This is a genomic window from Massilia sp. Root335 (assembly GCF_001425685.1).
Classification (GTDB): Bacteria; Pseudomonadota; Gammaproteobacteria; order Burkholderiales; family Burkholderiaceae_D; genus Telluria; species Telluria luteola.
In genome coordinates this window covers 56,265-113,604 of sequence record NZ_LMCY01000044.1, presented here as the reverse complement: position 1 = coordinate 113,604, position 57,340 = coordinate 56,265, and the positions used below count along the sequence as shown (strand labels likewise).

Annotated in this window: 53 protein-coding genes and 1 pseudogene (2 of these 54 only partly in view); 22 read left to right on the top strand and 32 right to left on the bottom strand. The window is 62.8% G+C overall.

Annotated features, from left to right (window positions below; all coding sequences use genetic code 11):
- The 5 genes from ASC93_RS22945 to ASC93_RS22925 all read left to right on the top strand — a co-directional run.
- Positions 1-45, top strand: the final stretch of a protein-coding gene (locus ASC93_RS22945; RefSeq protein WP_056447923.1) for an ANTAR domain-containing response regulator. 594 nt of this gene lie to the left of the window's left edge; 45 of the gene's 639 nt are visible here — the last part of the coding sequence; its start codon lies off the left edge, out of view; its stop codon occupies positions 43-45.
- A gap of 63 nt (positions 46-108) precedes the next feature.
- Positions 109-1,215 (top strand): S-(hydroxymethyl)glutathione dehydrogenase/class III alcohol dehydrogenase, encoded by a 1,107-nt coding sequence (locus tag ASC93_RS22940; RefSeq protein WP_056447920.1) that lies wholly within the window; start codon positions 109-111, stop codon positions 1,213-1,215.
- Between the two features lie 145 nt (positions 1,216-1,360).
- Positions 1,361-1,855: a porin family protein gene (locus tag ASC93_RS22935; protein ID WP_056447917.1), complete on the top strand. Its 495-nt coding sequence runs from the start codon at positions 1,361-1,363 to the stop codon at positions 1,853-1,855.
- A gap of 192 nt (positions 1,856-2,047) precedes the next feature.
- A complete protein-coding gene (locus ASC93_RS22930) occupies positions 2,048-4,138 on the top strand; it encodes a M13 family metallopeptidase (RefSeq protein WP_056447914.1) in 2,091 nt (696 codons plus the stop codon).
- A 45-nt stretch (positions 4,139-4,183) separates the two neighbouring features.
- Positions 4,184-5,290, top strand: coding sequence for a glycosyltransferase (locus tag ASC93_RS22925; RefSeq protein ID WP_056447911.1), 1,107 nt, complete (start codon positions 4,184-4,186; stop codon positions 5,288-5,290).
- An 815-nt stretch (positions 5,291-6,105) separates the two neighbouring features.
- Here ASC93_RS22925 and ASC93_RS31115 read toward each other — a convergent pair.
- The 11 genes from ASC93_RS31115 to ASC93_RS22875 form a co-directional block, all read right to left on the bottom strand.
- Complete coding sequence (locus ASC93_RS31115) at positions 6,106-6,309, bottom strand: hypothetical protein (RefSeq protein WP_157202089.1); 204 nt, start codon at positions 6,307-6,309, stop codon at positions 6,106-6,108.
- A gap of 342 nt (positions 6,310-6,651) precedes the next feature.
- Positions 6,652-7,608 carry a UDP-glucuronic acid decarboxylase family protein gene (locus ASC93_RS22920; RefSeq protein WP_229412841.1) on the bottom strand — a complete coding sequence of 319 codons (957 nt, stop codon included), beginning with the start codon at positions 7,606-7,608 and terminating at the stop codon, positions 6,652-6,654.
- Entirely contained in the window at positions 7,605-8,486 is an 882-nt protein-coding gene (locus ASC93_RS22915) for a hypothetical protein (protein WP_056447908.1), read from the bottom strand. The genes ASC93_RS22920 and ASC93_RS22915 overlap by 4 nt, the downstream gene beginning before the upstream one ends.
- A 3-nt stretch (positions 8,487-8,489) precedes the next feature.
- Positions 8,490-9,500: a DUF6492 family protein gene (locus ASC93_RS22910; RefSeq protein WP_157202088.1), complete on the bottom strand. Its 1,011-nt coding sequence runs from the start codon at positions 9,498-9,500 to the stop codon at positions 8,490-8,492.
- A gap of 36 nt (positions 9,501-9,536) precedes the next feature.
- The gene (locus ASC93_RS22905) at positions 9,537-9,956 is read right to left on the bottom strand and encodes a hypothetical protein (protein WP_157202087.1); all 420 of its coding nucleotides are present in this window, start codon (positions 9,954-9,956) and stop codon (positions 9,537-9,539) included.
- A gap of 31 nt (positions 9,957-9,987) precedes the next feature.
- A complete protein-coding gene (locus ASC93_RS22900) occupies positions 9,988-11,103 on the bottom strand; it encodes a glycosyltransferase family 2 protein (RefSeq protein ID WP_056447899.1) in 1,116 nt (371 codons plus the stop codon).
- A complete protein-coding gene (locus tag ASC93_RS22895; protein ID WP_056447896.1) occupies positions 11,100-12,986 on the bottom strand; it encodes a glycosyltransferase family 2 protein in 1,887 nt (628 codons plus the stop codon). Before ASC93_RS22895 ends, ASC93_RS22900 begins: the two co-directional genes overlap by 4 nt.
- Positions 12,983-14,152: a glycosyltransferase family 4 protein gene (locus tag ASC93_RS22890; RefSeq protein ID WP_056447893.1), complete on the bottom strand. Its 1,170-nt coding sequence runs from the start codon at positions 14,150-14,152 to the stop codon at positions 12,983-12,985. The genes ASC93_RS22895 and ASC93_RS22890 overlap by 4 nt, the downstream gene beginning before the upstream one ends.
- Positions 14,137-15,903: a hypothetical protein gene (locus ASC93_RS22885; RefSeq protein ID WP_056447891.1), complete on the bottom strand. Its 1,767-nt coding sequence runs from the start codon at positions 15,901-15,903 to the stop codon at positions 14,137-14,139. Before ASC93_RS22885 ends, ASC93_RS22890 begins: the two co-directional genes overlap by 16 nt.
- A gap of 20 nt (positions 15,904-15,923) precedes the next feature.
- Positions 15,924-18,071 carry a peptidase domain-containing ABC transporter gene (locus ASC93_RS22880; protein WP_082548291.1) on the bottom strand — a complete coding sequence of 716 codons (2,148 nt, stop codon included), beginning with the start codon at positions 18,069-18,071 and terminating at the stop codon, positions 15,924-15,926.
- An 11-nt stretch (positions 18,072-18,082) separates the two neighbouring features.
- Positions 18,083-19,351: an HlyD family secretion protein gene (locus ASC93_RS22875; protein WP_056447885.1), complete on the bottom strand. Its 1,269-nt coding sequence runs from the start codon at positions 19,349-19,351 to the stop codon at positions 18,083-18,085.
- A gap of 459 nt (positions 19,352-19,810) precedes the next feature.
- Between ASC93_RS22875 and ASC93_RS22870 the strand changes: the two genes are divergently transcribed.
- Positions 19,811-20,404: a serine O-acetyltransferase gene (locus ASC93_RS22870; protein ID WP_082548279.1), complete on the top strand. Its 594-nt coding sequence runs from the start codon at positions 19,811-19,813 to the stop codon at positions 20,402-20,404.
- A 215-nt stretch (positions 20,405-20,619) separates the two neighbouring features.
- Here the strand turns inward: ASC93_RS22870 and ASC93_RS31110 are convergent, their stop codons facing one another.
- From ASC93_RS31110 to ASC93_RS22840, 6 genes and pseudogenes are all read right to left on the bottom strand, one after another.
- The gene (locus ASC93_RS31110) at positions 20,620-20,769 is read right to left on the bottom strand and encodes a hypothetical protein (RefSeq protein ID WP_157202085.1); all 150 of its coding nucleotides are present in this window, start codon (positions 20,767-20,769) and stop codon (positions 20,620-20,622) included.
- Between the two features lie 59 nt (positions 20,770-20,828).
- Complete coding sequence (locus ASC93_RS22865; protein ID WP_056447882.1) at positions 20,829-21,020, bottom strand: hypothetical protein; 192 nt, start codon at positions 21,018-21,020, stop codon at positions 20,829-20,831.
- 155 nt (positions 21,021-21,175) lie between these two features.
- Positions 21,176-21,400, bottom strand: coding sequence for a hypothetical protein (locus ASC93_RS22860; RefSeq protein WP_056447879.1), 225 nt, complete (start codon positions 21,398-21,400; stop codon positions 21,176-21,178).
- A 12-nt stretch (positions 21,401-21,412) separates the two neighbouring features.
- Positions 21,413-22,157: pseudogene (locus ASC93_RS30170) on the bottom strand (IS5 family transposase); the annotation flags it as partial.
- Positions 22,158-23,571: 1,414 nt separating this feature from the next.
- Positions 23,572-24,084 carry a hemerythrin domain-containing protein gene (locus ASC93_RS22845; RefSeq protein WP_056447870.1) on the bottom strand — a complete coding sequence of 171 codons (513 nt, stop codon included), beginning with the start codon at positions 24,082-24,084 and terminating at the stop codon, positions 23,572-23,574.
- 176 nt (positions 24,085-24,260) lie between these two features.
- Positions 24,261-24,803, bottom strand: a complete 543-nt coding sequence (locus ASC93_RS22840) for an SRPBCC family protein (protein WP_082548277.1) — start codon at positions 24,801-24,803, stop codon at positions 24,261-24,263.
- A gap of 258 nt (positions 24,804-25,061) precedes the next feature.
- On the opposite strand from ASC93_RS22840, the gene ASC93_RS22835 reads away from it, so the two are divergent.
- A complete protein-coding gene (locus ASC93_RS22835) occupies positions 25,062-27,380 on the top strand; it encodes a UvrD-helicase domain-containing protein (RefSeq protein WP_056447866.1) in 2,319 nt (772 codons plus the stop codon).
- 120 nt (positions 27,381-27,500) lie between these two features.
- On the opposite strand, the gene ASC93_RS22830 is transcribed toward ASC93_RS22835, so the two are convergent.
- The 3 genes from ASC93_RS22830 to ASC93_RS22820 all read right to left on the bottom strand — a co-directional run bounded on the left by ASC93_RS22830 (position 27,501) and on the right by ASC93_RS22820 (position 29,729).
- Positions 27,501-28,268: a BPSS1780 family membrane protein gene (locus ASC93_RS22830; protein WP_056447863.1), complete on the bottom strand. Its 768-nt coding sequence runs from the start codon at positions 28,266-28,268 to the stop codon at positions 27,501-27,503.
- Positions 28,265-29,224 (bottom strand): homoserine kinase, encoded by a 960-nt coding sequence (locus tag ASC93_RS22825; protein WP_056447860.1) that lies wholly within the window; start codon positions 29,222-29,224, stop codon positions 28,265-28,267. The genes ASC93_RS22830 and ASC93_RS22825 overlap by 4 nt, the downstream gene beginning before the upstream one ends.
- Positions 29,225-29,285: 61 nt before the next feature.
- Positions 29,286-29,729, bottom strand: coding sequence for a DUF2782 domain-containing protein (locus ASC93_RS22820; RefSeq protein ID WP_082548290.1), 444 nt, complete (start codon positions 29,727-29,729; stop codon positions 29,286-29,288).
- Between the two features lie 185 nt (positions 29,730-29,914).
- Between ASC93_RS22820 and polA the strand changes: the two genes are divergently transcribed.
- The 4 genes from polA (at position 29,915) to ASC93_RS31100 (ending at position 34,703) form a co-directional block, all read left to right on the top strand.
- Positions 29,915-32,674 (top strand): DNA polymerase I, encoded by a 2,760-nt coding sequence (gene polA, locus ASC93_RS22815; protein WP_056447854.1) that lies wholly within the window; start codon positions 29,915-29,917, stop codon positions 32,672-32,674.
- Between the two features lie 104 nt (positions 32,675-32,778).
- On the top strand, positions 32,779-33,594 hold the full coding sequence (locus ASC93_RS22810; RefSeq protein WP_056447851.1) for a dienelactone hydrolase family protein: 816 nt from the start codon (positions 32,779-32,781) through the stop codon (positions 33,592-33,594).
- A 172-nt stretch (positions 33,595-33,766) separates the two neighbouring features.
- Positions 33,767-34,468, top strand: a complete 702-nt coding sequence (locus ASC93_RS22805) for a ZIP family metal transporter (RefSeq protein WP_157202092.1) — start codon at positions 33,767-33,769, stop codon at positions 34,466-34,468.
- 91 nt (positions 34,469-34,559) lie between these two features.
- Positions 34,560-34,703 (top strand): hypothetical protein, encoded by a 144-nt coding sequence (locus ASC93_RS31100; protein WP_157202083.1) that lies wholly within the window; start codon positions 34,560-34,562, stop codon positions 34,701-34,703.
- A 286-nt stretch (positions 34,704-34,989) separates the two neighbouring features.
- Here the strand turns inward: ASC93_RS31100 and ASC93_RS22800 are convergent, their stop codons facing one another.
- From ASC93_RS22800 to ASC93_RS22790, 3 genes are read right to left on the bottom strand one after another with little or no spacing between them, the layout of a single operon-like run.
- Complete coding sequence (locus ASC93_RS22800) at positions 34,990-35,853, bottom strand: sulfurtransferase (RefSeq protein WP_056447848.1); 864 nt, start codon at positions 35,851-35,853, stop codon at positions 34,990-34,992.
- A 9-nt stretch (positions 35,854-35,862) separates the two neighbouring features.
- On the bottom strand, positions 35,863-36,774 hold the full coding sequence (locus tag ASC93_RS22795; RefSeq protein WP_056447845.1) for a DMT family transporter: 912 nt from the start codon (positions 36,772-36,774) through the stop codon (positions 35,863-35,865).
- Between the two features lie 13 nt (positions 36,775-36,787).
- Positions 36,788-37,903: an aromatic ring-hydroxylating dioxygenase subunit alpha gene (locus ASC93_RS22790; RefSeq protein WP_056447842.1), complete on the bottom strand. Its 1,116-nt coding sequence runs from the start codon at positions 37,901-37,903 to the stop codon at positions 36,788-36,790.
- A 358-nt stretch (positions 37,904-38,261) separates the two neighbouring features.
- On the opposite strand from ASC93_RS22790, the gene ASC93_RS22785 reads away from it, so the two are divergent.
- Genes ASC93_RS22785 through dxs form a run of 3 tightly spaced genes read left to right on the top strand, consistent with a single transcriptional unit; the run spans position 38,262 to position 41,323 of the window.
- A complete protein-coding gene (locus tag ASC93_RS22785; RefSeq protein WP_082548276.1) occupies positions 38,262-38,561 on the top strand; it encodes an exodeoxyribonuclease VII small subunit in 300 nt (99 codons plus the stop codon).
- Positions 38,558-39,454 (top strand): polyprenyl synthetase family protein, encoded by an 897-nt coding sequence (locus ASC93_RS22780; RefSeq protein ID WP_056447836.1) that lies wholly within the window; start codon positions 38,558-38,560, stop codon positions 39,452-39,454. Before ASC93_RS22785 ends, ASC93_RS22780 begins: the two co-directional genes overlap by 4 nt.
- Positions 39,455-41,323 carry a 1-deoxy-D-xylulose-5-phosphate synthase gene (gene dxs / locus ASC93_RS22775; protein ID WP_056447835.1) on the top strand — a complete coding sequence of 623 codons (1,869 nt, stop codon included), beginning with the start codon at positions 39,455-39,457 and terminating at the stop codon, positions 41,321-41,323.
- A 146-nt stretch (positions 41,324-41,469) separates the two neighbouring features.
- Here dxs and ASC93_RS22770 read toward each other — a convergent pair whose 3' ends face one another.
- From ASC93_RS22770 to ASC93_RS22760, 3 genes are read right to left on the bottom strand one after another with little or no spacing between them, the layout of a single operon-like run.
- Positions 41,470-42,165 carry a 2OG-Fe(II) oxygenase gene (locus tag ASC93_RS22770; protein ID WP_056447834.1) on the bottom strand — a complete coding sequence of 232 codons (696 nt, stop codon included), beginning with the start codon at positions 42,163-42,165 and terminating at the stop codon, positions 41,470-41,472.
- Positions 42,162-43,199: a rhomboid family intramembrane serine protease gene (locus ASC93_RS22765; protein WP_056447833.1), complete on the bottom strand. Its 1,038-nt coding sequence runs from the start codon at positions 43,197-43,199 to the stop codon at positions 42,162-42,164. Before ASC93_RS22765 ends, ASC93_RS22770 begins: the two co-directional genes overlap by 4 nt.
- Positions 43,200-43,209: 10 nt before the next feature.
- Positions 43,210-43,764 (bottom strand): cob(I)yrinic acid a,c-diamide adenosyltransferase, encoded by a 555-nt coding sequence (locus ASC93_RS22760; RefSeq protein ID WP_056447831.1) that lies wholly within the window; start codon positions 43,762-43,764, stop codon positions 43,210-43,212.
- A gap of 74 nt (positions 43,765-43,838) precedes the next feature.
- Here ASC93_RS22760 and ASC93_RS22755 point away from each other — a divergent pair, with 74 nt between their 5' ends.
- From ASC93_RS22755 to ASC93_RS22725, 7 genes are all read left to right on the top strand, one after another.
- Positions 43,839-45,320: an FAD-linked oxidase C-terminal domain-containing protein gene (locus tag ASC93_RS22755; RefSeq protein ID WP_056447828.1), complete on the top strand. Its 1,482-nt coding sequence runs from the start codon at positions 43,839-43,841 to the stop codon at positions 45,318-45,320.
- A 2-nt stretch (positions 45,321-45,322) separates the two neighbouring features.
- Entirely contained in the window at positions 45,323-46,387 is a 1,065-nt protein-coding gene (glcE, locus tag ASC93_RS22750; RefSeq protein ID WP_056447825.1) for a glycolate oxidase subunit GlcE, read from the top strand.
- A 3-nt stretch (positions 46,388-46,390) separates the two neighbouring features.
- Positions 46,391-47,620, top strand: coding sequence for a glycolate oxidase subunit GlcF (gene glcF / locus ASC93_RS22745; protein WP_056447822.1), 1,230 nt, complete (start codon positions 46,391-46,393; stop codon positions 47,618-47,620).
- A 59-nt stretch (positions 47,621-47,679) separates the two neighbouring features.
- Positions 47,680-47,994: a hypothetical protein gene (locus ASC93_RS22740; RefSeq protein ID WP_229412840.1), complete on the top strand. Its 315-nt coding sequence runs from the start codon at positions 47,680-47,682 to the stop codon at positions 47,992-47,994.
- Positions 47,995-48,237: 243 nt separating this feature from the next.
- Complete coding sequence (locus ASC93_RS22735; protein WP_082548275.1) at positions 48,238-49,758, top strand: family 43 glycosylhydrolase; 1,521 nt, start codon at positions 48,238-48,240, stop codon at positions 49,756-49,758.
- 61 nt (positions 49,759-49,819) lie between these two features.
- The gene (locus ASC93_RS22730; RefSeq protein ID WP_056448248.1) at positions 49,820-50,509 is read left to right on the top strand and encodes a pentapeptide repeat-containing protein; all 690 of its coding nucleotides are present in this window, start codon (positions 49,820-49,822) and stop codon (positions 50,507-50,509) included.
- 62 nt (positions 50,510-50,571) lie between these two features.
- Positions 50,572-51,207: a hypothetical protein gene (locus ASC93_RS22725; protein ID WP_056447813.1), complete on the top strand. Its 636-nt coding sequence runs from the start codon at positions 50,572-50,574 to the stop codon at positions 51,205-51,207.
- A 477-nt stretch (positions 51,208-51,684) separates the two neighbouring features.
- On the opposite strand, the gene ASC93_RS22720 is transcribed toward ASC93_RS22725, so the two are convergent.
- The 6 genes from ASC93_RS22720 to ASC93_RS22700 all read right to left on the bottom strand — a co-directional run bounded on the left by ASC93_RS22720 (position 51,685) and on the right by ASC93_RS22700 (position 56,355).
- Positions 51,685-52,551 (bottom strand): hypothetical protein, encoded by an 867-nt coding sequence (locus ASC93_RS22720; protein WP_056447810.1) that lies wholly within the window; start codon positions 52,549-52,551, stop codon positions 51,685-51,687.
- A gap of 206 nt (positions 52,552-52,757) precedes the next feature.
- The gene (locus ASC93_RS30165) at positions 52,758-53,456 is read right to left on the bottom strand and encodes a serine protease (RefSeq protein WP_082548274.1); all 699 of its coding nucleotides are present in this window, start codon (positions 53,454-53,456) and stop codon (positions 52,758-52,760) included.
- Positions 53,457-53,478: 22 nt separating this feature from the next.
- Positions 53,479-54,672: an alpha-L-fucosidase gene (locus ASC93_RS22710; RefSeq protein ID WP_267874976.1), complete on the bottom strand. Its 1,194-nt coding sequence runs from the start codon at positions 54,670-54,672 to the stop codon at positions 53,479-53,481.
- Positions 54,638-54,769 carry an alpha-L-fucosidase gene (locus tag ASC93_RS32860; RefSeq protein WP_082548289.1) on the bottom strand — a complete coding sequence of 44 codons (132 nt, stop codon included), beginning with the start codon at positions 54,767-54,769 and terminating at the stop codon, positions 54,638-54,640. The genes ASC93_RS22710 and ASC93_RS32860 overlap by 35 nt, the downstream gene beginning before the upstream one ends.
- A gap of 245 nt (positions 54,770-55,014) precedes the next feature.
- Positions 55,015-55,767, bottom strand: a complete 753-nt coding sequence (locus ASC93_RS22705) for a hypothetical protein (RefSeq protein ID WP_157202082.1) — start codon at positions 55,765-55,767, stop codon at positions 55,015-55,017.
- 126 nt (positions 55,768-55,893) lie between these two features.
- Positions 55,894-56,355 (bottom strand): hypothetical protein, encoded by a 462-nt coding sequence (locus ASC93_RS22700; protein WP_157202081.1) that lies wholly within the window; start codon positions 56,353-56,355, stop codon positions 55,894-55,896.
- A 243-nt stretch (positions 56,356-56,598) separates the two neighbouring features.
- On the opposite strand from ASC93_RS22700, the gene ASC93_RS22695 reads away from it, so the two are divergent.
- A protein-coding gene (locus ASC93_RS22695; RefSeq protein WP_056447792.1) for a TonB-dependent siderophore receptor crosses the window boundary here: on the top strand, positions 56,599-57,340 show its start. It continues 1,433 nt past the right edge of the window; 742 of the gene's 2,175 nt are visible here — the first part of the coding sequence; it begins with the start codon at positions 56,599-56,601; the stop codon falls past the right edge of the window.

Genomic DNA, 57,340 nt, shown 5'->3' with positions numbered 1-57,340 from the left:
AACAGCCTGCATGGGGCGTTCGCGGGGCGGCTGAAAGGTAAATAACGTTCCGCCCCTGGCTTGGTATCATGGCAAACTTTCTTGCATCATTTTCCGGGGATAGAAAACATGAAAACCAAGGCAGCGATCGCATGGCAGGCAGGGAAACCGCTGACGATCGAGGAAGTCGAGCTCGAGGGCCCGAAAGCGGGCGAGGTGCTGGTCGAAGTCAAGGCGACAGGCATCTGCCATACCGATTACTACACGTTGTCCGGCGCCGATCCGGAAGGGATCTTTCCCGCTATCCTGGGCCATGAAGGCGCCGGCGTCGTCGTCGACGTCGGGCCGGGCGTCACGAGCCTGCGCAAGGACGACCACGTCATCCCGCTGTACACGCCGGAATGCCGCCAGTGCAAATTCTGCCTGTCGCAAAAGACCAATCTGTGCCAGGCGATCCGCAGCACGCAGGGCCGCGGCCTGATGCCGGATGCGACCTCGCGCTTCTCGCTGGACGGCAAGCCGATCTATCACTACATGGGGACGTCGACCTTCTCGAACTACATCGTGGTGCCGGAAATCGCGCTGGCGAAAGTCCGCTCCGATGCGCCGTTCGACAAGATCTGCTATATCGGCTGCGGCGTGACGACGGGCATCGGCGCCGTCATCTTCACGGCGAAGGTCGAGGCGGGCGCGAACGTCGTCGTGTTCGGCCTGGGCGGCATCGGCCTGAACGTGATCCAGGCGGCGAAGATGGTCGGCGCCGACAAGATCATCGGCGTGGACCTCAACCCCGGCCGCGAAGACATGGCGCGCAAGTTCGGCATGACCCATTTCGTCAATCCGAAGAACGTCGAGAACGTCGTCGACACGATCGTCCAGCTGACGGACGGCGGCGCCGACTACAGTTTCGAATGCATCGGCAACGTCCAGACCATGCGCCAGGCGCTGGAGTGCTGCCACAAGGGCTGGGGCCAATCGATCATCATCGGCGTGGCGGAAGCGGGCAAGGAGATCGCGACCCGTCCGTTCCAGCTGGTCACGGGCCGCGTGTGGAAAGGTTCCGCGTTCGGCGGCGCGCGCGGCCGCACGGACGTGCCGAAGATCGTCGACTGGTACATGGAAAACAAGATCAACATCGACGATCTGATTACCCACCACCTGCCGCTCGACCGGATCAACGAGGGCTTCGACCTCATGAAGAAGGGCGAGTCGATCCGCTCCGTCGTCGTCTACTGATCCTGCCATGCCCGCGGCGCCGCAAGCGCTGCGGGCATATGTGTCATATCGGCGTGCGAATATATTGTTTCTTGTATAATTTCCGGCCCGCGATCGCGCTTTGGCCATTGCGGAAATAAATCAAGATAAAGAGATCGGAAATAATATGTTCAAGAAATTCGCAATCGCCGCCACGCTGGCGCTGGCGGCATCGTCGTCGTTCGCCGCGGCACCGACCGGCTATTACGCCGGCCTGGACGTCGGCTCGACCAAGATCGACAACCTCGACGACAGCAAAACCGGCGTCGGCGGCTTCCTGGGCTACGGCTTCAACCGCTTCGTCGCCGTCGAGCTGGGCTATCGCCAACTGGGCAGCTGGGACTTCGGCCCCGTCGAGGTGACCGCCAAGCAGACCCATGTCTCCGTCGTCGGTTCCTACCCGCTGACCCCGCAATTCGACATCTACGGCCGCCTCGGCTACAACTCGCTGCGCGCCGAAGCGTCGTACGGCGGCGCCAGGTACGGTGACGACACCAACGGCGCCCTGTATGGCGTCGGCCTGAATTACAACTTCACCCCGACCATTTCCGGTCGTGTGGAAGCGCAGAAACCGTCCAGCGATTCGACCAATTACGGCGTCGGTATCGTTTTCAAATTCTGATCGACGCGCCGGGCGGATTATCCGGCGGTGATTACGAGCGGCATGTATTTCGGAAACGGAATATATGCCGTTTTTATTGATGGGATGCCGAACCGTATTCGGCCGCGGACGATACATCGACATGCATATATTGCTGTGCCGATTCCAGTGTGGCACGATGCCGTTTTAACGTTTTATTAATTCGGATACCGCATGCGCCCAGTCCGCCTCGCACTTCTCCTGGCCCTGGCCGGCACGACCTTCGCCGCCGCCGCCCAGGACCACCCACCCGCGGCTGCGCCGGCTGCCGAGCGTCCCGCCACCGCATTCCCGTACACGCCGGGCCTGGACGTGAACGCGATGGACCGCAAGGCCGACCCCTGCGTCGACTTTTACCAATATGCCTGCGGCGGCTGGATCAAGAACAACCCGATCCCGGCCGACCAGGCACGCTGGTCGGTGTACGGCAAGCTGGCGCTGGACAACCGCCGCTACCTGTGGGGCATCCTCGAAGACCTGTCGAAGCGCCAGGACGGCCGCAACGCGAACCAGCAAAAGATCGGCGATTACTTCGGCGCCTGCATGGACGAGAAGGCCATCGATGCGCGCGGCGCCGCGCCGCTGAAGCCGTATTTCGACGCGATCGCGCAGCTGCATTCGAACCGCGACCTGCCGCGCGTGCTGGCGCGCCTGCAACTGGCGCTGGCCGATCCGGGCCTGTTCTTCGGCTTCTCGTCGAGCCAGGATTTCGCGGATTCCTCGCGCGTGATCGCGTTCGCGTTCGCCGGCGGCCTCGGCCTGCCGGACCGCGATTCCTATCTCAAGACGGACGCCAAGTCGAAAGAGATCCGCGCCAAGTACGTGACCCACATCGCCAACACGTTCAAGCTGCTGGGCGACGCGCCCGCCCAGGCGCAGCGCAACGCCGCGCGCGTGATGCAGATGGAGACGGCGCTCGCGCAGGCGTCGCTGTCGTCCGTGGACAAACGCGATCCGTATAAACTGTTCCACAAGGTCGATGTCAAAGGCCTGCAGGCGTTGACGCCGGCCTTCGACTGGCACGCCTACCTGGACGAACTGGGGGAGGGGAACCTGACGACGTTCAACGTCACGGAACCCGCGTTCTTCAAGGCGCTCGGCAAGATGTGGAAGACGAGCGACGTCGATGCCACGCGCACCTACCTGCGCTGGCACGTGGCGCGCAATATGTCGCCGCTGCTGGCGTCGAATTTCGACAACGAACACTTCGATTTCTTCAGCAAGACCCTGCGCGGCGTGCAGCAGCAGCAACCGCGCTGGAAGCGCTGCGTGGCCCTCGTCGACCATCAGCTGGGCGAGGCGCTGGGCCAGGAATTCGTCAGCCGCGCGTTTTCCCCGGAGCTCAAGGAAAAGGCGCTGCACATGACGCGCCAGATCGAAGACGCGATGAAGCGGGACATCGACGAACTCGACTGGATGAGCGCGGAGACGAAGCAGCAGGCGCAAAAGAAACTGGCCGCGATCGTCAACAAGATCGGCTACCCGGACAAGTGGCGCGACTATGGCGCCTACGTCGTCAAGCCGGGCGACTTCGCCGGCAACGTCGAACGCGGCAACGAGTTCGAGGCGCGCCGCCAGCTGGCCAAGATCGGCAAGCCGCTCGACCGCACGGAATGGGGCATGACGCCGCCGACGGTGAACGCGTACTTCGATCCGCAGATGAACGACATCAACTTCCCGGCCGGCGTGCTGCAGCCGCCGCTGTTCGACCCGAAGATGGACGACGCGCCCAACTACGGCAACACGGGCGGCACCATCGGCCACGAGCTGACCCACGCCTTCGACGACGAGGGGCGCCAGTTCGACGCCAACGGCAACCTCAAGGACTGGTGGACGAAGAAGGATGCCAAGGCCTTCGAGGAGCGGGCCCAGTGCGTCGTCGACCAGTACGCCAAGTACACGGTGGTGGACGACATCAAGATCAACAGCAAGCTCACCCTGGGCGAGGACGTCGCCGACCTGGGCGGCTTGATCCTCGGCTGGATGGCGTGGCAGACGGAGATGGCGAGCATGCCGCAGAAAGCCCAGCCGCAGCCGCTGCGTGACGGATTGACGCCGGAGCAGCGCTTCTTTGTCGGCTACGCGCAATGGGCTTGCGAAAACGATCGCCCGGAAAACCTGCGCGTGAGCGCGATGACGGACCCGCACTCGCCGGGCCGCTACCGCGTCAACGGGCTGATGGTGAACATGCCGCAGTTCCAGCAGGCGTTCCAGTGCAAGGCGGGGCAGCCGATGGTGAAGGAGAAACGGTGCAGGGTGTGGTGAGCCGGACCCGCCGGATGGACGTAATCGGGACTGCGCCACGCTGACATGAGAATCCTCTTCGCCATCAACGGTGGCTATCTTCCTCAATCGGTAGGCGGTTCCGAGTGGTCCCTGCACCACTTCGCGACAGGCCTGCAGCAACGAGGGCACGCGGTCGCGGTGCTGGCGACGCTGAAGGACGCGGGGTGGACGGGATTGCGCAACAAGGTCGCGGGTCGTGTCCTGCGCCAGGCCTTTCCGGTCGACCACCACATGGGTTATCCCTGCTTCCGGGGCACGGATATCGAACAGGGGCTGCAGGAGGCGGCTTCGCGTTTCAGGCCCGATGTCTTGTTTGCCGCCGGCACCGGATCGGGATCCGTGGCGCTATGCCGGCAAGCCATCCGGATGGGGATCGAGGTCATCTATTCGGTGAAGGACGTCTGGTTTCCCGGCCATGGCGACCTCAGGACGCTCGAGGGCGCGCGCTTCGTCACGAACTCCAGGTTCACGGCGAAGCGCCTGTACGACACGTTCGGATTGCCGTCGACGATCGTCCGGCCACCCATCGATCCGCAGCGGTGCAGAGTTCCCGCGGCCGGCACCAGGGTCGTCCTGGTCAACCCCTACGAATCGAAAGGCGGGCCGCTCGCTCTGGCAATGGCGCAGGCGCGCAAGGACATTCCCTTCGCCTTCTACGAATCCTGGTCCGTTGATTTAACGAGCATAAAGAAACAGGCCCTGGCATCGGGGAATATCGAATGGCACCGGTCCGTGCTCGACCCCAGGAAGATCTACCGCAATACCCGCGTGCTGCTGGTTCCGAGCCAGGCGGAAGAAGCGTGGGGCATGGTGGCGTCGGAAGCGCAATGCAGCGGCATCCCGGTCATCGGCAGCGAAATCGGCGGACTGAGCGAGTCCATCGGCCCGGGAGGCATCCGCCTGCCTCCGGACGCTCCGCTGTCCGTATGGAACGATGCACTCGACCTGCTATGGCGCGACCAGCGGGAATGGCAGCGTCTTTCCGACGCGGCATTGGCCCATGCGGCGAGACATGAGATCCAGGTTGCGACGCAGATTGACTTGTTGGACGAATTGCTCGAATCGGGATCTCGTCGAGCGGTGCGCCACTCTGCTGAGTGCACGGATTTGAAACCAGTGGACTGGAGATAGGCGATCAGTTCATGTTTCTTGAAGTACGTTGAGCCGTTTCATGCCAGGAAGCCGCCAGCATGGGCGATCAAGCGTAGTACCTCATTGAGTCATCACGTGACGGCGACCGTCTTGCAGTCAGCAACTTGGGTGGATTGAGTCCACGGGGAAGTCCAGATTAGGAAACGAAGACCGTCATCGACGTCGCTTTGACAGCAAAACACCGATAACAAAGCCAATTGCAACTCCAGAGCTGATACCCAGTGCGAGATGGCCAGTAATAATGCCAACTGCAGCGCCAACTCCCGTTCCGAGGGATATGCCAACGCCGATGAAATTGCGATTCCTCGAATTGTTAGAGGCTGGCATTAAATTCTCCTGTAGACCAAATTAAGCTTACATTTTTCGCGCCAAAAATCCGGGCGCGCCGAATAATTTCAGGCATAACAATACAGGGGAGGAAGAATCTGTGCATGTAGGTCACTAAACAGCTTCATCCAAACACGACGTCGCCATCGATCCATTGCTGTGGTAATAATGGCAACCTAACCCATATTCTTCGCAGCGGCTATTTGGCATGCGCCTGGAATAAGCCATTTTTCCATGTCATTCTATAAAAAATCCGCTGCCGCCGCTACAGGCTGCACGATAAATTATTACGATCAGTATTGAGATTTCTCTTTTCGAAAATTTCAAGTTGCCATAGCGAATTCAGAGGCAGCCAAGCCAAAAAACATCAATAAGTTATTTAATGTCTGCTGCGCACATTAAAAGACATTGTCTTGCTAAATTAAAGCTGAAAACGGCCCGTCAAACGAGACGGGCCGGTGAATCTATTAGCCCATGGAATAGGCGATGTAGCCGATAGCGCCACCAATGATTGCCCCGGCAATCACGCCGCCCGCTCCGCCCCAAACACCGTATTCTGCGCCAGCCGCTGCGCCACCGAAGACTGCTCCAGCAACCGCTCCGCCTGCAGTAGCGTCTCCACGATCAGCGCCACAAACCATTGAAATTTCATCAAAGCTCAGATCTTGCATTTTTCTCTCCAAAATTGAAATGCCGCTTTGTCGCGGCAATAAATAATCTCATTATTTAAAACCCATGTCAACTCGATTAAGTTAATCAATCCTGAATTCATGCAGTCTAATTCGACCAGGAATTCCATATGCGCGAATATTTTTGCGGAAAATATTCGCCAAATATATCAAAACATCACATTACGCGCCTGAGGCTCGCGGACAACCCATCAGAATCTATCAAAATTTATCAAAGTTTATCCGCGACCTTGTGTATTTTTTATGGCGCTTACAAAAAAATAAAACAGCTTTCTTGGCTTAACAACTGATACCGGCGCCAGATGGCTGGCCTGGCGAGTTGTCTTAAACCAGGAGTGTCCGCTTGAAGTAATTCACGGTTTCCCGGAGCCCATCTTCCAGCCCGACCTTGGGTTTCCAGCCCAGCATTTCCCTCGCTGCTCCGATATCCGGTTTGCGCCGCCGCGGATCGTCCTGAGGTAATGGCAGAAACGTCAGCCTGGATTTCGAACCGGTCAGCTTGAGCGTCAACTCGGCCAATTCCAGCATGGTGAATTCGAAGGGATTCCCGACGTTGAATGGGCCGGTAATGTGGTCGCGGGTCTCCATCATGGCGACCATCGCGTCGATCAGGTCGTCGACATAGCAGAAGCTCCTGGTCTGCTGGCCATCGCCATACAGGGTGATGTCTTTACCCTGCAAGGCCTGCACGATGAAATTGCTCACCACGCGCCCGTCGTTCGGGTGCATGCGCGGTCCATAGGTATTGAAAATGCGGATGACCTTGATGCGCAGTTCGTGTTGGCGCCAGTAATCGAAGAACAACGTCTCGGCGCAGCGCTTGCCCTCGTCGTAACAGGAACGGATACCGATCGGATTGACGCGTCCGAGATAGTCCTCCGGCTGCGGATGCACTTCGGGATCGCCGTAAACTTCGCTCGTCGACGCCTGCAGGATGCGTGCCTTGACGCGCTTGGCCAGTCCCAGCATGTTGATTGCGCCGTGTACGCTGGTCTTCGTGGTCTGCACCGGATCGTGCTGATAGTGCACCGGGCTGGCTGGACAAGCCAGGTTATAGATCTTGTCCACTTCCACGTATAGTGGAAAGGTCACGTCATGCCGCATCAATTCGAATGTGGGCTTGCCGATCAGATGGGCGATGTTCGCTTTACTGCCGGTAAATAAGTTATCGACACACAGAACATCGGCGCCGCTTGCGACCAGGCGATCGCATAAATGGCTTCCGAGGAACCCGGCCCCTCCCGTTACGAGGATTCTTTCCATGGTGTGCATGGGCTTCATGGATTTGTCGTGAAAATATCGGCCGGGATTTCCGGACGGCGGTAGAAGTCCCACAATGCCTGGTAAGGAAGGCTCTTGCCGGATGCGCTGGCTTCCTGCCAGATGCCCGCCCAATGCACCAGGAAGATCGGCTCGCCGCCGGGCGGGTAGAGTTTTCCGTTATCTACCGTTGCCCCTTCTTGTCCTCCCCACCATTCCAGCTTCGCTGTCGGGGCAATGCCCATCAAGCGCAGCGTCAGGAGGCTCGCATAGGAATAGCCGGAGGTGACGACGAGGTAATTCAGGAAAGGCTGCTCCATGCAATGCAGTTCCATGCAGTCCTTGAGTTCCAACGCCGCATTGACTTTTGCCAGAGCGTGCTTCATGGGGAACAGGCCGCGTACGCTGACAAAGAAACCCGTATTGGCCGCGTAGGCGATCTGGGGTGGCGTCAGCAGATGGGTTGCATGGACGTTGTCTTTCCATACCCAGCGCCGGATAGCCTCGATGTTCGAGTGCGACGCCATGTAAGGGCCGTACTTCAGGTGATCGAATGCGAAATCCACCGAATCAAGCACGACGGTATCGACATCGATATACGCGAAGGTTTCGAACTTGCCTTCCCACGCGACGAGTTTGCGGTAGGCGCCGATCACGCGGCCGTGGAATTTCTCGCTGATGGCATCGCAACTGGCGAGCAGGGCGGGATCGTCGAAGATGGAAAAGGAATACGTATCCTTGAGCGCGGCTATCCTGTCGAAGTCGCTGTCGAAAGGAATCAGGCACAAGGGAATCGTGGGGTTGTGGGTACGAAAGCTTCGCAGGAATGCGATCACCTGTTCGAAGACCCGGTTATTGGCGAGAAAATATACGCCGCGTGCGATTTTGATGTCGTCCATGATTTAATTAATATTCAAGGTTTTGCTGGTTTGCCCCATGATCCATTGCTCCATGTCGCGATAAAATTCGAGCCTCGACCCGTAGCGCGGTGGCAACCAGGACGTTTTGGGAATCCACGACTGGATAGCGACGAAGTAGCCCCGGTCGTCGCAAAAAAAGTGCGCGTAGTCGTAGGCGCGCACGGAGCGGTAATTGGACGTCTCCTGCCAGACCGATTTTTCCAGGCTCAGGATCGCGTCACTGCCGGCCGGGCGATACACCGTATCCGTGAGGCCGAGGGCATCCAGGTAACCGAAATACAAGCCGTATTCCGTCCAGCCGCATTGTTCGGTCAGTACGGTGGTCCAATCCTTGCCATGGCTGCGCTCGAGGTCCCGCAGCATGGACGCCACGTGGGGCGCGGAAAGTATGACGGGCGTTTCGCCGTAGAACGTTGCATGATTCGCGTTCCCGGTATCCCTGCCGAGGATGCGCAGCGATTGCACGCGCCGTTCGCTCTTGATGCCGATTTCCTTGCTGGCGAAGCCGCCGGTATAGAGCCGCGCATAATCCTCGACGGATTCGACGTTGAGCAGCAGGCGGCCTCCTGCGATAAAGCTGGCATGGCCGCAGGGGCGGATGCAAACCAGGTCGCTGTCCAGGACAACATAATGCGGCGTCTTGACGATCCGATGCGCGGCCAGCTTGACGATTTGCTGCGCATACCACCCGCCGCGCCCCTCCGCATCCGCTTTCAATATCGCGTCGACGCCGGGGGCGACGTCGGATTCCGCAACCACGATATAGCGCGGGTCGCATGTCGCGGTCGACATGATGTCGCGCACCGCCGCGCATTGGCCGGCAGGGCACACGACGATGAACTCGCACAGGTCGTCCTGCCGGAACATATGCAGGAAGGAGCGCAGGAACAGCGTGAAGCGTGCCACGCAATCCTCGTTCACTTCGCTTCTCCAGCAGGAAGCGCCGGTCAACGGTTCCCGCAAGGTGAAGGGCATGACGAAGGAGAGTTTCATGTCGTAGTCGGATCGGTTCAATGTCGTTCCGTGCGCTTAGTTGACTTTGGCGTACCTGAAACCCCTGGATGTCCGGATCGCCAGGCGCTTCCTGTTCTTTTTCGTGAAGTAGACCGCGCGGCGCGAGTTCAGGAACGCCGTGAATGCGGTGCGCGCCTCTTCGTTGAAGGGGTACGCGAAGAACACGAAGAGCACCAATGCGATCCTGCCCTCCTTGAATTCCCAGAAATGCGAGGGAAAGAGGTTGAACTGATCCGCGATCCGTACGCTGTCCTTGTTGACGCCCGCCCAGCAGACGAAGCCGACGGGGTCGTTCTTCGCGCTGCGCAGGATCGTCAGCGTCCCGGCGTATGCCGCGTTCCGGAGACTGCCCAGCAGCGGCGGATTGAGCGGCGTGTTCAGGCGGCTGATCAGTTCCAATGCGATGCCGAATTCGGGAGGTGGGACTGGGTACATGGCTTGGTCTCGTCTTGTCGATGCGCGGCGCTTACGCGAGCGCCGCAGTCTTGGCGCGCATGGCGCTGATGTAATGCATCATGGCGGCTACATCCACCTTTCTCGTCATCGGAAAGTACAGGATGGGGCATGCCGGGGAATGCAATTTTTGAACGTGCACGTCCAGGTTGGACGCGCTCGCGTAATCGAACAGGATGATCCGGTCGTGCCGGCCTTCACCCATGCGGATCAGGTCGAGCGCCAATTCGGCCGGACAGTCGTCTTCGAAGTTGTCGACGCATAAATCGGTCGCGCCGGGCACCAGTTCACGATAGCGATGTCCCTCGACCAGGACGTCGACCGGATCGGCGTGGTGGGCGAGTGCGCCGGGATGGCGGCTCAGGAAATAGTGGATGTTGCCGAGATAGCCTTCCAGGCGCGCCTGGCCAATGGCGACGTCGTCCCTGTGGCCGGGATTCTGGTGAATCGCCTCCAGGTAGGGATTGATCTCGATGTGGATGCCGAGCTTGTAGAGCCGGTACGCGAGTTCGACATCTTCCAGGCCCCAGTCGACGATGTTTTCGTCGAAGCCGGCGCTGGCCGACAACCAGCGCTTCGGTATCGCCAGATTGCAGGAGTAGGCGTGCAGCCACGCATCGGGCAGCGCCCTGCCGTTGAACGATTGCGCCGAGAACGCCAGGTAGCGGTAATCCAGCGACGGAATGGCGTCCGCTGCGAAGCGGACTGTCTCGAACAGCGATCCATCGGCAATACTGCGCACGTGCACCCTGGCCGGGGAATGGATGCGGGTGCCGATCACCATGCAGTCGTCCGCGCCGGCGAAATACCTGTCGAGCTGCTTCAGGTAATCGGGTTTGACGATCATGTCCGAATCGATGAAGACCACATATTTGCCGAGGGCGATCTTCCATCCGTGATTCCTCGCCCGGGAACGGCAGGAGTGATCGTCGCGTTCCAGCCGGACGGTCCTCAGGCCGAGCCGGTGCCGGAAACCCGCGATGGCCGCGATCAATCCATCGGACGACCCGTCGTCGACCACGATCACTTCGAAACAATGGCCCGGGTAGTCGAGGCGCACGAGCGCTTCCAGGGAATTGATCAGGTTGTCCCTGTTGTTGTAAGTGGGGATGACAACACTGTATTTCATGACGATGCGTCCACGTAGGCCTGGTAGCGATCCGATGTGTACAGAAAACCGCTCTCCACCAGGCGCCCGACGTCCGTGTAGACGCCGGATGGGCGGCCGGCCCGGTCAACCGGCCCGTTGCCCGACAGGGAGAGATAGGCGGCGATCTGGTCCTTGATGATGAACGAGAAGCTGTCCGTCCTGATTCCTTCCTCGATGCGCTCCTTGAGCGAGGCCGTGAGCTTGTAGTGCTTCAGCAGGCAGGTCACATCGGCGACCCGGGACTTGTTGCAGAAGTGGGGCATCGTCACGGCTTCGATGTGGTGGTCGATGAACATCAGGGGATGCTTCGTCAGCAGGAATCTCGATTCGCCGGACCGGATATGGTGTTGCCGCACGCCGCCATAGTAATTGCCGATCTCGGGGCAAGGCAGTACGTTGTGGTCGCAGAACGCCTCGAATCCGGCGTAGTAATCGCCTTTGCTGACGTCGCTCAGGTCGAAATTCGGGTAGGCGTCCTCGAGATAAACACCGGCGGTGTGCGCGTCGGCCGCAAACATGTCCAGCATGTAGGCCACGACCGACGTGAACCCGTGCGCGTTCAGGTAATCGAGGAAACTGCGCATCGTGAGGGTGCCGGAGCCCGGAAACTCGAACAGCTCGTCGATGTCGACGCACATGCACCACCGGGACGCGCAGTGCTTCTCGATGATCGCCCGGCGGATCTCGCTTTCGAATTTCCTGTGCTGGAGTGCCGTCCTGTACACGGTGACGTCAGGCTGGTCCGCCAGGATGGAGCGTGTGACGTCCGTGGATTCGTTGTCGACGAAATAGAAATGCGTTGCGCCGATACGGCGGTAATGACGCAGGAAAGACGGCAGGTATTCCGCGCCGTTCCTGACCAGGCAGACCACCACGAATTCATTGCTGCCGTAGGTGACATGGACCGGGCCGGAAACGTGACGTATCGCATCCAGGTAGACGATCCGGTCCGCGTCGCCTGCCAGGACGGACTCCGCGCCGGGATCGCGCGTATCCGGCAGGCCGGTGGCCGCGAGCAGGGCCATCAAGCGGTTCCGGCTGTTGCCGTGATTGTAGTATTCGAGCTTGTCGGCGGCGCATTCGAGCGCGTAGCGTTTCGCGTCTTCGTCGTCCAGCAACCAGCGCAGGGTTTTCAGCGTGGCGTCGGGCGCGAGGTGGGCGCTGAGCGCGAAGCAGCGCTTGTTGACTTCGGCGCGGCCGCCGCCGATGACGGCGCAGCCCCGGGCAGCCAGGTAGATCAATTCCGCGTCATGGCCTTCGAGATCGGCGTCGAAGCAGATGAAGGCAAACTGGCCGAGACGGGCGAGCAGGGCGGGCGTGCTCCGGAAGTCGTCGCAGAACAATTCGACGTCGCGCCCCAGGAAACCTGGGCCGTGCGCGTCGAAGCGTTCGCGCGGCATGACGAAGGCGATCCTGTCGAGTTTCGGCCCGGACGCGCCAGCCTCCGCGTAGAGCCGGCGCAGGTCGGCCGGGTCGGGAAGTGCGTGGACGCGCCGTCCGGTCATGCGTTCGTAATGCAGCACGGTCGCGTGATCGCCGGCGACGAGCAGGTCGGCGTGGGCACACGCCGCGACCAGGGCCCCGTGTTCGTGCGTCTCCGGGCGTGCGTCAAACATACTGCGCAGGGACAGGATCACTCTGGTCTTGCCGTTCCCGCCCAGCCGGTTGCGGACATCGGCGATCAGCCGGTCGTTCTGCGGGCAGCAGACGATATGGATGACGTCGTAGCGTGCGCACGCGGCCGGCGTAGCGAGGGCGGCGGGCGCGACCAGTTCGCCGCCGAGCGCGTCGACCCATTGTTCGACGCCGACCGGCAGACCGGGGCGGGAGGCAAGACCGCTGTTGACCAGGCAGTACTTCATGCGACGGCGCGCCAGGCGCTCTGGCCGGAATTCAGCACGCGGACATACAGCTCCCGGTACATGCTGCTGATCCTGTCCCATGTGTATTCGGTCGAAACGCGCGCATGGGCATTGGCGGCGAGCCGGTCGGCCAGGTCCGGATTGCCGAGCACGGTCACGATCTGTTCCGCGAGCTGGAGAACGTCCGTCGTGTCGTACATGAGGCAGTCCCGTCCTTCCTCGAGGATCTCGCGGCTGCCGGAAATGCGGCTCGCCACGACGGGAATGCCTTCCGCGGCCGGTTCCAGGATCGCGTAGGGGAAGTACTCCACTTCGCTGGGCATGACCACCACGTCGGCCCGTGCGCACAGCTGGTCCTTCTGCGCGTCGTCGATCCAGCCGAGTACCTCCACGTGATCTGCGACGCGGCTGATCTTTTCGTCGATTTTTTTCACATAGCTCGCGACGTCGTACTCCCAGCTGCTTTCCTTCCTGCCCGCCAGCACGAAGCGCACGTCCGGCAGGGCCGCCAGCACATGGGGAATGGCGTCCAGCAGGTATTCGAGGCCTTTGCCATGGCTCCAGCGCGACATGCACAGCACGGTCCGCCCGCGCGGTGCGATTCGCGTGCGCCCGGCCGGGCACCCGATCGCATTCGGAATGATATGGAAGTCCCCGTTCGGGCGAAAATCCGGATAGGCCGCGGCGACCCATTGCCGGGCCGTCTCGCTCAGCAGGTGGACGTGATCGCTGTTCTTGAGAAGGAAGTCTTCATGAAACAGGTCTTTTTCCGATGCCTTGCGGATGGACTGGTCGTGCTTCATGATCGAGTGCAGGCTGAACACGACGTCGACGGCCTCGTCCCGCAGGCATTTCACGATCTCGTAGGTGTGCTCGCCTGCGTGCATGACGTGCACGATGTTGTAGCCGTTCAGCCTGATGAGGTCGCGTATCGTGTCGATGTAGTGGCCGAAATAACACCGCCTGTCCACGCCGTTGCGATAGAGGTCGCCGGAAAAATTGTCGATCTCGACGCGCCATTGCAACAGGAAGACGTCGAAGTCGACCTTGCCGATCAGGGCGGCGCTGAGGCCATTGATCACGCGCGCGATGCCGCCCGATACCTGCGGACCGAATTCATAGCTGACGAACAGGACGCGGGGCTCGCGCATCAGGCGGATCTGCATGGCATGCGCTCCAGGTTGGCGAGGACGGCGGCGAGGCCTTCAAGGTAGGGGAATGGATCGAACGCGTCGCTCAGGCGCAGGTCCGGGTGGCACGCATGGATGAAGGCGAGGCAATCCTCGTAGCGCTGGAACGTGCGTTCGCCGCCGGCCGTCGCGGTATAGACGGATCGCGCCTGGTCGAAGCCGATGCGGACTTCTTTCGTTTCCAGGATCGTGACGTCACCGCTGCAGGCTTTGGCGAAGATCCATGTGGACTGGTCGACGCATTCCTGGATGAAGGCGCCGAGATCGGAAAGATCCTTATTGGCCGTGACATGGTAGAGGTGCGAGGCGATCCTGTCCCGGTAGAAGTAGGAGGACAGGCAGGCCCACCGCAACGCCTTGACCGCCGAGGCGATGGCCTGGCTGCGGAATGCTTCCGGCGCGACGTCCTCGTCCTGTGGCGCGATCGCGCGGCGGAAGAGGTTGCGGAAGGCCGTGGCGACCGGAAGCGCATCCGCGGGCGGACAGCGCAGGAGCGCACCCAGCTTCGGCAGGGACGCCTCGATGTCCGCCAGCGAGAGATAGGCTAGGCGCATGAAGGCGATGACGGGATCGTCGCGATCCAGGCCGGCGGGCAAGTCGGCCACCGGCCGCTTGCCCTGCAGGACGATGCTGGAATAGGCTTTCGCGAATGCTTTCCCGTCTTCGCTCTCGGCGATGGCGCTGAGATTCGCGTCGGGCACGCCCAGGATCTCCAGCGAATAATAGGCGAAACAGCTGTCGAACGTCTTCTGGAAGTAGTTCAGCAGAGGCTCCACGTTGAAGCGGGAGACGTTGCTTTTGCCGAATACGTACATCAACTGCGTGACGACTTCGGTAATGACCTGGGGTTCGTCGTAGAAGGTCGTCAGGCCGCGGAAATTCTTTCCGCCGCTTAGGAAGCGGGCTTCGGTCAGGTCGATCCAGCGGCCGTCCAGGCAGACGTTCGATGGCGTGACGCCGCCATGCGCGATGCGCGCCGCGCGGGCAAAACCGAACTGCTTGGCGGACGACAGAATGAACTTCCCGAGGAACTGGATGAAGTGGTCGTGGCTTTCGAACCGGGTCTTGAGGCGCCGGTGCACCGCCCGGATCCGCTGGGGCTCGCGCATCAGGCCGGCCGGCTTCGGCGGAGCGAAAAGGTCCGCATGCATGAAGTGGGCGGGCCGCAGGGTCCGCTCCCGGACGAGGATGGCGCCGGACGTCGGCAACAGCTCGGCATCCTTCGTTGCCGCGTTCAGCGACTGCAGCGCCCCGCCTTGCGAGGTATGGATGATGCCGTGAATCTTCGCGCAGCCCAGAGGGAGTATGCCATCGAGCACGGTGGAGTAGATCGCCTCGTAGGCGGCATCGATCAGGTTCAGGGAACCGTACGAATGCCAGGTCGAGCTGCCGCGCGCCAGGGGATTCGGCCCGACGCCCTTGGCCTGGAATGGTCCGATATTCCCTACCCGCCCGCCACCACCGTTGTCGCCCACGCCGCGGCCGCCGTACCGCTCGGCGAGATACATGCGCCGGTCGTGCTGGTCCAGTTCGGCTTCGCCAAAGCAGCGGTTGGACTTGGACACATACGAGAAATACCGCGCGAAGTTCGTATCCGGCGCGCCCGCATCGAGTACCGCCGCGAGGCTTTCCATCGAGGCGGCGTTGAGCCAGACGGTGCGCGTATCGCGGATGCGGACGCAGTCGTACTCAACCAGGTTCTCCGGGAAATCGTTAATGTCGAGCATAAGTCTTCTTCGTCCCTCGTTCACGCGACTTGTTGTTGGGCTTGCTGGTAGAGGTCGGACACGAGCGAATCCTGCACGACTTTTCCTGCGTGGAGTGCGATTACACGATGTGCCGACGCGATCGTTTCCGGGCGGTGCGCAATGATGATCCGGGTGATGTTCAGGGCCTTCACGGCGGTGTTCACTTCGTGTTCCTTGGCGATGTCCAGGTGGCTGGTGGCCTCGTCGAGGAACAGGATGCTGGGCCGCTTGTACAGGGCACGTGCCAGCAATACCCGTTGTTTCTGACCGCCCGACAGCACCGTGCCCATGTCGCCGACCAGCGTGTTGAAACCCATCGGCATGGCGGCGATTTCATGGCCGATGGCGGCCAGCCGCGCGCATTCCTCGACCCATTTCTGGTCGGCCTGCGGATCGAAGAAGCTGATGTTGTCCGCGATCGATCCGGCGAACAGCACGTCGTCCTGCAACACGGTGCCCACCATCTGGCGCAGGGTCTCGAGACCGACCTGCTGGAGCTTGACGCCGCCGATGGTGATCTGGCCTTCGGTTGCCGGCAGGATGCCCAGCAGGACGTTCATCAACGTGCTTTTGCCGCAACCCGACGCACCGACGAGCGCCACCGATTCGCCGGCCGTGATCCTGAACGTGACGCCATCGAGCACATAGGGCTCCTGTTCGGCATAGCGGTAACGCAGGTTGTCGACCTCGATGACGGGTTCGAGTGCGGGGGTGTCCAGCATCTGCGTGCCCTGCAGGTCTTCAGGCGCCGTCAGGACGATGTCGGCCAGTCGCTCGCCCTGCAATTTCAGCATCTTGACCTCGGTGAACTTGTCGATCAGCGAACCGACGCGGGTGTCGAACTGGCCCTTGTAGGCGTTGAACGCCATCAGCACGCCCACGCTGAAATCGCCGGCCAGCACCATCTTGGCGCCGAGCCAGACGATCAGGATGTTCTCGACGCCGAACAGCAGGCCGTTGAGGAACCGGTACAGCAATTGCAGTTTTTGCGTGCGGACGTCGGCGTTGATCTGGTCCACCAGCAGCGTCAGCCAGCTGGCGCGGCGTTCGTCCTGGCGCTGGAACAGCTTGATGGCCTTGACGCCCCGTACCGTTTCCAGGAAATGGCTCTGCTGTTTTGCGGCGTGGACGATCTGCTCTTCGGTTGCCTTGAGCAGGGGGCCGTACCAGACCCAGCGCACCAGCGCGTACAGTGTCATGGTCCCGACGGCGATCCAGCCCAGGAGCGGGCTGTAAATGAACATCACGACCAGCGTCACGAGCGACATGACGCCGTCGAGGATCGCCTCGAGGAAGGAAGTCGTCAGCGTGTGCTGGATCTGGTCGACCGTGCCGAAGCGGGAAACGATGTCGCCGAGGTGGCGTTTTTCGAAATACTCCACCGGCAGGCGGATCAGGTGGGTGAACACGTTGGCGCGCCACTGCACGTTCAGCGTGGTCGCCATGTACATGATGACCCAGGAGCGCAGCGAGCCGACGGCCTGCTGCATGAGCATCAGCAGGCCGAAGCCGAGGGCCAGCGTCGTCAGCAGGTCGCGATCGCCCGATACGATCACGTTGTCGAGCACCCATTGCAGGAAGAATGGACTGACCAGCGCAAAGACTTCGAGCGACAGGGCGAGGATCAGGATCTGGGAGAACGAGCGCGCGAGGCCCGTGACGCGCCCCATCAGGCTGCGTAACTTGATCGATTGGCGCTGTTCCTGGGGCTTGAAGTCCGAGCTTGGCCACAGTTCGAGGGCAACACCGGTGAACGATTCGGACAACGTTTCCCGCGAAATCTCCCGTGCGCCGACGGCGGGATCGTGGATCGTTACTTTTTTGGCGCCGACTTCCTTCAATACGACGAAGTGGTTGAAATTCCAGTGCAGGATGCAGGGCAGTTTCAGCCTGTCCAACTCATCGAGATCCAGCTTCAGCGGGCGCGATTCCAGATTCAACCGTTTCGCAATCTTGAGCAGGTGCGCCAGCGTGGCGCCCTTGAGCGAGATCGAAAATTGCTGGCGCAGGGTGGCCAGGTCGATATGGTGTCCATGGTAGCCCGCGACCATGCCGAGACACGCCAACCCGCATTCGGTCGCCTGGGTTTGCAGGATCGACGGCAGCCTGGAACCGAAGCCGAAGTTGATGTCGTCGAGGAAACGCATGCCGGATCCGATCACAGTTTGCCGCTGAGGCTGTACAGGGGCTCGAGCACCCATTCGTAGAGACGGCGCTTTTCCTGCAGGATGTCAGCGTCGAGCAGCATCCCGGCTTGCAGCGGCTGCGGGCGGCCATAGGCGTTGATCGTCTGGGCCGACAGGTTGACGGTGATCCGGTACAGCGGCTCGCCACCGTTCGCCTGGTCGGTCGCTCCGTTCATGCCCGCCAGTTCGCTGCCGGACAGCGCGACTTTCGAGACAAAGGCGACGGTGCCTTGGGCCTGTCCGAATTTCTGATAGGGGTAGGGCTGGTAACGCATCAGCACCTTATCGCCCGCCTTGACGAAACCGATGGCCCGGCTGGGCGCGTACAGGTACGCCTGCAATGTCGCCCCCGCGGGGACGATGCTGACCAGGGGCTTGCTCCCGTCGACCATCTGCCCGACTTCGGCCGTGACCGCGGTGGCGACGCCGGCTTCCGGCGCCGTGATTTCCAGGCGGCGCTTGGCCTCGCTCTCGGTCAGTTCCTGTCCGAGGCTTGCGATGTCGCGTTCGATCTGGGCAATCTGATTCTGGTGGCGCAACGGCATGCTGGCCAGGTCGCTTTTCTGGCTCGTCAGGTCCCGGCCGATGCTGATGCGGTCGCGCTCGAGCGATTGCACGCGCGCGCGCTGGTCGAGCAGGTCGGCCTGACGTTGTTGCAACTGTTCCTTGGAAATGAAGTTTTGCGACGCGAGTTCCCGCATGCGCACGACGGCGTCGTCGGCCAATTTGACGCGGCTCGCCTGTCCCGCAATCTGGCTGTCGATTTTCGCCAGCTCCGACTCGAGGCCATCGATTCGCTTGAGGAGCGCGACACGTTCGTCTTCATTCAGCCTGCGCGTCTTTTCCAGCGCCTCCTTCAGGGAATCCTGACGGGCGATGACCTGATGGCTGATCGTCGCCTGCACGCCGCCTTGCGTATCGCTATGCCGCTCGCTCGAGAGCACGTACAGGACGTCCCCCCGTTTGACGGACTGGCCTTCGACGACATTTTTTTTCACGACGATGCCGAATTGCGGCACGTAGACCTTGACCAGGCCCAGATCGGGAACCAATTGCCCGGTTACGGTGGCGCGCTTCGTGTAAGTGCCTAGACACAGGAACGTCAACACCATGGCTGCGGCCAGGCCGGCAACCAGGCAAAGGAAGGCGAATGAAACCGGCCGCACCAGGACGATATCACCGAGCCATTTGATCTGCCGCGCATTCAAGGCCTCGGTGCGATACAACTGCCTAATAGTCATGTGAAATCTTTGCGTTACCGTGCGCAGCGGCCTGGATAAGGAATTGATAAAGCAAGTTCGCAAGTCGATGCGCGGGTGATTGCGTATTTCATTTCAATTTCACGCTTGTTTCATGCAGTTGTGCGCCGTGTTTTCAATTCTTGGAGAGAGAAATGGCAGGCTCTATTCGATCGTCCGATTTGGACTTGTTTTCTTTACGGAAATCGATGTTACCACCTGAATCGAGGGAAAAAACTCTCGAATTATCACGATTCCGGCGATGAATCTGACCGGGTGCGAAATTAAAAGCCGGGATAGAATTGGATAGAATATCCGGTGGTTTGTTCTGTAGACTAGCCGCGAAAATCCGGTTGATTTGCCGGAGTCCGCCGGACCGGCGCGGGGATGTGCAATGTTCGATGCGCGCTCGGCACGGAGACGTTTGCCGGCTAATGCAAGTTCCGCGGGATTGCTGTTGACATGAGTTTTCTAATTTTATTCTTGAGTTCGATCAGGCTGGTTCCGCATGTGTTGACCCTGTTTGTGTTGCGCAGGCGCGAGGATATAAATGCGGATATCGGCCGCTGGGCGGATATCCTCATGAAGGGGAAGCCGGACGGCCTGTATTACCGGTTCCTGTTCCTCATGACGTTTTATCCTGAATTTCGCAACCTCTATTATTACCGGGTCGGGAATCTCTCGATCATCCTGCATGTCTTCTGCCGGCGTATGGATACCTTGTTTCTGGCCGCGCAGTCAATCGGGCCGGGACTGTTTATCCAGCATGGTTTTGCAACGATCGTCGCCGCCAAATCGATCGGCGCGTATTGCTGGATCAATCAGCAAGTGACCGTTGGCTACTCGAACGAAACAGACTGCCCGATCGTCGGCGATCATGTCACCATATGCTCCGGTGCAAAAGTCATCGGCGGCGTGACAGTAGGAGATAACGCGAAGATTGGCGCCAACGCGGTTGTCGTGAAAAGCGTTCCGGCGGATGTCACCGTGGTGGGCGTACCTGCCCGGATCGTGCGCAAAAGTGGTTTGCGGGATGACACGCTATTGTCGTGTTGATGAGGGGGGCGCGCGGCTATCGGAGGAGCGTTTGCATTTTATGCAGATATTTTGCTTGAGGAAGTGGCTTTACTTTACGAAAAATTTGATCGCGACGCGTTCACGTCGATGTCAAAAAAACGAGGCGCTTGAGGTTGTACTGGCCTCGTCGCGGGATGTACAGGCGCCAGTCCGCTCGCTTCAGTTTCGCAGTTGGTTCTTGGGGCCACCCGGCATTATTTTGCTTTTATCAAAGGGACAAACCCTAGGACAAGAAACATTCCGCCAATCGCATAGAACGTATTAGCCCCGTTGGCGACCCCTGCCGCAATAAAAAGTACACCAGCACCGACCGATAGCCACTTAATTTTTTTCGATTTCTGCATACTGCACTCTCCAACGAGATTTTATGGCACGCCATTAAAAGCGTGCCATAAATATGTTATTAGCCGAACGTGTTCATGGCAATGTCAACGCCAGCATAGACCATCATTGCGCCTGAAGCAACGCCCGCAACAATCGGGGACGCTGCCATAATCGATGCTGCGCCTAGGCAAATGCCGATAGCCGCCAAGCCATCGCCTACGCTCATTCCGTCAGGAGCCGCTTGAACTTCAACATCGCTAATTTCTCTCATTTTTTCAATCCTAAAAGTTAAGTTATGCTTTGCACTGGCCTGAATGCCTGAAAAAACGAGTTAATTATCTGGCGGAATTTTATTGGTTCAATCAATTTATCTTTCGGATTAAAAATTCTCGCAGTATCAAACAAGATCGGAACTATTATAGTTAATCAAGGGCGAAGGAGAGCCATATCCTCGCAACTCATCCTCCAACCCATCAGTTTGAGCGTCAACTCGGCCAATCTCAAAATAGTGAATCTAGGGAAACGCTGAACAAATAGGTTGTGCGGCCGATTCGACGCGACAAAACCAGCGTCGAACGTCACGATGGTCGAAATCAGCTGTTTTTCACGCGTGTGCTGGGCCAGCAGACGGGTTTTGGCCTGCCGCAGCACGCATTCTCCGCTTCAGGACGGAGTTCGGGCGCGGGCACTTCCAAATGTCCGGCCGGCCAGCACCAGATTGGCGAATGCGAACAAGGAATGGAGCTGTGCGGTGTTCTTCGCCAAGCCACGGTAACGCGCCTTGTGCTGCCTGACCAGGTTCTTCAGCACGTGAAACGGATGCTCGACCTTGGAGCGCACGCTAGCCTTGGCCTTCTCCAGCTTTTCCTTGGCGCGGCCCAGCGGATTCTTCTTCATGGCCTTGCGCAAACCGCGCTTCATCGCGATATGCCAGGTAACCGCCTTGCCCGTGTTCTCCGGGCGCTTCTCGGCACCCTGGTAGCCGGCGTCACCAAACACCATCGTTTCGGCGCCATGCAGCAGATTGTGGGTTTGCGTGACGTCGGACACGTTGCCCGCAGTGGTCACAAGCGTGTGCGTGAGGCCAGACCTGGCATCAACGCCGATATGGGCCTTCATCCCGAAGAACCAGTTCTTGCCCTTCTTGGACTGGTGCATTTCCGGATCGCGCTCTTCGTCGTGGTTCTTGCTTGAGCAGCGTCGTCGCGGCCGGAGCCGACTCGTGCGTCAGGTCGATGCCGACAAAACCGCGAATGGCCTGGCTGTCGTAGATCGCATCGTCGATGCCCTCGTCCGACAAGCCGAAGCACTGCTGCGCGATGTACATGCGCAGCATCCGCTCCAGACCAACGGGCGAACGGCCTCGCCCTTCGCCCTTGGGGTAGCACGGCAGCAGCGCTGCTACCAGCGCTGAACTCATTATAGAAAATTATGTCTACCGTACAATTTATCGAACTCACCCCTTCTGAAGTCGCCGACGTTGCCGGTGGAGTTGATTGGAAGTATGCTGTTCCAACGGTCGCTGCCGGAGCGTCATGCGCTGGCGGTGTTGGGGCGATTGTTGCAACGGACGGTGCTCTTGGATGGGCTTTGGGGGCGCGTACGTTTGGGGCATGCCTCGGATTTGGCTACGCCGCCGGCAGTTTCTTGTTCGGTTAAAGAATAGTAGTAGTTTCAATATACGCATATGCGTATGCGTATATTGTTTTGATTTCCAATGTTTAAATGAATGAAACCATGACGTTTATTAAACAGAAAGTCGGATTGATTTCGATCAGCACAATTATTTTGCTGTGCCTGATATTTATGCTTTTTAATACGCCATCTTCCAGTTATCTTTCGATTTTTATCGGAATTTTGTTTGGAATGCACTTGCAGCAACTATTGACCGAAATTGATTATTTCAAGAAGAGAAAATGAATTTTTGACAAGGTGTTGAAAAGATCGCCGCAGCCTTCAACCGCCGGCTAGGGTAGACGTTCTAAACAAAAGACGACTTTCCAGAGCCGATCCATGCGCAGCGCCCAGCAGTCGTGCACCAGCGCCGATGTGGCGCAGCAGAACGCCATGCGTTTCCATCATCGCCAGGCCGCGCTTGCCGTGCACGCCGTATCAACCACACACCCACAGCCAAGGCAACTGTCCACCTTCCTTCCATTGCGTTTCGTTGGCATGTAGCAAGCTCGCCTGCTCAATCTCGCGCACCATCTCGTCCTCGAGCGGCGCCACCGCGCGCCCGGCCTCCTGTTTTCACTGAAAACGGCGTAGAGCCCTGACCGCTTCATTTGCTTGGCATGTTCGACACGACTGCACAATCCCCGATGGCTCATCCTCTTGCGCGCTTCGTTTGTTTCTGCGCACTGGGTGTATTGATCTATATGGCACTCCGCAAATACTTCGTCGAGGCAGTGCCGGTGGCCGTGCTTTTCTGGGGCGTCGCCGGCGCAAAGCATTTTTCTCACGATCTCGTGAACGTCATCCCGGCCATCAAGAGGGCGACGGTACGGTGTGGATCGTCGAGGCAGATGTGCGCAAATTTATCGTGCCACCAGTGACTGCGAGCGAGAAGCGTCTGTTGGTCGCGCATCATGCGATCATTCCAGCCATCAGACAGTTCGGATACAGTGAACATGGACTGCGACGTTTGCTGACGGTGAGGTTGCAACGGCGTGGCGGGGAACGTGAATTGATAAAATTCCTGTCCTGGCTGCGGGCGGAAGCCATGCCGAACGTAAAGCGTCTGCCCACGTCATCCTGCATTTGACAGACCGTGGAGGGAATCGGCCAATGACCGGCCAATCCCCATTCCGATCAAGCCGCGTTCAGTGTTGCGCGGCCCGGTCACTGAGCTGCGCCTGCATGTGCACGAGATTCGCTTCGAACGCCTGCATCTCCAGCCCGATCGACGTCAGGTCGAGTGCCGCCTGCTTGAGTTCGGGGAACAGCTGCGTTTCCTCCTGGCGGATATGGCTCAGGACCGCATCGATGAGTTCGTGTACCAATGGCTCGGCGCGGGCCTCGTCCAACGACATGCCTTGCAGCGTGGCCAGCAGGTCGTCGACGGCGAGGTGGTCTTCCTCGAAGCGGGCGATCAGGTTCGGGTCGACGCGGCGTACGCCGGGATAGAAAACGCCTTCCTCGAGGCGCGAGTGCATGTGGATGGCCTGGATCAGCTGGGTCGCCGCCTGCTTCCTGACGTCGGCGCTTTGCGTGTTCTGGTATTTGTCCGCGAGCTTGCGGACCAGGTCGTGGTCGCGCAGCAGGGCCTGGACCGGATTGTCGGCAGGGAACGCGGCATGCGGTTCCGGCCGTGCAGGGTCGTCTGTGGTTGCCATGGGTACTCTCCTCAACGGGTTGCCCGGCATATTCCGATATGCCGTCAGGGTTTCATCCTACTCCCCGCCCACCCATGCAGCATGTTCGGTAACGCACCCAGGGTCGCGTCACAGCAACGCCCGCTTCCGAAAAAAACGCCGCCTCACGGGCGGCGTCCATACAGGCGGCGGGACCTTCAGTGCTGCGAGATGCTGCCGCGCCAGGCGCCCGTTTCCTTGCCGCGTTTCTCGAGCAGGTCCTTGAACTTCTGCAGGTTGCCGCGGGCTTCCAGGCGCACCGCGCCGAGGGCGTCGCCGATCTTCTCGGCCGGTCCTTCCGGCTGGTAATCCATCTGCAGCGTGATGCGGGTGACGTCGTCGGACAGCTTGTGGAAGGTCACGACGCCGCCGTTCGGCACGCCGCTGGTGCTGCGCCAGGCGATGCGCTTGTCCGGAATCTGCTCCGTGATCTCGGCATCCCATTCCTTGTCTTCGCCGGCCACATTGGCCTTCCAGTGCAGGCGCTTGTCGTCCAGTTGACGGACTTCATGGACGCTGCCCATGAACTGCGGGAAGTCCTCGAACTGGGTCCACTGATTGTAGGCGGTGCGCACGGGGACGTTGACCTCGATCGTTTCGAGAATCGACGAGCCCATGCCCGATTTATTACCCTTCATTTTTTTCGACAGCATCATGCCGCCGACGGCCAGCGCGGCGACCGTCACTACACGGTTCAGCATTTTTACCTCCTTATGCCAAGAGCGTTCGCTTGCGATACACAAAAGTGGTCCACGCCTGACAAAGGCGGGACCGATGAAAAACCCCATCTGTCGTCAAAATTACGTGAAAAGAGATCATCATGGCGCCCGCGAGCCGTGTGGCAACATTGCGGGCGCAGTCATGTTTCGGTGGCGACGATGTTGTGATACTGTATATATCATCAGTAAAAATGCCGCCGCGGCGATGCCGAGGGCGGGTCGCGACGTTATAATGCCCGCATGAATCTCCTCGACAACCTGAATCCCGAACAACTGGCCGCCGTCACGCTGCCGTCCCAGAGCGCCCTCATTCTCGCGGGCGCCGGGTCCGGCAAGACGCGGGTGCTGACGACCCGCATCGCCTGGCTGATCCAGACGGGGCAGGTGTCCCCGGCCGGCCTCATGGCCGTGACCTTTACGAACAAGGCCGCCAAGGAGATGCTCACGCGCCTTTCGGCGATGCTGCCGGTGAACACGCGCGGCATGTGGATCGGCACGTTCCACGGCCTGTGCAACCGCCTGCTGCGCACGCACCACCGCGACGCCGCGTTGCCGCAGACGTTCCAGATCCTCGATTCGCAGGACCAGCTGTCGATGATCAAGCGCATGCTCAAGGCGCTGAACGTGGACGACGAGAAGTACCCGGCCAAGGACCTGATGTACTTCATCAACAACGCCAAGGACCGCGGCCAGCGCGCGCACGACGTCGAGGCGTACGACCATGTGCAAAAGCGCATGGCCGAGCTGTACGATTTCTATGACCAGCAATGCCAGCGCGAAGGCGTCGTCGACTTCGCCGAGCTGCTGCTGCGCTCGTACGAACTGCTGCAGCGCAACCACCCGCTGCGCCAGCATTACCAGATGCGCTTCCGCCACATCCTCGTCGACGAGTTCCAGGACACCAACGACCTGCAATACAACCTGCTGAAGCTGCTGGCCGGCCACGGCGAGCAGCGCGGCGGCGCCATCTTCGCCGTCGGCGACGACGACCAGAGCATCTACGCGTTCCGCGGCGCCAATGTCGGCAACATGCAGGCGTTCGAGCGCGACTTCGAAGTGAAAAACCTGATCAAGCTGGAGCAGAACTACCGCTCGCACGGCAACATCCTCGACAGCGCCAACCACCTCATTTCGAACAACGCGAAACGCCTCGGCAAGAACCTGCGCACGGACGCGGGCCAGGGCGAGCCGGTGCGCATCTACGAAGCGTCGTCCGACCTCGAAGAGGCGCAGTGGATCATCGACGAGGCCAAGAGCCTGATGGCGGAAGGCGTCTCCAAGAGCGAGATCGCCGTGCTGTACCGCTCCAACGCCCAGAGCCGCGTGATCGAGCACGCGCTGTTCGCGGCCGGCCTGCCGTACACCGTGTACGGCGGCCTGCGCTACTTCCAGCGCGCCGAGGTCAAGCACGCCATCGCGTACCTGCAGCTGATGGACAACCCGCACAACGATTCCGCGTTCATGCGCGTCGTGAATTTTCCGACGCGCGGCATCGGCGCCCGTTCGATCGAGCAGTTGCAGATGGCGGCGGAAAGCTATCGCGTGTCGCTGTACGCGGCCGTGCCTTACATGACGGGCAAGGCCGGCACGGCGCTCGGCAACTTCGTCAAGCTGATCGAGAGCGCGCGCTTCGAGACCCAGCAACTGCCGCTGCCGGAGATGGTGCGCGTCGTGCTCGAGCGCAGCACGCTGCTGGCGCACTACGCCAACGAAAAAGAGGGCCAGGAGCGCATCGAGAACTTGCAGCAGATGGTCGGCGCCGCCACCCAGTTCGTGCAGGAAGAAGGTTTCGGCACGCAGGCGCCGGCCCATCTCGGCCCGCAGGCGCTGGCCGCGAGCGGCACGGCGATCGTGGACGGCGACGGCATCGACGTGCTCGACGCGGACGCGCCGCTGTCGACCGTGATGTCGCCGCTGTCCGCCTTCCTCGCGCACGCGTCGCTGGAAGCGGGCGACGCCCAGGCGCAGGCCGGCCAGGAAGCGATGCAGCTCATGACCGTGCACTCGGCCAAGGGCCTGGAATTCGACGCCGTGTTCATCACGGGCCTGGAAGAGGGCCTGTTCCCGCACGAGAGCAGCGCGCGCGAGATGGATGGCGTCGACGAGGAACGCCGGCTGATGTACGTGGCGATCACGCGCGCGCGCCAGCGCCTGTACATGAGTTTTACGCAGCAGCGCATGCTGCACGGCCAGACGCGCTTCAACATGAAGTCGCGCTTCTTCGACGAGCTGCCGGAACACGCGCTGAAATGGCTGACGCCGCGCGTGCAGACGAACTGGTTCGCCGGCCGCAAGTCGACGACGGCCTGGGACGACGCCGATTTCCGCGAAGGCGGCAGCGACAACCAGATCGCCAAGCAGATCGCGCAAAAGTCCAGCAGCGGCAACGGGACCGGATGGCGCATCGGCGAGTCGGTGAATCACGCGCGGTTCGGCGAAGGCGTGATCGTCAACATCGAGGGTGGCGCGGGCAGTGCGCGCGCGCAGATCAATTTCGGCGCGGCGGGGATGAAGGTGCTCGACCTGTCGGTGGCCAAGCTGGAGCGCGTCGGCCGATAAAATTGGCCGTTGGGTGGGCACCCCGTGCCCACGCGGATGCATGTGATGCGCGAACGCCCGCGTGGGCGGAGGCCGCCCACCCTACGTCGGCGTGTGTAAGCAGGCACCCCGTGCCCGGCATCACGCCGGCTGCGGCGCCTTGTCGTACGGCTTGCCGAAGATGGTGCGATACCCCGCATACATCGCGCATTGCAGCAACAGCACGAACAGGAAGATCAGCCACATGAGCACGACCCGTCCCAGCGCGGCGTCGCCGAACAGCAGGGCGGCGACGATGCACACGCCAAAGAAAATGGCGAACCAGGCCGCCAGCAGGACGAGGAACGGGCGCGCCGTGCGGATGACGGCGAAGAAGCTGTAGAACGTCGCCTTGCCCGGCCCCATGTGCTTCCAGTAGGTGAGCGGGGCGGCGAAGCACAGCGTCACCAGCACGGCCACGTCCATCAGGAACACGCCGAACAGTGCCAGCATGTGCGACGTCTGGATGTCCGGCGGGGCCTTGGCGTCGGGCCGGGGCATCATCTGCATGAGGACCTCGGGCGGGATCGCCAGGCGCGTGATCACCATCATCAGCAGCGACACGCCCAGGTAGACGAGCCCGAGCTTGCACAGCGCGGCCAGCGCCGGCTGGCGGAAGCCCGTCAGCAGCACGGCCGGGGTGACCCGGTCGCCATTCTCGATCATCAGGCAAGCCTGCATGAAGGCCATCGAGAACGACGGAATCAGCACGACCGCAAGTACCGAACCCAGGAACGGCACGGCCGACAGGCCGATGCTGAACAGGATGTTGGCGAAGAGGAGCGTCGTCAGGGCTGCGGGCTGTTTGCGGAACAGGCCGATGCCTTGTTTCAGCCACTCCCATCCGGTACGTGCGGGTAAATCGTTCATGCTGTGAGGTCGGGGGCGCCTGTCGCGATGCGCTCGCGCAGGACTCGTTCGAAGTGGGTGGGATCGTGCGGGGTCAGCATTTCGGCCTCGCGCGGACGGTAGAAGTCGTACAGGCGCGACAGCCAGAAGCGCAGCGCCGCCGCCCTCAACATCGGCAACCACGCCGCCTGCTCGGCCGCCGTGAACGGACGGACGGCGTGGTAGGCGCGCGTCAGGGCCAGGACGCGTGCCGCGTCGAGGCGGCCGCTGTCCAGGTCGATGCACCAGTCGTTGACGGTGACGGCCAGGTCGAACAGCCAGGTGTCCCAGCCGGCAAAGTAGAAATCGAAGCAGCCGGACAGGCGCTCGCCGACGAACATCACGTTGTTGCGGAACAGGTCGGCGTGGACGGGCCCGCGCTCCAATTGCGCATACGTGGTGCCGGCCGCGAAGTCGCGCTGGAATGCCAGCTCCGCTTGCAGCAGCGCGGCCGTATCCGCGGCCAGCCAGGGCAGGACCTTGGGCACCGTCTCGACCCACCAGTCCAGCCCGCGCAGATTCGGCTGGTGCAGCGGGAAGTCGCGGCCGGCCAGGTGCATCCGCGCCAGGATCGCGCCGACTTCGGCGCAGTGCACCGGCTGCGGGTCCATCTGCGAGCTGCCGTCGAGCTTGCTGACGATGGCCGCCGGCTTGCCGTGCAGCGCCACCACCAGCTCGCCCGCCTCGTTCGGCACGGGCGCCGGCACGGGGATGCCGCGCTCGGCCAGGTGGCGCATGAGCTGCACGTAGAAGGGCAGTTGCTCGAAGTCGAGGTTCTCGAAGAGGGTCAGGACGTACTCGCCGCGTTCCGTCGTCAGGAAGAAATTACTGTTTTCGATGCCGCTCGAGATACCTTTGAGCGCGACGGCTTTGCCAAGGGGAAACTGCTTGATCCACTGGGAGAGGTCATCCAGCGTGACCGGGGTGAAGACTGCCATTGTGTAGGAAAGAAAAGTCGCTGTAGCGGCCACGCGAGTGGCCGGTCCTGTTGACGGCTTGTTACTTCTTCTCAGGCGCGGCGGTAGCCGGCATGGGAGGAGGAGGCGGCGCGTCGGCCGTCGTCGGGGCATTGGTGCCGGATTCGCTCGTGGCTTTCCGCTTGCCCGACAGGTCGAACTCACCCACCTTCCACTGCGGCGCGCGGATCGAATTCGTCTGCGCGTTGCCGGGCTGGGTGTTCGGTTTCATGTAGTAATGGCTGCCACCGGGCGTGGTGACTTCGACTTCGGTGACCTGGCCGCCGGCGCGCGTTTCCTTGATCTGGGTGCCGCGTTTCGGCGGAATATTGGTCGCGGGAACGTCGCTCCCCGGCTCGATGCGCTCGAGCTTCGGCGGTGCCGGGCTGGGCGTCGGCTGCGTCGCCGACTGCTGGGCCGCGGCCAATCCGGCTTGAGAAGCCAGGAACAGCGCGAAAATGGCGAGGCGGGAAGGGATGCGCGGCATGATGGTCACCTTTGTCGTTTAGTCCATTGTAACAAACGGCGCCACTTCCCTGTGAAAAGTGTGGCTTCGTCCTCATCTGGATGGCATGGCCGGCGGCTCTGCCGGCTTATCTTTTTTCTACCCTGTTTCTGCGATAATGGCGCACGTTTTGCCGTGCCGCCGCGGCCCACTCTCGATTCTGCCCTATGGACAATACCCTGCTTCTCGTCGACGGTTCCAGTTATCTCTATCGTGCGTTCCACGCGCTGCCCGACCTGCGCAGCCCGGACGGCTACCCGACCGGCGCGATGCACGGCATGGTCAACATGCTGCGCCGCCTGCGCGCGGACTTCCCGGCCGCGTACATCGCCTGCGTGTTCGACGCCAAGGGCAAGACGTTCCGCGACGACCTGTACCCGGAATACAAGGCCACGCGCGCGTCGATGCCGGAAGACCTGGCCAGGCAGATCGAGCCGATCCATGAAGTGGTGCGTCACATGGGGTGGCCGATCCTGATGGTCGAGGGCGTCGAAGCGGACGACGTCATCGGCACCCTCGCGGCGCAGGCGACGGCGCGCGGCCTTTCCACCGTCGTCTCGACCGGCGACAAGGACCTCGCCCAGCTCGTGAACGACAAGGTCATGCTGATCAACACGATGAGCAACGAGAAGCTCGACGAGGCGGGCGTGCTGGCGAAATTCGGCGTGGCCCCGAACCGCATCATCGACTACCTGACCCTCATCGGCGACACCGTCGACAACGTCCCCGGCGTCACCAAGTGCGGCCCCAAGACGGCCGTCAAGTGGCTGACCCTGCACGGTTCGCTGGACGGCGTGATCGAAAACGCCCACAGCATCACGGGCGCCGTCGGCGAGAACCTGCGCGCCGCCCTCGAATGGCTGCCGAAAGGCCGCGAACTGATCACCGTGAAGACGGATTGCGACCTCGTGGGCCACATCGTGTCGATCGAGGAAACCCTCGTCGGCCGCCCCGAGGACAAGGAGGCGCTGCGCGACTTCTTCCAGCGCTACGGCTTCAAGACCATGCTGCGCGAGATCGGCCCCGGCAACGCGGCCAAGTACGGCGCCCCCGGCGCGCCGGCGCCCGCCCTCAATTCGCCGGAAGGCGCGGGCGGCACCCAGCCGGGCATGCCGATCATCAAGGGCGAGTACGAGACCGTCACGACGCTGGACGCGTTCGAGCGCTGGCTGGACCTGATCGACAGGGCGCCGCTGACGTCGGTCGACACCGAGACGACGTCGCTCGACCCGATGACGGCGGAGATGGTCGGCATCTCGCTGTCCGTCGAGGCGGGCAAGGGCGCGTACATCCCGCTCGCGCACCGCTACGCCGGCGTGCCCGAGCAGCTGAACCGCGAGGAAGTCCTGGCGCGCATGAAGCCGTGGCTGGAAAACCCGGACAAGCCGAAACTGGGGCAGAACCTCAAGTACGACAGCCACATCTTCGAAAACCACGGGGTGAAACTGCGCGGCATCGTGCACGACACGCTGCTGCAATCGTACGTGTTCGAATCGCACAAGCCGCACGACATGGACACGATGGCGCTGCGCCACCTGGGCTATACGACGATCCCCTTCGTCGATGTGTGCGGCAAGGGCGTGAACCAGATCTGCTTCGACCAGGTGGAACTCGGCCGCGCGACCGAGTACGCGGCGGAAGATTCCGACATCACCCTGCGCCTGCACCATGCGATGATCGGCCACGTGGAAAGCGATGCGGGCCTGAACCATATCTACCGCAAGATCGAACTGCCCACGTCCGTCGTGCTGCAGAAGATCGAGCGCAACGGCGTGCTGATCGACGCCGACAAACTGGCGGCGCAGTCGAACCAGCTGGCGGCGCGCATCATGGAACTGGAGCAGCAGGCGTATGAACTGGCCGGCGGCCCGTTCAACCTCGGGTCGCCCAAGCAGATCGGCGAGATCTTCTTCGGCAAGCTGCAGCTGCCGGTGATCAAGAAGACCGCGACCGGCGCGCCGTCGACCGACGAAGAGGTGCTGCAGAAGCTGGCGGAAGATTACCCGCTGCCGAAGATCCTGCTGGAGCACCGCGGCCTGTCGAAGCTGAAGTCGACGTACACCGACAAGCTGCCGAAGATGGTCAACCCGAAGACCGGCCGCGTGCACACGAACTACGCGCAGGCCGTCGCCATCACGGGCCGGCTCGCGTCGAACGATCCGAACCTGCAGAACATCCCCGTGCGCACGGGCGAGGGCCGCCGCATCCGCGAAGCGTTCGTCGCGCCGCCGGGCAGCGTGATCGTGTCGGCCGACTATTCGCAGATCGAGCTGCGCATCATGGCCCACATCTCGGAAGACGAGGCGATGCTGCGCGCGTTCGCGGCCGGCGAGGACATCCACCGCGCCACGGCCGCCGAGATCTTCGGCGTGGCGCCGGACGAGGTGGGGAGCGAGCAGCGGCGCTACGCGAAGGTCATCAACTTCGGCCTGATCTACGGGATGAGCGCCTTCGGCCTCGCGCAGAACCTCGGCATCGAGCGGGGCGCCGCCGGCAACTACATCGAGCGCTACTTCCAGCGCTTCGCGGGCGTCAAGCGCTACATGGACGAGACCCGCCTGCTCGCCAAGGAGCGGGGCTATGTCGAGACCGTGTTCGGCCGCCGCCTGTGGCTCCCCGAGATCAATTCGCCGAACGGCCCGCGCCGCGCCGGCGCCGAACGCGCCGCGATCAATGCACCGATGCAGGGCACGGCCGCGGACCTGATCAAGCTGGCGATGATCGCCGTGCAGGACTGGATCGAGAAAGAGGCCCTGGCAACGCGCATGGTGATGCAGGTGCACGACGAACTGGTGCTGGAAGTGCCGCAGGACGAGCTCGAACTGGTCAAGCAGAAGCTGCCGGAACTGATGGGCAGCGTGGCCACGCTCAAGGTGCCGCTCGTGGCCGAAACGGGTGTCGGCAGCAACTGGGAAGAGGCTCACTGAGAGGGTGGGGTGGGCCCGCCGTGCCTGTGCCGCACGGCGGGCAAGCGTATCGCCGATGGCGCTGCTAACATGGCAGGCCAGTCATCCGCGAACGAAAGAAGGAAATGAACGACAACGCAAGCGCCGGCGATGGTTTTGCGGCAGCCGCCCGGCCCATCGCAACCCAGTCCGTGATCCACACCGATACCGAAGGCCTGGTCGCCGGCCTGGCCAGCCTGGCGGTCGACGGCCAGGCAGTGCCCGTCTACCACGCCCGTCCGGCCGGGCAGGACAAGCTGCCGGTGGTGATCGTCGTCTCCGAAATCTTCGGCCTGCACGAGCACATCGCCGACGTGGCGCGCCGCTTCGCCAAGCAGGGCTACCTGGCGCTGGCGCCGGATCTCTTCGTGCGCCAGGGCGACCCGTCCACCATCCCCGACATCACGACGCTGATGGCGCGCATCGTCCGCAAGGTGCCGGACGCCCAGGCGATGGGCGACATCGACGCCTGCGTGGCCTGGGCCGGCCGGAACGGCGGCGACGTCGACCGTCTCGGCATCAACGGCTTTTGCTGGGGCGGGCGCATGACGTGGCTGTACGCGGCGCACAATCCGCGCGTGAAGGCGGCCGTGGCGTGGTACGGCAAGCTGGTGGCCGATCCGAATCCTCCCGGCCAGCCGCGCCATCCGATCGACGTCGCGCCCGCGCTCACCGTGCCCGTGCTCGGCCTGTACGGCGCGAAGGACACCGGCATCCCGCTCGCCACGGTCGAGAAAATGACGGCCGCGCTGGGCGCGGGGACGAGCGATTCCGCGATCGTCGTCTACCCGGACGCCGGCCACGCCTTCCACGCCGACTACCGCCCGACCTACAACGCGAAGGCTGCCCGCGACGGCTTCGCCCGCGCGCTGGCCTGGCTGCGCGAACACGGCGTCGGCTGACGCCGCCACGCCGGGGAGGTACAATCAGCGGTTTGCGTCCGCTGGGTGTGCATGCGTGCGCCTGTATGCACACCATCCAAGAACAACAAGAGGCTTCAACATCGACCCGATTCTCATCTCCATCCTGCTGGCCACCGGCCTGGCGGGCGTGGTCAGCATCACGGCCGCCGCGGTGTTTTCCTTTGCCTTGCTGGCGAAAGTCGTCGAACGCATGGTCAGCCTGTCGGTCGGCATCATGCTGTCGACCTCGCTGCTGCACGCCTTGCCGGAAGCGTTCGAATCGAAGGCCGACACGCATGCGCTGTTCGCCACCCTGCTGGGCGGACTGCTCGCGTTCTTCCTGCTGGAGAAGGTGGCCCTGCTGCGCCATTCGCACCACCACGAGGGCGACGGGCACCATCACGCCCACGGCCACGACGCCATGCAGGCGGGACGCGCCGGCTGGATGATCCTGATCGGCGACGGCATGCACAACTTCACCGACGGCATCCTGATCGCGGCGGCGTTCCTGGCCAATCCGCAGCTGGGCATCGTCACGGGCGTGGCCATCATCGCCCACGAGATCCCGCAGGAGATCGGCGACTTCATCGTGCTGCTGAACGCCGGTTTCTCGCGCGTGCGCGCCTACGTGTTCAATCTGTTATGCAGCCTGCTGGCCGTGCTGGGCGGCGTGCTCGGTTATGCGACGCTGGACCGCGCCAGCAACCTGATTCCCTACGTGCTGGTGTTCGCGTCGTCCGGCTTCATCTACATCGCCGTGAGCGACCTGATGCCGCAGATGCAGCGCCGCGCCACCGTGCGCGATTCCATTCCGCAGGTGCTGTTGATCGGGCTCGGCGTCGTCATCGTCTTGCTCCTGACGCACGGCCATTAAGATACGGATCACCGCAGGATCACTGCGCCTGCCGGTTGACACGGCGATTCCTTGCGTCCTATGCTGAACCGTAACCTGAACGGAGGCGAGCATGGGAAGGCTGCTGAATCAACTGGTCGTGGCACTGCGCGACAAGCCGGCGCGTTTCGGCTACGTGCTCATGGCCCTGGTGTTGACCGTCGTGTTGTTCACCCTGGCGGACGTGTTGCCCGCCCCGTACGACTTCAGCCACTGAACAACGTCGCCCCTGCGCAGGCAGGGGCCCCAGGTTTCATGCGCAGCTGCAGCGCTCGCAACATTGGGTCCCCGCCTGCGCGGGGACGACGGGGGGACACGGGGACGACGGGGTGACGCAGGAACGACGGAATGACCAGGCCGCGCCCGTATCCAAACGGTGCCACGCGACTGATGAACGTCGCCCCTGCGCAGGCAGGGGCCCAAGTTTCATGCGTAGCGGCAGCGCTCGCAACATTGGGTACCGCCTGCGCGGGGACGACGCGTCAGGCGGGGCTGCGAAATGATCAGGCGGGGCCTGTCGCCACCGCGCGCTTCGGGTCCGCCGCCCACTCGCTCCACGACCCCGGATACAGCGCCGCACCCCGCAGTCCGGCCACTTCCAGCGCCAGCAGGTTGTGGCACGCGGTCACGCCGGAGCCGCATTGCATGATGGCGTCCTTCGGATCGCCCACCGCCACCCCCAGCTCCGCCTTCAGCTGATCCGGCGCCTTGAAGCGGCCGTCGGCCTGCAGGTTGTCCTTGAAGAAGCGGTTCTTCGCGCCCGGGATATGGCCACCGACCGGGTCGATCGTCTCGTTCTCGCCGCGGAAGCGGTCCGGCGAGCGCGCGTCGACGATGGTCTTGCCGCCGTGTTCCACGTTGTGCAGGACCGCGGCCACGTCGACCGTCGTCACGAGGGCCGGTCGGGCGGAAATGCTGCCGCGGGCGCGCGGGGCCGGGGCATCGGTGACGACGGGTTGCCTCGCCGCCTGCCAAGCGCTCAAGCCGCCATCCAGCACGGCGACGGCCCCGTGGCCGACCCAGCGCAGCATCCACCACAGGCGCGCGCCATACATGCCGCCGTGCGCGTCGTACGCGACGACCTGGGAATCGTCGTTCACGCCCCAGCCGCGCAGCAGTTCGATGAACGCCTCCTTTTCCGGCAGCGGATGGCGGCCGCGGAAGTTCCCGGCCGCGTCGCGCTTGGCGCCCGACAGTTCCGTCTCCATGTCGGCGAAGACGGCGCCCGGGATGTGGCCGGCCGCCCAGGCGTCGCGGCCGGCGGCGAGGTTCATGAGGTCGTGGCGGCAGTCGACGATCACCCAGTTCGGGTCGGCGACATGCGCTGCCAGTGCGGCGGGTTCGATCAGGGTCGTGTCGGTGGACATGGCACTCCTTTATTCGGTGACGATGGGGTCGAGTTCCTTGACGACGGCGCCGCGCGCCGTGCGCGTCGTATTGTAGAACGTCGCGGCGATCCCGGAGAGGAGGATCACGCCCATGCCCAGCCAGACGTGCCAGTCGAACACGTCGCCCCACAGCACCATGCCCCAGAGGCTGGAAAAGATGATGCCCGTGTACTGCAGGTTGGCGACGACGAGCACCTTGCCGATGCGGTAGGCGCGCGTCATGGCGATCTGGGCGATCAGGCCGCTGGCGGCGATCCCCGCCAGCAGGCCCATGCCGTGCAGGGATTGCGGGCGGAACGTGCTCATGCCGTTCCCCAGCAGCGAGCCGACGAGGCCCGCAACGCCCATCGTGACGGAAAAATAGAACACGACGCGGTATTCCGGCTCGCCCATCTGGCCGAGGCGCCGCACCTGCATGTACGCCATGGCGGCGATCACGGACGAGGCGATGGCGACGACGCCGCCGATCCACTCATGGGTCGCGACGGCCGGGCGCAGCACGAGCGTCACGCCGACGAAGCTCATCGTGATCGCGAGCGCCAGCGGCCATTCGGGCAAGCCCTTGCCGCGCCACCAGCCGATGAAGAACATATACGTGGCGAGCCAGATCGGCGCCATGTAATTGAGGGTGACGGCGGTCGCCAGCGGCAGTTTGGCGATCGCGTAGAACCACAGCCACAGCGAGACGACGCCGACGACGCTGCGCCAGAGATGCTCTTTCGGGAACGATGTCCTGAACGAACCGCCCTGCAGACGGATCATCGGCAGCAGCAGCAGGGCGCCGATGAAGCCCCGGTACATCACGATTTCCGACGTCGAGTAGAGCACGGAGGCCAGCTTCACGCACGCGCCCATGGCGGCGAACAGGAAGCTGGCGAACAACATCCAGAGTGGAGCCATCAGATAACAACCATTACATCCCCGGAGGAATATTGTCGAGTTTGCCGCGATACCATTCGTGGAAGTGCTGCATGCCGTCTTCCATCGGCGACTGGTACGGCCCCGCCTCGGTGACGCCGCGTTCCATCAGCGCCTTGCGGCCGGCGTCCATGCGCAGGGCGATCTCGTCGTCCTCGACGCACGTCTCCATGTAGGCGGCGCGCTCGGCATCGACGAATTCGCGCTCGAACAGGACGAATTCTTCCGGATAGTAGAACTCGACGACGTTGCGCGTCTTCTGCGGACCCAGCGGCCACAGGGTCGACACGACGAGCACGTTCGGATACCACTCGACCATGATGTTCGGATACAGGGTCAGCCAGATCGCGCCGTATTTCGGTGCCTGGCCGTTGTTGAACTTGAGGACCTGCTCCTGCCATTTCTTGTACGCCGGCGAGCCGGACTTCTGCAGGCCGCGGTGCACGCCCACGGTCTGGACGCTGAAGTCCGGACCGAATTCCCAGCGCAGGTCGTCGCAGCTGACGAAGTTGCCCAGGCCCGGGTGGAACGGCTCGACGTGGTAATCCTCCAGGTAGACCTCGATGAAGGTCTTCCAGTTGTAGTCGCACTCGTGCACCTCGACGTGGTCGAACATATAGCCCGAGAAATCCAGGTCCTTCGTGACGGACAGCTTGCCCAGCTTGTCCATCACGTCGTAGCCGTTCTGTTCGAACAGCAGGCCGTTCCAGTTCTGCAGCGGCGTCCTCGACAGGTTGAGGCACGGCGTGTCGGCGAAATGCGGCGCGCCGATCAGTTCGCCCTTGAGATCGTAGGTCCAGCGGTGCAGGGGACAGACGATGTTCTTGGCGTTGCCGCGGCCATTGAACATCAGCGCCTGGCGGTGGCGGCAGACGTTCGACAGCAATTCGATGCCTTGCGCATTGCGCACCAGCATGCGGCCCTCGTTCTCCGATTTCAGGGTCGCGAAATCGCCCGCCTCGGGCACCATCAACTCGTGGCCGACGTAGCGGGGCCCCTTGAGAAACAATTGCTGCATTTCGCGCTGCAGCAGCGCGTCGTCGAAGTAGACATTTACCGGAAGCTGGGCGAGCGAACGCGCCAGCTTGGCGTGGGTAGCCAGATCGGACATCCCAACCCCCCTTTTCCAAGAATTCAGCCAAAGAAGAGAAAGAATCCGAGAACCAGTATTTTTAAAGAGCGGAATACGGTATTTCGGAGACAGAACCGGAGATTATAGCGTGTAACGAGCTCTACAGTCCCGGACCGGCTCGCGATTGTGGTACGTGGGTGTTCAAAAATTGCCTAAACGGCATCGTTTTCATGAATCCCGAGGCGCTTTGCGATAAAATGTATCCTTGCTTGCAAGTTGGCGGCGACAGGCGCACCGTTCGTGTCGAAGTAGGATTGTTTAAAATAAGCGATTAGACTGGCGCGCCGCGCACAGGTTGCGCGTAGTGCGGCCCCGCCCCGAATCGATCAAACTCATTATGCCAAATAAAACAAACGCGGAGAGCGCCGGAGCGCCGGCCGCCGGAGCGCCGGCCGCCGCAGCGCCGGCCGCGCAGCCGCCGGAATCCTTCGAGCAGGCGATGGCCGAACTGGCCCAACTCGTGACCCAAATGGAAAGTGGGCAATTGCCCTTGGAAGCATCGGTGGCCGCGTATGCACGCGGTTCCGAGCTCGTGCGCTATTGCGCCGCCCAGCTGGAAAAGGTCGAATCCCAGGTCAAGGTGCTGGAAGGCGAGATGCTGAAACCGTTCAGCGCCGACGGCGAGGACGACGTATGAGCGCCGCCCAGGAGTTCCCGGCCTGGATGAAGGCCGTGCAGGCCGACGCCGAAGCCGCCCTCGACCGCTTCCTGCCGGCGGCGAGCCGGGTGCCGGCGAAGCTGCACGAAGCGATGCGCTACACGGTGCTGGGCGGCGGCAAGCGCGTGCGCCCGCTGCTCGTGCACGCGAGCGGCGCGCTGTTCGGCGCGGAGCCTGACGCGCTGGCGCGCGCAGCGTGCGCCGTCGAAATGATCCACGCCTATTCGCTCGTCCACGACGACATGCCGTGCATGGACGACGACGCCCTGCGCCGCGGCAAACCGACCGTGCACGTGGCGTATGACGAAGCGACCGCGCTGCTCGTGGGCGATGCGCTGCAGGCCCAGGCCTTCGAGGTGCTGGCCGGGACGGCCACCGTGCCGCCGGCGCGCACGGTGACCATGCTGCGCCTGCTGGCCGAGGCGGCCGGTTCCGCGGGCATGTGCGGCGGGCAGGCGATCGACCTGGACAGCGTCGGCATCAGCCTCACGCTCGAACAACTGGAGCGCATGCACCAGCTCAAGACCGGCGCCATGCTGCGCGTGTCCGTGCTGCTGGGCGCCCTGGCGGGACGCGACCTCGCGCCGCACGAGCTGGAAGCGCTCGCCGCGTATTCGCGCGCGATCGGCCTCGCGTTCCAGGTCGTGGACGACGTCCTCGATGCGACCGAGGACTCGGCCACCCTGGGCAAGACGGCCGGCAAGGATGCTGCCGACAACAAGCCGACCTATGTGTCGATTCTGGGGCTGGAGCCGTCCAGGGCGCTGGCCGAACAATTGCGGCGGGAGGCGCACGACGCGCTGGCGCCGTTCGGAGAACAAGCACTGCGGCTGCGCCAGATCGCGGACCTGATCGTGCAGCGGAAGGCATAAATGAAACTGCTAGATACCATCAACGACCCGGCCGACCTGCGCAAGCTGCCGCGCACCCAGCTCACGCCGCTGGCGCACGAGCTGCGCCAGTTCCTGCTCGATTCGGTCTCCAAGACCGGCGGCCACCTGTCGTCCAACCTCGGCACCGTCGAGCTGACGATCGCGCTGCATTACGTGTTCAACACGCCGGAAGACCGCATCGTGTGGGACGTCGGCCACCAGACCTACTCGCACAAGATCCTCACGGGCCGGCGCGAGCGCATGCCCACGCTGCGCCAGCTGAACGGCCTGTCCGGCTTCCCGAAGCGCGACGAAAGCGCGTACGACACCTTCGGCACGGCGCACTCGTCGACGTCGATCTCGGCGGCCCTCGGCATGGCGCAGGCGGCCAGGATCAAGGGCGAAAAGCGCAAGGCCATCGCCGTCATCGGCGACGGCTCCATGACCGCCGGCATGGCGTTCGAGGCCCTGAACAATGCGGGCGTCGAGGACGACGTCGACCTGCTCGTCGTCCTGAACGACAACGACATGTCGATCTCGCCGCCGGTCGGCGCGCTGAACCGCTACCTGGCGCGCCTGATGTCGGGCCAGTTCTACGCTGCCGCCAAGAACGTCGGCAAGACGATGCTGCCCGCGCCCATGCTGGAGCTGGCGAAGAAGCTCGAGGAGCACGCGAAGGGCATGGTCGTCCCGGCCACCATGTTCGAGGAATTCGGCTTCAACTACATCGGCCCCATCGACGGCCACGACCTCGATTCGCTGATCCCGACGCTGGAAAACATCAAGCGCCTGAAGGGCCCGCAATTCCTGCACGTCGTGACGAAGAAGGGACAGGGCTACAAGCTGGCCGAGGCCGAGCCTATCCTGTACCACGGCACCGGCAAGTTCAATCCGAGCGAAGGCATCAAGCCCGCCAAGGCCACCAAGATCACGTACACCGAGGTGTTCGGCAACTGGCTGTGCGACATGGCGTCCGTCGACAAGCGCCTGGTCGGCATCACGCCGGCGATGCGCGAAGGCTCGGGCATGGTGCGCTTCAACCAGGAATACCCCGACCGCTACTTCGACGTCGGCATCGCCGAGCAGCACTCGGTGACGTTCGCCGGCGGCCTCGCGACGGAAGGCATGAAGCCGGTCGTCGCGATCTACTCGACCTTCCTGCAGCGAGGCTACGACCAGCTGATCCACGACGTGGCGCTGCAGAACCTGGACGTGACGTTCGCGCTGGACCGCGCGGGCCTCGTCGGCGCCGACGGCGCCACGCACGCCGGCAACTACGACATCGCCTACCTGCGCTGCATCCCGAACATGGTCGTGATGGCGCCGTCGGACGAAAACGAATGCCGCAAGATGCTGACGACGGCCTACCGCTACGAAGGCCCGGCCGCCGTGCGCTACCCGCGCGGCGCCGGCGTCGGTGCGGCCATCGACCCGGCGCTGGATGTCCTCGAGATCGGCCGCGGCGTCGTCCGCCGCGAGGGCAAGGGCGTCGCGATCCTCGCGTTCGGCTCGATGGTGGCGGCGAGCCTCGGCGCCGCCGAAGGCCTGAACGCGACCGTCGCCGACATGCGTTTCGTGAAGCCGCTCGACGTCGACCTCGTGCAACGGCTGGCGCGCGATCACGACTACCTGGTGACGGTGGAAGAGGGCTGCACGATGGGCGGCGCCGGTTCCGCCGTGGCGGAGGCGCTGGCCGCCGAGGGTATCGTCAAGCCGCTGCTGATCCTGGGCCTGCCGGACCGCTTCATCGACCACGGCGACCCGGCCATGCTGCTGGCGTCCGTCGGCCTCGATGCGCACGGGATCGGCACGTCGATCCGCGAACGCTTCGGCATCGGCGAGCCGCGCCTCGTCGTCAACAACAACTGAGCGCTTTACGCCCGGTGGGCACCCCGTGCCCACCAAAACGTTCGCGAACCGCATGCGTAAGGCGGGCTCGGGGAGCCCACCCTACGGCCTTGTGATTTCGTAGGGTGGGCACCCTGTGCCCACCAAATGCACGCACCGCGATAACGTTACGAAAACAAGTCCTCGGCGCGGCGGTACAGGATCCACGACGTGGCAACGTATTTGTCGCCGCTCGTCGCCACGTGTCCCTTGTGCGTGTGCGTAAAACCGGCCGGGGCGATGATCAGCCGGCCCTGGCGCGCCTCGACCTTGCGGCGCTGGTACAGGAATTCGGTCTCGCCGCCCTCCGCCACGTCGTTCAGGTAGAACTGGAACAGCAGTACGCGGTGCAGCGTGTCGCAGCTGGCGTTCTGCGGATAGATCTCGGAATGCCAGTGGTGGTAGCCGCCGCTGCCGCGCAGGTATTTTTGCAGGTTGATCGCGCCGCAGCGGTACATGGCCTGGATCAGCCCGTCGAGGTGCGGGCGGCCGCATTCGTCGAAATTGTCCAGCGCGAGCGCCACCGGCCGGCCCGTGGCGGGATGCGCCACCGTCGGCGCCAGGGCGCCCAGCAGCAGCGCGCGGTAGCGGTCCATGTAATCGGCCAGGTGGCGCCGCACGGCCGTCGTCATCAGGTTGCAGACGTCGTGCCACTCCTTGTACTGGCTGATGGTGATGTCCCAGCTGTCCTTCTTCGCCGTGTCCACGCCCATGCCGGTGCGGCCGCGCATGTGCTTGTCGCTGGCCTCGAACCGCGCCAGGATGTGCGCGCACTGGTCGGGCGTCAGCGCGCCGTCGTAGATGCCGATGAAGTCGTCATTCATGCCGTTTTCCGCTCCGCCGGCACGTGCAGCGAGCGCGCCAGCAGGTGGCCGGCGAGCCAGCCGCCGGCCAGGCCGCCGATGTGCGCCGCGTTGTCCGTATGGGGATACAGGAAGCCCGCCGCCAGGTTGAACACCAGGAACGGCAGCAGCGAGCCGCGCAAGTCCTGCACGACGGTGGGCGGCACGCCGCTGTTCTCGCGCCGCATGAAGGCGAGCAGGCCGCCGACGATGCCGAAGATCGCGCCGGACGCGCCCACGCTGTTCACGTGCGCGTTCCACATCACGCTGGCGACGCTGCCGCACACGCCGGCGATCATGTACAGGGCGGTGAAGCGCAGGCTGCCGAACAGGCGCTCGACCAGCTGGCCGACCTGCCACAGCGCGATCATGTTGAATGCCAGGTGCAGGATGCTCCCGTGCAGGAACAGCGAGGTGACGAGGCGCCACCATTGCCCGTTCAAGGTCAGGCGGCCCACGTTCGAGCCCCAGTCGACGAGCTGGATCGAGCGCAGCACGGCGTCGTAGTTCGAATTCCAGCCCCAGCCCAGCATCGATCCCATCGCGCCGCCCGGCAGGTTGCGGCGCACGAGCCACATGAGGAAGTAGATGCCGATGTTCAGCGCCAGCAGGGTCCACAGCACGGGTGTGGACGGGCTCCAGTAATCGATCCGGTCGTGGAAGTCGTTGCGCTCCGCGTGGGCGATGGCGAAGGCCTCGGTGCGGCGTGCCGGCAGCAGGGCGGCGATCCGCTGCGCCGTCGCGGCGTCCGGCGCGCTGAACCCGACGCCCAGGTTCTCGCGTACGCCCAGCACGTGGAAGTGCACGTCCTCACCGTCCGTGTGGACGTTGACGATGTCGACCACGCGCAGCCGGTGTTCCGCGCGCACCGGGAAGCGGAACGAGCGGTGGCTGCTGCCGCGCACGAGCACGAAGTCCGGCTCGACGGCGACCTCGCCCTTGCCCTGGAAGTGGAACGGATTGGCCGGCCAGTTGGCGCGGCCGGCGTGGAAGCGGACGTCGAAGGTTGCCGTCATCCGCGCTCCGTCAGGTGCGCTTGCGCTCGTGCTGCCACAGCACGTCGCTGCCGCCCGCGTGCCGGTTCAGCACGCGCGCCAGCACGAACATCAGGTCCGACAGGCGGTTCACGTACTGGCGCGGCGCCGCGTTGATCGTCTCGACTTTCGCCAGCGCGACGATGCTGCGCTCGGCGCGCCGGCACACCGTGCGGCACACGTGCGCGAGCGACGCCGCGCGCGCGCCGGCCGGCAGGATGAATTCCTTCAGCACGGGCAGGTCGGCGTTGTACTTTTCCAGCAGCGCGTCCAGGCGCGCCACCTGATCAATCTTGATCAGCTGGTAGCCCGGGATGCACAGCTCGCCGCCCAGGTCGAACAGGTCGTGCTGGACCGTGACGAGTTCCTCGCGCAGGTCGCCCGGCATGTCCTCGCACAGCAGCAGGCCGACGAAGGAATTCAGTTCGTCGACGTCGCCCAGCGCCGCGATGCGCGCGCTGTCTTTACCGGTGCGGCTGCCGTCGCCCAGGCCGGTGCTGCCGTCGTCGCCGGTGCGGGTCGCGATCTTGGAAAGTCGATTGCCCATGCTTATATCCTGCCTACGAAAAAAGATAGGCGGAGCATACGCCAAATCGCGGGGATTGTGCTTACAATCGATCCATGATTCCCTCGATTCCAGTCGACCCCGAGCGCAGGCGCGCCGTCGCCGCCGCGCTGCGCGCCGTGCTCCCGGCGCGCGCCGTCCTCGCCGATCCCGAAGACACCCGTCCCTACGAATGCGACGGCCTCGCCGCCTACCGCCAGTTGCCGATGGTCGTGACCCTGCCCGACGACGAGGCGCAGGTGCTCGCCATCCTCAAGGTGTGCCGCGACCTGGACGTGCCCATCGTGCCGCGCGGCGCGGGCACGGGCCTGTCCGGCGGCGCGCAGCCGCTGGCGGACGGCGTCGTGATCTCGACGGCGCGCCTCTCCCGCATCCTGCGCGTGGAACCCTATGCGCGCACGGCCGTCGTGCAGCCGGGCGTGCGCAACCTCGCCATCTCGGAAGCGGCCGCGCCGTTCAACCTGTATTACGCGCCCGACCCGTCGTCGCAGATCGCCTGCACGATCGGCGGCAACGTGGCCGAGAACTCGGGCGGCGTGCACTGCCTGAAATACGGACTCACCGTGCACAACGTGCTGCGCGTGCGCGTCTGCACGATCGAAGGCGACGTCATCGAACTCGGTGGCGACGCCCTCGATGCGCCCGGCCTCGACCTGCTGGCCGTGTTCATCGGCTCCGAAGGCATGCTGGGGATCGTCACCGAAGTCACGGTCAAACTCGTGCCGAAGCCGGCGCAGGCGCAGGTGATCATGGCGTCGTTCGACGACGTGGCGACGGGCGGCAATGCGGTGGCGAGCGTGATCGCGGCCGGCATCATCCCGGCCGGCCTGGAGATGATGGATCGCACGTCGTCGCGCATGGTCGAACCGTTCGTGAAAGCCGGCTACGACCTCGACGCCGCGGCGATCCTGCTGTGCGAGGCGGACGGCACGGCGGCCGAAGTGGCGGAAGAAATCGCGCGCATGACGGAGGTCTTGCGCGCGGCCGGGGCCAGCGCGATCACGGTGTCGCAGAGCGAGGCGGAGCGGCTGCGCTTTTGGTCCGGCCGCAAGAACGCGTTCCCGGCCGCGGGCCGCATCTCGCCCGACTACTACTGCATGGACGGGACGATCCCGCGCAAGCAGCTCGCGCACGTGCTGGCGCGCATCGAAGAGATGGAGACGACGTTCGGCCTGCGCTGCGCGAACGTCTTTCATGCGGGCGACGGCAATATGCACCCGTTGATCCTGTTCGACGCCAACCAGCCGGGAGAACTCGACCGGGCCGAAGCCTTCGGCGCCGCGATCCTCGCGCTGTGCGTGGAAGTGGGCGGCACCATCACGGGCGAGCATGGCGTCGGCGTGGAAAAGATCGATTCGATGTGCGTGCAGTTCGGCGCGCAGGAGCTCGCCGCGTTCTTCACGGTGAAACGCGCCTTCGATCCGCGCATGCTCCTCAATCCCAACAAGGCCATTCCCACGTTGAACCGCTGCGCGGAACTGGGTGGCATGCGCGTGTCGGGCGGCGCACTGCCGTTCGCGCACCTCCCGCGTTTTTGATCATGCAGAATATCGTCGAACAGTTTCAGGAACGCGTGCGGACGACTGCGCGCGACAAGCGCCCGCTCCGTATCCGCGGCGGCGGCACCAAGGACTGGTATGGACAGCGGCTCGAGGGCGACATCCTCGACACGCGCGGGTACGCCGGCATCATCGACTACGAGCCGACGGAACTCGTGATCACGGCGCGCTGCGGCACGCCGCTGGCCGCCATCGAAGCGGCGCTGGCGGAGCGCGGCCAGATGCTCGCGTTCGAGCCGCCGCATTTCGGCGCGCACGCCACGCTGGGCGGCGCGATCGCGGCCGGCCTGTCCGGACCGCGCCGCGCGAGCAGCGGCGCCGTGCGCGACTTCGTCCTCGGCTGCACGCTCCTGGACGGCAAGGGCGACGTGCTGCGCTTCGGCGGCCAGGTGATGAAGAACGTGGCCGGCTACGACGTCTCGCGCCTGCTGGCCGGGTCGCTCGGCACGCTCGGGCTGCTGCTCGACGTGTCCGTGAAAGTGCTGCCGCGCGCGCCGCGCGAAGCGACGCTCGTGTTCGACGGCGTGACCGAGATCGACGCCATCCGCCGCCTGAACGAATGGGCCGGCCAGCCGCTGCCGGTGTCCGCGAGTTGCTGGCACGACGGCGTGCTGACGGTGCGGCTGTCCGGCGCGCATGCGGCCGTCGATGCGGCCATCCGTTCGCTGGGCGGGGCCGTGCTGCCGGATTGCGCGCGCTTCTGGGCAAGCCTGCGCGAACAGCGCCACGCATTTTTTGAAGGCGATTTGCCGCTGTGGAGGCTGTCCGTGCCGTCGACCGTCGGCGCCATCGTGCTGGGCAGCGCGCAGCTGATCGAGTGGGGCGGGGCGCAGCGCTGGCTGCGTGCGCCCGGCGATGCCGCCACGGCGCAACGCATCCGCGCGACCGTGAGCGCGGCGGGCGGCCATGCCACGCTGCTGCGCGGCGGCGATAAAAGCGTCGGCGTGTTCCAGCCGCTGGCGCCCGCCGTCGCACGCATTCACGAACGCCTGAAGGCCGGCTTCGATCCGGCCGGACTCTTCAACCCCGGCCGGATGTACGGATAGACCATGCAAACGAATCTCGCCGATTTCATCAAGGGCACGCGCGAGGGCGATGAAGCCGACGCGATCCTGCGCGCCTGCGTGCACTGCGGCTTCTGCACCGCCACGTGTCCGACCTATCAACTGCTGGGCGACGAGCTGGATGGCCCGCGCGGCCGCATCTACCTGATCAAGCAGGTGCTGGAAGGGGAGGCGCCCACGCGCAAGACGCAGCTGCACCTGGACCGCTGCCTCACGTGCCGCAACTGCGAAACCACGTGCCCGTCGGGCGTGAAGTACGGACGCCTCGTCGACATCGGCCGCAAGGTCGTCGACGAACGCGTGCCGCGCCCGTTCGCCGACAAGGTCAAGCGCACGACCTTGAAGGAATTCCTGCCGCGGCCGAATCTCTTCAAGCCCGCGTTCAAGGCGGGGCAGATGGTGCGCCCGTTGTTGTCGTCCACGCTGCGGGACAAGCTGCAGCGGGCGCGGGCGCCCGGCCGCCGGCCCACGCGCGAGCACGCCCGCAAGATGCTCGTGCTGGAAGGGTGCGTGCAGCCGGCGATGGCGCCGAACGTCAACGCGGCGACGGCGCGCGTGCTCGATGCGCTGGGCATCCAGCTGCTGTCCGCGCCGCGCGCCGGCTGCTGCGGCGCCGTGCGTTTCCACATGAACGACCAGGACGGCGGGCGCGCCGACATGCGCCGCAACGTCGACGCGTGGTGGCCGTATGTCGAGAGCGGCCAGGTGGAAGCTATCGTGATGACGGCCTCCGGCTGCGGCGTGACGGTGAAGGATTACGGCCACCTGCTCGCGCACGACGCTGCGTATGCGGCAAAGGCCGCGCGCATCGCGGCGCTGACGAAGGACCTGTCGGAAGTGATGTGCGACTTCGAAGGCGAGATCGCGGCGCGGCTCGCGGGCCGCATCCATGAACGCGTCGCATTCCACCCGCCGTGCACCCTGCAGCACGGCCAGCAGATCCGCGGCAAGGTCGAGGGCGTGCTGCGCGCGGCCGGCGTCGACGTCGTGCTGTGCGCGGAAAGCCATCTGTGCTGCGGCTCGGCCGGCACGTATTCCGTGCTGCATCCCGGGATCGCGCACGCGCTGCGCGACCGCAAGCTGGCCAATCTCGAGGCGACGGGCGCGCAGGAATACGTGTCGGCCAACGTGGGGTGCATCTCGCACCTGCAGTCGGGGACGGCGACGCCGGTGACGCACTGGATCGAGCTCGTCGACCGCGCGCTGGCGGGCTGAAAAAGCCGCCGTCCCGTGGTAGCATCGGCGCCCTGTTTCGAAGATCGATGGAGTGGATCGTGAGTTTCGTGTTTCGGCTGATATCCCAGGACGAGGACGCGGCGCCGTCCGTCGCCTTCCAGGACAGCATCAGTCCCGGCTACGTGCCGCTGTGGGAAGCGGTGGGCGTGTACGACGCCCTGTACAACAGCGACGGCCGCGAGGCGCGCGACATCTCGCGCGCCATCGCCTATGGTGTCGACCGCATCGCCGACGACGAAGCGCTGGGCCGCCTGCTGCCGCCGGCCTGCCGGCTGGGAGAAGCGCTGCGCTTTCTGGAGAATGTGCACCGCGGCTGCACGATCCACGCGTCCGCGCGCGTCGAGACGCGCTGACCTGCGCATGATATCGAATTTAGTATTACGAACGTCATAAATACGATTGGTGCGTTCCGTTGTCGATAAGTAGACTGCAATTGCGGTAAATACCCGCCGGTAGTGTGGGGACTATTAAAACGACAACGGAGATCATATGGAAACCATGGCAATGCCCGGCGTGCGTGCGCGCCGGTCCGACTTTCTCGCTCCGCTGACATTCCCGACAGCTTCGGCACTCGACTGATTTTCAGCGGAGTATCCATGAAACGTCTATATTCCTGTCTCGCCATGCTGGCCGGCCTGGCCTGCATCGCTTTCTCGGCGCATGCCGCCATCACCATCAACACGAGCGTCCAGTACAAGATCAAGAACGTCAACAGCGGCCTGGTGCTCGGCATCGACGGCGCCAGCCAGGCCGCGGGTTCAAAAGTGGTCCAGTGGACCGACAACGGCACGGCCGACCACCTGTGGCACTTCATGCCGATGGGGAACGGGCAGTACAACATCGAGAACATGCTGACGCACCAGGTGCTGGGCGTGGCCAATGCCTCGACCGCCGACGGCGCGCAGATCGTGCAGTGGTCCGACAACGGCACGTCCGATCACCTGTGGACCGTCACCCAGGCCGCGGACGGGAACTTCCTGATCCAGAACGTCAACAGCGGCAAGTACCTGGAAGTGTACATGGCGAGTACGTCGACCGCGGCCACCATCGACCAGTGGGGCCTGACCAACTGCACGTGCCAGGAGTGGCAGCTGGTGAATACGCAGGTCAGCCCCTATCCGGCGCCGCGCGCCGTCGCCGGCAACGGCATCTTCGTGCATGACCCGTTCATGCTGCGCGACACCAGCGGCAAATACTGGCTGTACGGTTCGCACCAGACGGTGGCCACGTCGACCGACGGCACCAACTTCACGATGTACACCAGTTGCACCAGCGCGCAGATGGGCGGCTATGCGCCGAACTGCCCGTCGATCGGCCCGGACTTCAGTTCCTGGGGCGGACTGCAGACGCCGAAGGGATGGAACAACGGCGCCAACACGGACGTCTGGGCGCCCAGCATGCTGGTTTCGAACGGCACCTATTACCAGTACTATTCGCTTCCCTACCTGCCCAGCACCGGCGCGGAAGCCGTGATCGGCGTGGCCACCAGTTCGTCGCCGGCAGGGCCGTGGACCGACAAGGGCTTCGTCACCAGGTCGTGGACCAGCACCACCACGCAGCCTGCCTCCGGCTTCTGGGCAACCACCGACAATGCGATCGACCCGGCGCCGTTCAAGGACGCCAGCGGCAACTGGTGGATGGCATGGGGCTCGTGGAGCGACGGCACCCACCTGATGCAGTTGAACCCGAGCACGGGCCTGCAATCGACGACCAACACCACCGTCTACACGCTGGCGCAACGCGGCAACCCGTCGGCCGGCGAGGAAGGCCCGTTCATCTACTACTACAACGGCTACTACTATTACTTCGCGCCGATTAACCTCTGCTGCAACGGCACCACCAGCACCTACCGCACCATCGTGGGCCGGTCCACCAGCGTGACCGGACCGTACGTGGACCGTGGCGGCGTGGCGCTGACGGCGGGCGGCGGCACCATCCTGCTCAGCACCCACGGCAACATCATCGGCCCGGGCGGCGGCAGCGTGTTCACCGACGCCGGCAACAACAACGCGCCGACCTACGTCTACCACTACTACGACGGCAACAACGGCGGCCGCGCGACGCTGGGCATCAACACGCTCGGCTTCACGTCGGACGGCTGGCCCTTCGTCAAGTAAGGACCGGGGACCGCTTCGAACGGGGATGCGCAAGGCCGCGCGGGCGTGTATGCTGCCGGCCATGTCCCGAACCACCATCACCCTCAGCGGCGAATCCGTCGGCCGCGCGCGCATCGAAGCGCTGCTGGCCGACGACACGCTGCTCGTCCTCGAAGACTGCGACCTGACCGGCGCCGACCTGTCGCGCCTGAACCTGCAGGATTGCGTGTTCACCCGCTGCGCGCTGGCCGGAACGTCGTTGTATGCCGCGAACCTGGCGCGCACGCGTTGGCAGCGCTGCCGCGGCGGCCATGCGGATTTCGAATCGGCCGACCTGGTCGACGCGCGCTTCGACGCCTGTGACCTGAACAATGCCGGCTGGCGCCGCGCCAGGCTGGCGTCCGTGGCGTTCCGCGCCTGCAAGCTGACGGGCGCACGCTTCGAGGAAGTGAGCCAGCTGGGGCTCTCGTTCGAGGATTGCCTGCTCGTCGGCGCCGACTTGCGCCGCATGTCGTTCCGCAAGGCGACGTTGCGCGGCCTGGATTTCGCCGACGCCGACCTGTCGGGCTGCGATTTCCGCGACGCCGTGTTCGAAGAAGGGTGCAGCCTGCGCGATGCCCACATCAAGGACACGCGCTTCGATGCGGCCGATTTGCGCGAGGCGGACCTGGGCGGCCTGAAGCTCGCGAACGCGAAGCAGTTCGCCGGCGCCACGATCTCCGCGCGCCAGGCCGCGGAACTGGTGCGGGCGCTGGGATTGAACGTGGCGTAGTGCGCCAAACGGAAACCGGCAGCCTTGCTGTATCATTCGGCTCCTGAAAACGAAGCCCGCATATGCTCATCATCACCATCAAACAGGGCAAGGAAAAGAGCCTGCTGTCCGGCGATCCCTGGATTTACCTCTCGGCCATCGACAAGGTCGAGGGGCGGCCGCAGGAACGCAGCAAGCCCGGCGCCACGGCGGTCGTGCAGACGTCGTCGCGCCAGTTCCTGGCGCGCGCGGCCTATAACGCGAAGTCGCAGATCGCGGCCCGCGTCTGGACCTTGCGCGAGGACGAGCCGGTCGACCACGCGATGATCAAGCGGCGCGTGCAGGCCGCGGTCGCGCGGCGTGCCGTCGCCGTGCGCGGCGCCGATCCGCAAGCCCTGGCGCTGGTGATCGATGGCGAGAAAGACGGCCTGCCGGGCCTCCTGGTGCACAGCTACGGCGGAACCGCCGGTTACCTGGTGTGCCAGTTCAATGCCGCCGGTGTCGACTTGTGGAGGGTGACGATCGTGCAGGCGCTGCTGGCGGCGACGGGATGTCCCAACGTGTTCGAACGCAGCGACGAACTGCTGCGCAAGGGCGAAGGGCTGCCCGTCATCTGGCGTGCGCTGGCCGGCGACGAGCCGCCCCAGCGCCTGATGGTGCGCGATGGCAAGCGCCTGCTTCCGACCGATATCCGGACTGGATTCGTCTATCCGCGCTGAGCGATCGGGGCCAGGCGCTGCTGTCTTGGATTTGCAGGTGCAGGCCTGCCGCGTCCTGCGTGAACGGAACCGCATCGTCGCCGATCCGTTCGACCCGCGCAACCTTGCCAAGCGCCGGCGTCACGGACGCCAGCGTCGCGTCGCGAGTGCTCGGTGAGTATTCTCCCCACCGCCGCCACCCAATCTCATAGAACACCGCCGCCTATTCTCGGCGAAACAATGCACCGGTGCTAAAGAAGGAAGGTCGCGCTACGAGGGGCAAGAAATAGAGAAGCCTCTCCAGATTGTCACTTGGCTGATACATGCCGTCTCCGGTGAATACGGAGGATAGATTACTTCGAGATCCCCGTGCTGCTGGGCGCTGCGCGTGGTGCGTGCGATTCAAAAGGTTCTTCGAGGCAGGCGTATCCGAAGAAGAATGGCAGGGCGGCACTATTTTGAGGTCGCCTGGCCTATATCAACTTATGCAGGCCCTGGTCACTTCCTGACCAGGCTTTGCAACCGTTTCCCTACGCTTTCCGCCAACACCTTCAAGCCTTCTTCATTATTGAGGTATTTAACGTAGCGGATGTGGCGGAGATCGAAAGGAATGTCGGTCTCATGCTGCGCAATCAGGATCACATCCTGACCCAGCGCATGCGCGATCCCGGCTTCGTAGAAGACATTCGCGTTCTTGCCTGTCAGATCGCAAATCACAACTCTGGCACTCGCGATAAGCTTCACGACATCTTCGATAAGCACATGGTGCTCCCAGATTTTGTCGGCACGTAGGCATCGCATACCGGCTGCACTTACTGCGGTTTCCAGCGCTGCAAAAACTCTATTAAACCCACCATCGAATGGCATCATCACCGAGACCAAGTTTGGATCTACTGATCCTTGGGGTAAGGTAAAGACTGTCGGCTGCCGATGGCCCAAGCCTTCAGTGTACAAAACACGAAAGAGATCAGCGTCCTTAACTGCCCAATGATTGGTGTGAAAATCGCCCCAGGATCGCCTTCCAGCAGATATGAAGTTCAGCTGGGGGCCGAGTGACTCAAGGACATCATTGGCAATCGGGGAGATGTCGGAATCGAGTGTGTACTCGATGTGATACTCCGAGTTGTCGCGTCTGATCTTAGTGATCGTGCCAACCCGAGCAAAAGTCCGAACAGCGGGGTCGCTACTGGATTCGTTCGTGATAACCAATGGCATTGACATCAGTGCAGCTTGGTCAAGCACGCCTCCGGGAGCATACTTCTCCTCTATATCAGCGTTCGTACAATTAAAAACACGGTCCGTCCCCAATGTGACTATGCCACGCGGCGAAGTGATCTCTGCGCTAATCACCAAAAAGTTAAACATCAATTGTTCCTTTATCGATCGCCGCTACTTGAAGCTTCCGCAATTGGCCGTCAGCCGCCGAGTTCAGAATTTAAATATTTTAGTAGTTCAGCAGGGGCATCGCCGCTACTGAGTCCTCAATCATTTCGAGTGCAGGAAAGCCCTCACCACTGCGTACAAAAGATGCTTCTGCAATGGTCATCCGCCCCGAAGCGGACTTTTCGACCTCATCTATCCAATGACTCGTCGCGAATTGAACGACCGAGAAGTTGAGGCTCCCAACTATGAAATGAGTCACTTCTAGTAGCATAACCAACAGGAGTCACTGCCTCCCCTGCACCAATGTAGACACCCATGATCTCCCATGCGTCTCCCATCGGTACGTTCGGGATCTTGACGACTGGTCCGCCAGAGCATCCATCACCAGCGACTTCGCTAAGCTCATAAAACGCTTGGCCACGGTAAATGGAGAACGGCAACTCCCTTGAGATTCGTCTCCGGACATACCCTCTGGTAAATATCAAGTCTGGAGTTTGCAGGCCATCTTCATTGTGCTTGGCGCCCATTTCCGCTATGGCAATTGGATAACCCCAGGCATGGTAACTGCACGCCTGATGTTCACTGGACGAACCAATTACCATCCATGATGGCCCCGGCATATATTCGAGCTGTATCACCGCAACATCTTCTGAAGGATGCTTTTCCGCACCCACGATGCGATATGCCGACCACCCCTCATCGGTTACGACGGCCACTGCAGACGATTCCAAGTTAATTTGATCAATGACATGTGCTGCAGTAACAGCAAAGCCCCGCTTCCCGATCAAAAACGCAGTTCCCGCCACTTCTCTAAAAGCGAAGTTTGTGTCCTTCCATTCCCCTGCAAACACCGGGAGCACAACGTCCCGAACTTTCTGATCATTCATTATCGTCTTCCAAGCTGGCCAATTACATTTGCACAATAAATATGGGAAAGCTTGCCAATGGCGGCATCTGACTGTCTGTTCCGGGCCGGACTCGGCCGTTGGCCATAGAGGATAACATCTTGCTCATCTGAAAAATACGCGAAATCTCACGAGCCCGAGTGGCAGTGACCGACGAGAACGATTGGCGGCGATGAATGAGAACCGGGTGGCGGCGGTAAGTGAGAATAGGTGGCGGCGACTGATGAGAACGGGTGGCGGCGGTCAGTGAGAACAGGTGGCGGCAGCAATGAGAATACTCACTCGGCCTGCCGATCGCATACAGCGCGCCGTCCTTGACCGTGAAGCGCCAGTCGCCATCGCCGAAGCGCGTCCAGGCGTGCGTGCCGTAGATCGCTTCTCCATTCCGTTTTAGCCAGGCGCCGATCTCGAGCAATACCGCGCGCTGGTCGTCGGGAATCGTCCCGCCGGCGTTGAGCGCGATATTCAGCAAATAAAAGCCGCCCTTGCTGACGGTATCGATCAACTTGCCGAGGATGGCGCCCGCCGAGCCGATTGTCATGCGGTCCGTGTAGCCCCAGGTGCTGCCGATCGTGTCGTCGACCATCCACGGTCCCGGACGGATGCCGGATGGTGAGCGCGTGCCGACCTTCTCGAAGCCGATGACGGCGCCGATCTGGTGGCGGTCGTCGTTGTCGGGCGCGTACGCCACCCATTTGGTGACGATCGACACGTCCTTGCCCCAGTCGGCCGCACGGTTGTAATAGTAGGCGGCCACGCGCTCGTTCAATGGATCGAGTACCCGCAGGTTCACGCCGTTATCGAAATACAGCAGATCGGGCTGGTACTTGTCGATCAGCTCGAAATTACGCGCCAGCCAATCGGAGAGGAAGCGCGCCATCGCCTGCGGGCTGCGGTCGGCCACGTTGTAGAAGCCGGCCCAGGTCGCGTCGTACAGGTCGGCGTGCTGCGTCCTGAGCCGTGCGTCGAGCGTGTCGGTCGGATTCACGAAGGTGAAATTCTCGACCCCGTGATTGGAGACGCCGAAGCGCAGCCCGGCCTTGCGCACCGCCGCGCCGAGGTCGCCGATCAGGTCGCGGTGCGGCCCCATGCGCTTGGCATTGAACGGCGTGACGGCGCTGTCCCGGAGCGCGAAATTATCGTGGTGTGCGCGGTCGGCATCACTAGGCGTGCGCCGGCACGGCGTACAGTCCCCAATGCAGGAAGATGCCGAACTTGGCGCCGGCGCGCCAGGCCGGCGGATGGTAATGGTGGCGGATCGATTCCCACCTGGCCTGGAATGGCCCTGGCGGCAGCGGCGACGATGGCCGGCGTCGCGGGCGGCCCCATCACGCCATAGTCGTACAGGTTCGACTCGGCATGCCGCCGCGATCGGGTTTGGGGAGTGGGTTAGCGCTGGCGGGCAGGGCGCAGGCCAGCAGGACGAGCAATGCCTTCATCCGGATCGCATGGCGCTGATCGATCCATCGAGTATCCACGAAAACGCAGCGGCGGGACTGTTGCGTGGGGCATTACTCAAGCGGCTGATTATTTGATGGCGTTACCGACCCGAGCGCAGCCAGGAATCGAGTTCGACGTCGCTTGGCGGTTTTGCGAAGATCCTGTCGAGTGTCCAGTGTTTCTTGTCGAGCAAATAGGCAACGCGCAAGTGATACCCGAGGTACAAGCTGCTCGTGGCTCGACTCAGTTCCGGCGCGCCGGCGAGGAATTTTGCGCGATTCGCATCGAAATCGAAATCCCCGCCTTTGCCGACGTAGTCGGGATAGCCTTCCATGAGCCACTCCGGATATCGGGCAACCATCGTGCGCCCGAATCGGCGCGACAAGTCGACGTGCGTAATCTCGTGCGCGATGAAATACGACAGCGGACGATGCTGCTCATCGGGGATCGGATATGGCCAGGGTGACACGACCCGGTTCGCCGCGATGTCCGCCGCACGGATGATCACATGCCGGGTCAACCAGACGTCCGCCACGCCGCCGTACCGCGTACTGAACTTCATCCCGTAGAGCCACATACGCCAGGGCGCGTTGCAGATGTAGATTTCTACCGGAACCGATGCATCGTGCACGGCCGAGGTTTTCAGCCGCCGTGTGACGTCATCCAGCACGGGCCGGATCGCCGGCGAAATGGGCCGGTCCGACCATACCTGATAGATTCCATAAACGGTCCGGTATTCGAACATCGGCTTTGCCCAGATGAGCAGGCACAGATATACGCTGAACAGGACAGCAATAGATATGACACCGGCCATCAGGACGGTGCGGCGGCGGGGGCGGGTAGTGGAAATCATTTATCCGAGCGCTGACGGCGAGGCACGTTTGACTCTGCAGCGAGCGGCGAAATATTGCAGATTTTCGGCATATCGTATTAAGGCCGTGGTATCTATGCCCCATATTAATTCGCTCGCAACCCGATCTCACCAAGCCTGGGCGTGCTTCGTGCGCTCGACGAAGGCACGTCGGTCTGCCGCTTCCGCGTCGATTCCCTTCTTTAATTCGAAACACGCCGCCTTATCACCCTCGTCAGCGATGCCGGAACAATCCTGCGTCCAGGCCGCCGGTGAAGTATGCGTTCGCATGAGCTCAGCCTTTGCGCCGACAAGCTTGTTGCCGTCGATGTGCATGGCGTCGTTAAATGTCATGCCAGTCAGAAGAACCTTGCCATCGCTTACCGTGTAGTCGCCACTCGCCCCAGCCGAAAAGACAAACTTGCCGTTAGCAAGCGTTACGGTTACGGGCGGCCAACTGATGGGCCCCTTCGTCAGGACATACGTTCCATCGACAGTCGGGCCCTTCGAACAGGCGGACAGAAGGATCGCTGCTGTCAACAATGCGGCCGGTTGCCGAATTCGTGCAAAGCGCATATTCCTGAAATGCATTGGTTCTCTCAAAAATAAATGGGAAGCAATAAGGTATCAGATGCGTGAATTGAGAAATGCGCACTTTGTCACCGATTGCTCATCGGGGTCTGCGAATGGCAGCGGCAATCGAGCCGCGCGATCCAGACTCCCGCGCCGTCACCCCGCTCAGCTTGTTGATCATTTCACACGTCGTGGTTTTGCGAGAGAAACAAGATCGCGTTTCTCTCCATAATGGCCGGTTCGTTATAACCGAGTACGCTCATGACCCGTTCCGCCTGCGCCGCGACCCTGGCCCTGGTGTGCACCTTCACCGCCCACGCCGCCGAACCCATCGAAGCAAAAGCCGACGCAAAACCGGTCGAGGCGAAGAAGGCGCCCATCGCCAAGGTCGAGGTCAAGGCCAGGGCCGACGACTACGATCCGCGCCGCGACGACACCGCGAGCAAGACCGTGATGACGCAGGAAGAGATCCTGAAGTACGGCGACACCAATGTGTACGACGTGCTCAAGCGCGCGCCGGGCGTCACGGTCGTGGGCAACAGCATCCGCATGCGCGGGCTGGGCAACGGCTATACGCAGATCCTCGTGAACGGCGAGCGCCCGCCGCCGGGCTTTGCGCTGGATGCCGTGCCGCCCGACCAGATCGAGCGGATCGAGATCATTCGCGCCGCGTCTGCCGAGTTCTCGATGCAGGCGATCGCGGGCACCGTCAACATCGTGCTGAAGAAGGTCGTGGCCAAGCCGCAGAAAGATGGACGGCTCACCATCAACCACGCGGACGAGAAGCAGAGCCAATACCTGAACGCCTCGCTGGCCGACAAGCGCGGCAACCTGTCGTGGTACGTGAACGTGACTGCCCAGCACAACCTGCGCGCAGCGACGAGTACGGAACTGGACCGGTTCACGGCGCCGGACGATACCGTCACGCTGCTGCGCGACGAAGTCGTCGCTCACCGCAACACGAACGTGATCGCCGGCGTCGCGCCGCGCCTGAACTGGCAGC

Coding starts and splice junctions, on each gene's coding strand:
- ASC93_RS22720 (WP_056447810.1), bottom strand. CDS start 52,551: ATGTTTAACTTTTTGGTGATTAGCGCAGAGATCACTTCGCCGCGTGGC.
- ASC93_RS22865 (WP_056447882.1), bottom strand. CDS start 21,020: ATGAGAGAAATTAGCGATGTTGAAGTTCAAGCGGCTCCTGACGGAATG.
- ASC93_RS22915 (WP_056447908.1), bottom strand. CDS start 8,486: ATGGACGACATCAAAATCGCACGCGGCGTATATTTTCTCGCCAATAAC.
- ASC93_RS22770 (WP_056447834.1), bottom strand. CDS start 42,165: ATGAATGACGACTTCATCGGCATCTACGACGGCGCGCTGACGCCCGAC.
- ASC93_RS22755 (WP_056447828.1), top strand. CDS start 43,839: ATGATTCCCTCGATTCCAGTCGACCCCGAGCGCAGGCGCGCCGTCGCC.
- glcF (WP_056447822.1), top strand. CDS start 46,391: ATGCAAACGAATCTCGCCGATTTCATCAAGGGCACGCGCGAGGGCGAT.
- ASC93_RS22935 (WP_056447917.1), top strand. CDS start 1,361: ATGTTCAAGAAATTCGCAATCGCCGCCACGCTGGCGCTGGCGGCATCG.
- ASC93_RS22940 (WP_056447920.1), top strand. CDS start 109: ATGAAAACCAAGGCAGCGATCGCATGGCAGGCAGGGAAACCGCTGACG.
- ASC93_RS22875 (WP_056447885.1), bottom strand. CDS start 19,351: ATGACTATTAGGCAGTTGTATCGCACCGAGGCCTTGAATGCGCGGCAG.
- ASC93_RS22880 (WP_082548291.1), bottom strand. CDS start 18,071: ATGCGTTTCCTCGACGACATCAACTTCGGCTTCGGTTCCAGGCTGCCG.
- ASC93_RS22905 (WP_157202087.1), bottom strand. CDS start 9,956: ATGTACCCAGTCCCACCTCCCGAATTCGGCATCGCATTGGAACTGATC.
- ASC93_RS22735 (WP_082548275.1), top strand. CDS start 48,238: ATGAAACGTCTATATTCCTGTCTCGCCATGCTGGCCGGCCTGGCCTGC.
- ASC93_RS22785 (WP_082548276.1), top strand. CDS start 38,262: ATGCCAAATAAAACAAACGCGGAGAGCGCCGGAGCGCCGGCCGCCGGA.
- ASC93_RS22700 (WP_157202081.1), bottom strand. CDS start 56,355: ATGCATTTCAGGAATATGCGCTTTGCACGAATTCGGCAACCGGCCGCA.
- ASC93_RS30165 (WP_082548274.1), bottom strand. CDS start 53,456: ATGAATGATCAGAAAGTTCGGGACGTTGTGCTCCCGGTGTTTGCAGGG.
- ASC93_RS22820 (WP_082548290.1), bottom strand. CDS start 29,729: ATGCCGCGCATCCCTTCCCGCCTCGCCATTTTCGCGCTGTTCCTGGCT.
- ASC93_RS31100 (WP_157202083.1), top strand. CDS start 34,560: ATGGGAAGGCTGCTGAATCAACTGGTCGTGGCACTGCGCGACAAGCCG.
- ASC93_RS22765 (WP_056447833.1), bottom strand. CDS start 43,199: ATGACGGCAACCTTCGACGTCCGCTTCCACGCCGGCCGCGCCAACTGG.
- ASC93_RS22845 (WP_056447870.1), bottom strand. CDS start 24,084: ATGGCAACCACAGACGACCCTGCACGGCCGGAACCGCATGCCGCGTTC.
- ASC93_RS22920 (WP_229412841.1), bottom strand. CDS start 7,608: ATGAAGCCCATGCACACCATGGAAAGAATCCTCGTAACGGGAGGGGCC.
- ASC93_RS22830 (WP_056447863.1), bottom strand. CDS start 28,268: ATGAACGATTTACCCGCACGTACCGGATGGGAGTGGCTGAAACAAGGC.
- ASC93_RS22800 (WP_056447848.1), bottom strand. CDS start 35,853: ATGTCCACCGACACGACCCTGATCGAACCCGCCGCACTGGCAGCGCAT.
- ASC93_RS22835 (WP_056447866.1), top strand. CDS start 25,062: ATGAATCTCCTCGACAACCTGAATCCCGAACAACTGGCCGCCGTCACG.
- ASC93_RS22885 (WP_056447891.1), bottom strand. CDS start 15,903: ATGCTCGACATTAACGATTTCCCGGAGAACCTGGTTGAGTACGACTGC.
- ASC93_RS22795 (WP_056447845.1), bottom strand. CDS start 36,774: ATGGCTCCACTCTGGATGTTGTTCGCCAGCTTCCTGTTCGCCGCCATG.
- ASC93_RS22730 (WP_056448248.1), top strand. CDS start 49,820: ATGTCCCGAACCACCATCACCCTCAGCGGCGAATCCGTCGGCCGCGCG.
- ASC93_RS22790 (WP_056447842.1), bottom strand. CDS start 37,903: ATGTCCGATCTGGCTACCCACGCCAAGCTGGCGCGTTCGCTCGCCCAG.
- ASC93_RS22890 (WP_056447893.1), bottom strand. CDS start 14,152: ATGCAGATCCGCCTGATGCGCGAGCCCCGCGTCCTGTTCGTCAGCTAT.
- dxs (WP_056447835.1), top strand. CDS start 39,455: ATGAAACTGCTAGATACCATCAACGACCCGGCCGACCTGCGCAAGCTG.
- ASC93_RS22840 (WP_082548277.1), bottom strand. CDS start 24,803: ATGCTGAACCGTGTAGTGACGGTCGCCGCGCTGGCCGTCGGCGGCATG.
- ASC93_RS31110 (WP_157202085.1), bottom strand. CDS start 20,769: ATGCAGAAATCGAAAAAAATTAAGTGGCTATCGGTCGGTGCTGGTGTA.
- ASC93_RS22870 (WP_082548279.1), top strand. CDS start 19,811: ATGAGTTTTCTAATTTTATTCTTGAGTTCGATCAGGCTGGTTCCGCAT.
- ASC93_RS22900 (WP_056447899.1), bottom strand. CDS start 11,103: ATGAAATACAGTGTTGTCATCCCCACTTACAACAACAGGGACAACCTG.
- ASC93_RS22725 (WP_056447813.1), top strand. CDS start 50,572: ATGCTCATCATCACCATCAAACAGGGCAAGGAAAAGAGCCTGCTGTCC.
- ASC93_RS22895 (WP_056447896.1), bottom strand. CDS start 12,986: ATGAAGTACTGCCTGGTCAACAGCGGTCTTGCCTCCCGCCCCGGTCTG.
- ASC93_RS31115 (WP_157202089.1), bottom strand. CDS start 6,309: ATGCAAGATCTGAGCTTTGATGAAATTTCAATGGTTTGTGGCGCTGAT.
- ASC93_RS22910 (WP_157202088.1), bottom strand. CDS start 9,500: ATGAAACTCTCCTTCGTCATGCCCTTCACCTTGCGGGAACCGTTGACC.
- ASC93_RS22810 (WP_056447851.1), top strand. CDS start 32,779: ATGAACGACAACGCAAGCGCCGGCGATGGTTTTGCGGCAGCCGCCCGG.
- glcE (WP_056447825.1), top strand. CDS start 45,323: ATGCAGAATATCGTCGAACAGTTTCAGGAACGCGTGCGGACGACTGCG.
- ASC93_RS22930 (WP_056447914.1), top strand. CDS start 2,048: ATGCGCCCAGTCCGCCTCGCACTTCTCCTGGCCCTGGCCGGCACGACC.
- ASC93_RS22780 (WP_056447836.1), top strand. CDS start 38,558: ATGAGCGCCGCCCAGGAGTTCCCGGCCTGGATGAAGGCCGTGCAGGCC.
- ASC93_RS22925 (WP_056447911.1), top strand. CDS start 4,184: ATGAGAATCCTCTTCGCCATCAACGGTGGCTATCTTCCTCAATCGGTA.
- ASC93_RS22825 (WP_056447860.1), bottom strand. CDS start 29,224: ATGGCAGTCTTCACCCCGGTCACGCTGGATGACCTCTCCCAGTGGATC.
- ASC93_RS22760 (WP_056447831.1), bottom strand. CDS start 43,764: ATGGGCAATCGACTTTCCAAGATCGCGACCCGCACCGGCGACGACGGC.
- polA (WP_056447854.1), top strand. CDS start 29,915: ATGGACAATACCCTGCTTCTCGTCGACGGTTCCAGTTATCTCTATCGT.
- ASC93_RS22705 (WP_157202082.1), bottom strand. CDS start 55,767: ATGATTTCCACTACCCGCCCCCGCCGCCGCACCGTCCTGATGGCCGGT.